The organism is Burkholderia dolosa, from assembly GCF_902499135.1.
GTDB classification, from domain to species: domain Bacteria; phylum Pseudomonadota; class Gammaproteobacteria; order Burkholderiales; family Burkholderiaceae; genus Burkholderia; species Burkholderia dolosa.
This window is the reverse complement of record NZ_CABVPR010000018.1, coordinates 1-57,671: the sequence shown is the minus strand read 5'-3', so window position 1 is coordinate 57,671 and position 57,671 is coordinate 1. Positions and strand designations below refer to the sequence as shown.

Sequence of the window (57,671 nt, the reverse complement as noted above, 5' to 3'; positions counted from 1 at the left end):
CTCGCGGGCCATCGCGCCGCGCAGCAGCGCGAGACGGGCCGGCACCGACGAGACTTCGGGAAGACGGGCATTCATGATTTCACCTGAGAGCGTTCAGCGACGAGCCGACAGCGCGACCGTCACGGCTACGGCGAGGAACGCGGCGCCGGTGCAGACCGGCCATTCGAGCGTCTCGCCGTCGTAAAACAGTCCCGAGAGATTGCCGGCCATGCGCGCGGCAACGGCGGCCGCAATGCCGACGAGCACGGCGATCCACCACGCGGGCCGAGCGGAGCGCCGCATCGGATGCAGCCACCGGCCGAGCAGCCCGACCGCCGCTCCCAGGACAACGATTCCAAACCAGTTCATTCGACGCCTTCTATAAATTCAGATTCGTCCCATAGGCGTGAACGTTAGCAGCGGCTAGCATCGATTCATTCATAGAACCTGAGATCAGCACGGTGCCGCGAACGTTCGAGTTTAGGGGCCGACTCGGCGTTATGGCAAGCGCGCACCGGCTGCCGTATTGAAGAAACAGTCATGCGAATCGCTCTGATCGATCCGGAGGCGCGTCACGCTGCGCTGCTGAACCGGCTGCTCTTTGCGGGAGGTCACGTGTGCCATCCGTTTACGTGCAGCGCCGCATTCTTCGAATGGCTCGCCGCCGACACCTGCGACATGCTGATCGCGAGCCACTGGGCCGGCGATCAGCCGGCCGAGGAAGTCATTCCGCGCGCGCAGTCGATCCTGCCCGGGTTGCCGGCGATCGCCGTGATGCAAGTGCCGCGCGAAAGCGAGATCGTGTCGTGCCTGCACGCGGGTGCCGACGACTGCATCGTGCGACCGGTCAGCGGGCCCGAACTGCTGGCGCGAGTGAATGCGCTGAGCCGGCGCGCAGGCGTTCGGCGGCCGCCGAACCGCTCGCGCGAAATGTATGGCGAATACGCGTTCGATGCGACGCACAGCCTCGTGCGCTTCGATAACACGATCGTCGCACTCACGCCGAAGGAGTTCCGGTTCGCGCAGTTGCTGTTCGCGAACCTGTCCCGGCCGGTGTCGCGCGCACATATCCTCGAAACAGTGTGGGCGCGTCGCCGCGACATGAAGTCGCGCACGCTCGACACGCACGCGTCCCGATTGCGCAGCAAGCTGCGCTTGCTTCCGGAACGCGGATACCGGCTTTTGCCGCTATATGGCTTCGGCTACCAGCTCGACCGCGTGCCGATCGAGCCCCCAAATTCGCGTCCGCGTCACGCGGACGCGCGCTACGCTGCGAGTGAGGAAATCGTCGAGCCGCTATAATACGGGGCTAAACGATAGCCCTCGATATGCAACTCCTCACGATCGGAATCAATCACCACACTGCGCCTGTCGCCTTGCGCGAACGCGTGGCGTTTCCGCTCGAGCAGATCAAGCCGGCTCTCGTCACGTTCAAGAACGTCTTCCTCGGCCGCCAAGCGCCGAACACGCCCGAAGCGGCGATCCTGTCCACCTGCAACCGCACCGAGCTGTACTGCGCGACCGACGATCGCGCGGCGCGCGAAGGTGCGCTGCGTTGGCTGTCCGAGTACCACCGGATTCCGGTCGACGAACTCGCGCCGCACGTCTATGCGCTGCCGCAGTCCGAAGCGGTTCGACACGCGTTTCGCGTCGCGTCGGGCCTCGATTCGATGGTTCTTGGTGAAACGCAGATTCTGGGCCAGATGAAGGATGCGGTGCGCACCGCGTCGGAAGCCGGCGCGCTCGGCACTTATCTGAACCAGCTGTTCCAGCGCACGTTCGCGGTCGCGAAGGAAGTGCGCGGCACGACCGAGATCGGCGCGCAGTCGGTATCGATGGCCGCCGCTGCGGTGCGCCTCGCGCAGCGAATCTTCGAAAAGGTGTCCGATCAGCGCGTGCTGTTCATCGGTGCCGGCGAGATGATCGAGCTCTGCGCGACGCATTTTGCCGCACAGGGCCCGCGCGAGCTGGTGGTCGCGAACCGTACCGCAGAACGCGGCCAGCGGCTCGCCGAACGCTTCAACGGCCGCGCGATGCCGCTGTCCGATCTGCCGACGCGCATGCACGAGTTCGACATCGTCGTGTCGTGCACGGCGTCGACGCTGCCGATCATCGGCCTCGGCGCAGTCGAACGCGCGGTGAAGGCGCGCCGCCATCGGCCGATCTTCATGGTCGATCTCGCAGTGCCGCGCGACATCGAGCCGGAAGTCGGCAAGCTGAAGGACGTGTTCCTCTACACCGTCGACGATCTCGGCGCGATCGTGCGCGAAGGCAGCGCGTCGCGCCAGGCCGCGGTCGCGCAGGCCGAGGCGATCATCGAGACGCGCGTGCAGAACTTCATGCAATGGCTCGACACGCGCAGCGTCGTGCCGGTGATTCGTCACATGCATACGCAGGCCGACGCGCTGCGCCGCGCCGAAGTCGAGAAGGCACAGAGGATGCTCGCGCGCGGCGACGATCCGGCTGCCGTGCTTGAAGCGCTGTCGCAGGCGCTGACCAACAAGCTGATCCACGGCCCGACGAGCGCGCTCAATCGCGTGAACGGCGCCGATCGCGATTCGCTGATCGAGCTGATGCGCGGCTTCTACCAGCACGCGCCGCGCTCGAACGACCAGTCCGGCCACTAGCGCCGCCCGGCTGCTCCGCCGCCGGCCGCAGGCCGGCCTATCCTTTCCGAATACTCCTTGCCCGGGAGCGCCGCTCCACACCATGAAGACGAGCATGCAACGCAAGCTCGACCAGCTGTCCACTCGGCTGGCCGAACTGAACGAACTGCTGAGCCGCGAAAACGTCACGGCCGACCTCGACCAGTATCGCAAGCTGACGCGCGAACACGCGGAACTCGGCCCGGTCGTCGAGCAATACGCGCTGTGGCGTCAGTCGCGCAGCGACGAGACCGCCGCGCAGGAACTGCTCGCCGATCCGTCGATGCGCGATTTCGCCGAAGACGAGATCCGCAGCGCGCGCGACCGGATGGCGCGTCTCGAGCTCGAACTGCAGAAGATGCTGCTGCCGAAGGATCCGAACGACGACCGCAACATCTTCCTCGAAATCCGCGCGGGCACCGGCGGCGACGAATCGGCGCTGTTCGCCGGCGATCTGCTGCGTATGTACCTGCGCTTCGCGGAACGCCAGCGCTGGCAGGTCGAGATGATGTCGGAGAGTCCGTCGGATCTGGGCGGCTACAAGGAAGTCATCGTGCGGATCGCGGGCCAGGGTGCGTATTCGCGTCTGAAGTTCGAATCGGGCGGCCATCGCGTGCAGCGCGTGCCGGCCACCGAGACGCAGGGGCGCATCCATACGTCGGCGTGCACGGTCGCGGTGATGCCGGAAGCGGACGAGATCGGCGAAGTCGAGATCAATCCGGCCGATCTGCGGATCGACACGTTCCGTGCGTCGGGCGCCGGCGGCCAGCACATCAACAAGACGGATTCGGCGGTGCGCGTCACGCACATCCCGACCGGGATCGTCGTCGAATGCCAGGACGATCGCTCGCAGCACAAGAACAAGGATCGTGCGCTGAAGGTGCTCGCCGCGCGCATCAAGGACAAGCAGTACCACGAGCAGCACGCGAAGGAAGCAGCGACGCGCAAGAGCCTGATCGGTTCGGGCGACCGCTCGGAGCGGATCCGCACGTACAACTTCCCGCAGGGCCGGATGACCGACCATCGGATCAACCTGACGCTGTACCGGCTCGAAGCGATCATGGACGGCGATCTCGACGAACTGATCGGCGCGCTCGTCAGCGAGCATCAGGCCGAACTGCTTGCGTCGCTCGGCGACGCCGACTGAGGCCGCGATGTCCGCGACCACCGCCGACGAACTGCTGCGCGCGTCGCCGCTCGACGCGGTCGATGCGCGCGTGCTGCTCGCGCATGCGCTCGGCTGGACCCGCACGCAGCTGATCACGCGCGGCGACGAGCCGCTCGACGCCGCCGCGATCGAACGCTACCGCGCGCTCGAAGCGCGCCGCGCGGCGGGCGAACCGGTCGCGCAACTGGTCGGCGTGCGCGAATTCTTCGGCCGGCCGTTCGACGTGACGCCCGACGTGCTGATTCCGCGCCCTGAAACCGAACTGCTCGTCGAAGCCGCGCTCGACGCAATCGACGGGCTGCCGTATCCGGCCGTGCTCGACCTCGGCACGGGTAGCGGCGCGATCGCCGTTTCGATTGCGGCCGAACGTCCGGACGCGCGCGTCTGGGCGCTCGATCGCTCGCCGGCGGCGCTCGCGGTCGCGCGCCGCAACGCGGACAAACTGCTCGACCCGCATCGTCCCGGCGGCCCGCTGCACTGGCTGCAGAGCGACTGGTACACGGCGCTCGACGCGGCGCCCGTATTCGACGCGATCGTCAGCAATCCGCCGTACATCGCGCAGCACGATCCGCATCTCGCGCAGGGCGACCTGCGCTTCGAGCCGCGCGGCGCGCTCACCGACGACGCCGACGGCCTGAGCGCGATCCGCACGATCGTCGCGGGCGCCGGCACGTACCTGAAGCCGGGCGGCACGCTGTGGATCGAGCACGGCTACGATCATGCCGAAGCCGTGCGCACGCTGCTGACGTCGCACGGCTTCGTCGCGGTCGAATCGCTCGCCGATCTGGCCGCGATCGAACGTACGACCGGCGGCCGGCTGCCGGGCTGACGCGCGGCCTGTCCGGTTGAAATCCGCTATCATTTCGTCCTAACGCCCCGCAAACGCAAGGTCAGTCATGGACACCCAACAACGCATCAAGCAAATCGTCGACGAAAATCCGGTCGTGCTCTTCATGAAGGGCAACGCGCAATTTCCGATGTGCGGCTTTTCCGGCCGCGCCGTGCAGGTGCTGAAAGCCTGCGGCGTCGACCAGTTCAAGACGGTCAACGTGCTCGAGGACGAAGAAATCCGCCAGGGGATCAAGGCGTTCTCGAACTGGCCGACCATCCCGCAGCTTTACGTGAAGGGCGAATTCATCGGCGGCTCGGACATCATGATGGAGATGTACCAGTCGGGCGAACTGCAGCAGCTGTTCGCCGCCGCGTAACACCGCCCCGCTGCCGCCCCGCGTTCCAATGGCTTCTTCCAGCGCGCCGCCGCGCCGGCTGATCGTCGCGATCACCGGCGCAACCGGCGCGATCTACGGCGTACGGCTGCTCGAGCTGCTGCGCGCCGCCGGCGGCGTCGAAACGCATCTGCTGATTTCGAACGCCGGCTGGCTCAACATCCAGCACGAACTGAAATTGTCGAAGGCTGACGTCGAAAGCCGTGCGGACGTCGTGCATTCGGTGCGCGACGTCGGCGCGACGATCGCGTCCGGCTCGTTCGCGACCGACGGAATGGTGATCGCGCCGTGCTCGATGAAGACGCTCGCGAGCGTCGCGCACGGGCTGTCCGACAATCTGATCACACGCGCGGCCGACGTCACGCTGAAGGAGCGCCGCCGGCTCGTGCTGATGGTGCGCGAAACGCCGTTCAACCTCGCGCATCTGCGCAACATGACGGCTGTTACCGAAATGGGCGGCATCGTCTTCCCGCCTTTGCCGGCGTTTTACGCGATGCCGAAGACGATCGACGAACTGGTCGATCAGACGGTCACGCGCGTGCTCGACCTGTTCGCGCTCGGCGCGCCGCTGACGACGCCGTGGACCGGCATTCGGCCCGCGCACTGATCGACGCGCTCAAGCGCGTTCTGCGAAGTTCTTCGCATATCTTCGTCGATTTCCACGCATTCACGGGCGATCCCGCGGCGCGAATGCACGCGTTCATCGGTCCGCGTTCACTCCGCGCCGATTATCAACAATCGAGATTCAATCAAATTCCACGCGCTTGATTTATCAATGTCCGGTGTGAGCCTATAGTGACGGGCAACCCCCTTCTCAGGCCTTCCCCATGAACCGCTTGCCGTCGCTTTACCTGTCCCACGGCGCGCCGACGCTGCCAATCGACCCTGCATTGCCGTCCAATGCGTTCACGCAGCTCGGCGCCGAACTGCCGCGCCCGCGCGCGGTGTTGATGCTGTCCGCGCACTGGGGCACGCAGCAGCCGGTCGCGAGCGTCGCCGCACAACCGCAGACGATCCACGACTTCTACGGCTTTCCTCGCGCGCTGTACGAAATTCGTTACCCGGCGCCCGGCGCGCCGGCCGTCGCCGAACGCGCGGCGGCGCTGCTGAACGCGGCGGGCATCGCGACTGCGACCGCCGAGCACGGCCTCGATCACGGCGCGTGGGTGCCGATGCTGCTGATGTTCCCGGACGCCGACGTGCCGGTCGCGCAGCTGTCGATCCAGCCGCGCGCGGATGCGGCGCACCATTTCGCGGTCGGCCGCGCGCTGCGGCCGCTGCGTGACGAAGGCGTGATGGTGATCGGCTCGGGCCAGATCACGCACAATCTGCGCGCCGCCGATTTCGGCGCGGCACCTGGCGATGCGGACCCGCGTGTCGCGGAATTCACCGACTGGTTCGAAGCGAAGCTCGCCGCGCACAACGTCGACGCGCTGCTCGACTACCGCCGCCAGGCGCCGCACGCGGCACTGATGCATCCGACCGACGAGCATCTGCTGCCGGTGTTTGCCGCACTCGGCGCGGCGGACGACGATTACCGGCTCGGCATCCAGCCGCTCGGCACGTACCAGCGCGTGCTCGCGATGACGAACTACGTGTTTGCGAGCGCGGCCCCCTGACGCGCACGCTTTCGGCATCGACGCCAAACAAAAAGCCCGCCGAGCGATGGCTCGGGCGGGCTTTTTGCGTTGCTGCCGCCGCCGATTCCGACGGCAGCATGCCAAGCGTCGTCAGACGCCGATCCCTTCGAGGATTTCGTCGTGCGACTCGCGCTCGTCGAGATACTTGGTGCGATAACCGGTGTTCACGCCCCAGAAATAGAACACCAGCGAGATCGCCGCGACGACGAGCATGTCCCAGCCGTACGGCAGGTAGCCGTGACCGCCGAACTCCTTGCTGCCGATCAGCGACAGCACGGCCATCGTCGGCAGATACGCAACGAGCCACCACGCGGCCTTCAGATCCGCGCCCCAACCGGTCCAGCCGGACTTCGCCTGGAAGTAGAAGTACAGCGGCAGCGCGACGATCATCAGGAGGATGATTTCGCCGGTCAGCGGCCACTTCGCCCAGTACAGGATCAGCGACGCGCACACGAACGCGAACGGCGCGATCAGCTTCATCAGCGGAATCGACAGCGGACGCTCGACGTCGGTCGCCGCGCGGCGCAGCGCCATCAGGCTGATCGGGCCGGTCAGGTACGAGATCACGGTCGCAACCGAGATCACCGCCGCGAGCGAGCTCCAGCCGCGGAAGAAGAACAGGAAGATGAACGACACGAGCAGGTTGAACCACATCGCCTGGCGCGGCACACCGTAGATCGGGTGCACGTTGCCGAACATCTTCGGCATCGTGTTGTTGCGCTCCATCGCATAGATCATGCGCGTGGTGGTCGCCATGTACGTCGTGCCGGTGCCGCTCGGGCTGATGAACGCGTCGACATACAGCAGGATCGCGAGCCAGTTCAGGTTCAGCGCGATCGCGAGTTCCGCGAACGGCGACGAGAAGTTGAAGTGCGCCCAGCCCTTTGCGACGTCGGCCGGGTCGACCGAACCGATATAGGCCATCTGCAGCAGCACGTAGATCACGAGCGCGAGCAGGATCGACGAAATCACCGCGAACGGCACGCTGCGTGCCGGATTGCGCGCTTCGCCGGCGAGGTTCACCGGGCTCTGGAAGCCGTTGAACGCGAACACGATGCCGCTCGTCGCGACGGCGGTCAGTACGGCCGACCAGCCGTACGGCGCAAAGCTCGCGTTCGACGACGTGCCGAGGTTCTCCGAGTGGAAGCTCGTCAGCATCAGGCCGAGGATCGTGAGGCCGGGAATCAGGAACTTGAAGATCGTGATCGCGGTGTTCGCGCGCGCGAACGCCTTCACGCCCCAGTAGTTCAGCATGAAGTAGATGACGACCAGCACCGCGGACAGCAGCAGGCCGGGTGTCGTCAGCTCGCCGTTCACGAACAGGCTGTGCGCCCATTCGTAAGGCCACGTGCTCATGTACTGGATCGATGCCTCGGCCTCGATCGGGATCACGGATACGATCGCGATCCAGTTCGCCCACGCGCTGATGAAGCCCACCAGCGAACCGTGCGAATAGCGTGCATAGCGCACCATACCGCCCGACTCGGGGAACATCGCGCCGAGCTCGGCGTACGTCAGCGCGATCGCGAGAATCACGACCGCACCGATGATCCACGCGCAGATCGCCGCCGGACCGGCGATCTTCGCGGCCTTCCAGGCGCCGAACAGCCAGCCCGAGCCGATAATCGAACCCAGCCCGGTCAGCATCAGTGCAAACGGGCCGATGTTCCGTTGAATAGAACTCTTCACATCCTCTCCTGTGTCTCAAAAAGCATGGTCGGCTGCCGGTCCGGGATCGGCTCGGACCGCACCGCGCACACATTCTTGGGGGGACGGGCCACCCGATCGGGGCAACCCGGTCCGCGCGGCGCGTAGTTTAACGGTTGCACCTGCGAGTTGGCGCCTAAATCGATCGGCCCCTACAAAAAATTCGCATCGTCTGCAATATTTGTAAGCTCTAAACTCCGCAATAACCCTGATGCCGTGGAAATCCGGTTGACCGCGCGAGCAATTGGCCGTATAAAGGACCACGCAGGATTTCAAGTGGCGAGTGAATTGGTTCTTTCGTAGTTCGCCCATCAACGGTACTCCGGTTGGTCCCATTACCCCCTTCCTTGATTTTCCGCACCCCATGGGCTTCGGCCCCGTTTTATCTTTTTAGGAACAAGTAACATGGCAACCGGTACCGTCAAGTGGTTCAATGACGCAAAGGGCTTCGGCTTCATCACCCCGGAAGGCGGCGGCGACGATCTGTTCGCGCACTTCTCGGAAATCCGCGTCGAAGGCTTCAAGACGCTGCAAGAAAACCAGAAGGTCGAATTCGAAGTGAAGACGGGCCCGAAGGGTCTGCAAGCTGCGAACATCCGCCCGGTTTAAGTCGGCGCGAGATTTCGTGTAAAAAACCCCGCTTCGGCGGGGTTTTTTGTTTTCTGCGCGATTTCGATATCGCGGCACGGTACGTCGCCGCGATTCGCTCAGCCGAATAGCCGTTGCGCGTGAATGCCGAGCCCGGTCGCGACGCTCGCGAGCCGATCGCCGAACACCGGCTGCGCGTCGGGGAACGCATCGGCGAGCGCGCCCGACAGAAACGCGAGCCCGGTCGAGCCGCCGGTGAAATACAGCGCGCCGACGTCGCGCGGCGCGATGCCCGCGAGCCGCACCGTCTCGCGCGCCGCGTCGACGATGCGCGCGGTGTCGTCGCGGCTCGCGTCGACGAGACGATCCGCGTCGAACGCAATCTGCAGATCCTCTTCGACGTCGTTCAGATCGATCATCGTTTCGCCGCCCGCGGCCACGCCGATCTTCGCCTCTTCCGCGCGCGCCATCAGCGCATGTCCGAGCCGCTGCTCGACCACGCGCAGCAGGCGCTCGTGCTGGCGCGCATCGAGGTACAGGTGCTTCATCAGCTTCAGGTCGCCGAGGCGCTTCGGCGTGTACACCGTATTGATCAGGTGCCAGGTCGCCAGATCGAAATAGATGCGGTTCGGCAGTTCGCGCCCTTCCGGATCCAGCGCGCGATAGCCGAAAGCGGGCAGGATCGCCGACAGCTCGACGCGCCGGTCATAGTCGGTGCCGGCGACATGCACGCCGTGGTGCGCGAGCACGTCGTCCTTGCGTTCGAGGCGCGCCATCCGGTCGGGGCCGACACGCACGAGCGAGAAGTCGGACGTCCCGCCGCCGATGTCCGCGACGAGCACGAGGCGCTCGGCCTGCTGACGCGATTCGTAGTCGAACGCCGCCGCGATCGGTTCGTACTGGAAATGCACGTCCGCGAAGCCGACCGACTGCGCGGCCGCTTCGAGCTGCGCCTGCGCGAGGCGGTCCGCGCGCGGATCGTCGTCGACGAAGAACACCGGCCGGCCAAGCACCGCGCGCCGGATCGGCGCGCCCGCGTGCGCCTCCGCCTTGCGCTTCAGATGCGTGAGGAAGCGCGCGATGACCTCGGTGTACGCGATCGCGGTGCCGTCGCCGAGATCGGTCGTGGTCTCCGCGAGCGGCGAGCCGAGGATGCTCTTCATCGAGCGCATCAGCCGGCCGTCGAAGCCGTCGATATACGACGCGAGCGCCGCGCGGCCGTATTCGACCGTCTGCTCGTCGTTGTTGAAGAAGATTGCGGTGGGCAGCGTCAGATGATCGCCCTCGACGGGCGCGAGCCGCATGCCGCCGCCATCGGGCAGCGCCACGGCGGAGTTGGACGTGCCGAAATCGATCGCGCAGTAAGTCATCGGAAGTTGCCGCTGCATGGCCGGCGCGAAAACGGAAAGGACGGGCTTTTTAACACGAAGCCCGCGCGATCACAACCGGCGGCGGGCCGCCGGCGCGATCCGCCGGCCGAGCGACGGCAACGATGTACCGGACCCAGCCGGCCGGCATGCGCACGGACGGGGTGCGCTGCGCGCGCCCGCCGCCCGCTCGACGCTCACGCCGCCGCGTCGAAGCGCTTCTTCCATGCGCCCGCGTACACGATCTCGCCGATCGCATGACGCGTGCGCGGTGCCTTCTCGCGATCGCGCAGCACCGGATCGAGCTTGTCGACGTTGCCGTAGTGGCCGAGCGAGATGATCGCCGGGATCGCGACGTCGGCCGGAATCTCGAATGCGTCGCGGAACGCGTTCGCATCGAAGCCGCTCATCTGATGCGCGGCCAGGCCCAGCGCATGGGCCTGCAGCACGAGCGACATCGCGGCCGCGCCGGCGTCGTACAGCGCGGTCGGCGCCGGTTCGCCCTTCGGCGTGAGCGTGTGCGCGGTCACCGCGATCAGCACCGGCGCCGGCGCATTCCAGCCCTGGTTGAACGGCACGAGCGTCGCGAACGCGCGCTTGAACGCCGCTTCGTCGCGCGTGCGGTCGAACACGATGAAGCGCCACGGCTGCGCGTTGTACGCCGACGGCGCCCACCGCGCGGCTTCGAGCACCGCATGCAGATCGTCGGCGCTGACGGGTTCGTCCGAGTAAGCGCGCGGGCTCCAGCGGCCCGCGATCAGTTCGTGAATCGAAACGGTGGTAGGAGCAGGTTTGACAGACATGCGGTTCCTCGCTGATCGGTGAAGGGGCGCGAACGCCCTGCGAACCGCAAGCATAACCGCTTGCGCGGACACGCGCGCGGCCGCGCCGCGCAATGCAAATCGTCGAGCGTGGATAGGCCGCCCGCGCCGCGCGTCACGCCGCTTGCGCGGCTGCGCGCGACGGCCCGCGATTGATCCGCAGCACGATCAGCGCGCCGACGATGCACAGCCCACCCGAGATCATCGATGCGATCGTGTACGTGCCGAGGCTCGCGCGCAGCATCCCCGCGCCGAGCGCCGCGAACGCCGCGCCGAGCTGGTGGCCGGCGACGATCCAGCCGAACACGACCGGCGCCGCGGCCTTGCCGAACACGTCGGTCGCGAGCCGCACGGTCGGCGGCACGGTCGCGATCCAGTCGAGCCCGTAGAACATCGCGAACAGCGGCAGCCCGAAGAAGTCGATGCCGAACGCGTGCGGCAGATAGATCAGCGACAGTCCGCGCAGCCCGTAATACCAGAACAGCAGCACGCGGTTGTCGTAGCGGTCCGACAGCCAGCCGGACAGCGTCGTGCCGAACAGGTCGAACACGCCCATCGCGGCGAGCAGCGACGCACCCTGCACTTCCGTCATCCCGTAGTCGCTGCACATTGCGATCAGATGCGTGCCGACGTAGCCGTTGGTGCTCGCGCCGCAGATGAAGAAGCTGAAGAACAGCAGCCAGAAGTCGCGCGAGCGGCTCGCGGTGAGCAGCGTGCGGAACGCGACCGCAAGCGGATTCTCCTTCGTCGTATCGGCGGCGGCCGGCGCATCGGCCGGCTCGCCGTACGGACGCAGCTTCACGTCGGCCGGCCGCTCCGGCAGCAGGAACGCGACCAGCGGAATGACGATCGCGGCGGCCAGCGCGACGACGAGCACGACCGGCCGCCAGCCGTGACGCTGCGCGATCGCCGCGAGCATCGGCAGGAACACGAGCTGGCCGGTCGCCGTACTCGCAGTCAGGATGCCCATCACGAGCCCGCGGCGCGCATGGAACCAGCGCGTGACGAACGTCGCGGACAGCGTCAGCGCGACCACGCCGGTCGAGCAGCCGACCATCAGCCCCCAGATCACGACCATCTGCCAGCTTTGCGTCATCGTCGACGACAGCGCGACGCCCGCCGCCATCGTCGCGAGCGCGGTGAGGATCGTCGGACGCAGCCCGAAGCGCTGCATCGCGGCCGCGGCGAACGGACCGGTCAGCCCGTACAGCGCGATGTTCACCGAAATCGCCAGCGAAATCGTCGCGCGGCTCCAGCCGAGCTCGCGCTCGAGCGGCACCATCAGCACGCTCGGCGTCGCGCGCGTGCCGGCCGCCGCCAGCAGAATCAGGAATACCACCGCCGCGGCGAGCCATCCGTAGTGGAAACGCCCGCCGATTCGTGTCACCGCCCAGTTCATGTTCGAATTCTCCGGTTGACGGCATCGGGCATGTGGACGCCCGTCCGTCTCGTTCTGCCGGGCCACCTCCGCCGCACATCGCATCGGCTGACCCGGCCGACGCTTGGCATTCGTCTGTCGATCCGACCGGCATTGTTACCAACCGGTCACAACTGTGTTGCGATCCTAGTGACCAGTCGGTAACATGTCAAGCCATTCATCTACGTGGTCGAGGGTCATCATGTCGGGCATCGAAGCTGCGAAGCCGCAAGCGCGACGCACGCGCCGGCCGATCGCCGGCGCCACCGCCCAGGAGCATCTGCTGCGCGCGGCAGAAGAACTGTTTTACAAGGAAGGGGTGCGCGCGGTCGGCGTCGAGGCGGTCGTGGAACTGGCCGGCGTCAACAAGATGAGCCTGTATCGCCAGTTCTCGTCGAAAGACGAACTGATTCTCGCGTATCTCGACCGGATGGACGCGTGTTTCTTCGAGCGGTTCGACGCGAGCGTCGCGAAGCATCCGGGCCAGCCGAAGGCGCAGTTGATCCAGTATTTCGTCGATCTCGCCGAGCGGGCGACGCAGAAGGACTACCGCGGCTGTCCGTTCGTGAACGTCGCCGCCGAATTTCCGGACGCGTCGCATCCGGCGCGCGAGCGCGTCGCGCAGAACAAGGAACAGCTGATGAAGCGCATCGTCGAGCTGTGCGAAGGCGCCGGCGCACGGCAGCCGAAGGCGCTCGCGGACGCGCTCGCGCTCGTGCTCGAAGGCATCTACGCGGCGAGCCAGACGTACCGGCACGGCGCAACGCCGATCGGCACCGCGCCCGCGCTCGTCACGCAGCTGATCGACGCCGCGTGCGCATGACGGGCCGCGCCCGCCCGCTACAATGCGCGCTTCGCCGCTCTTTCGCCGCCGCCGTTTCGCCATGACCGACACCCGCTCCGCCCAGCACGACGACATCCTCGCCGCGACGCGGCACTGGCTCGAACGCGCGGTGATCGGGCTCAATCTGTGCCCGTTCGCGAAGAGCGTCTACGTGAAGGACCAGGTGCGCTACGCGATCAGCGAAGCGACGACGCTCGAAGACGCGCTCGCCGATCTCGAAAGCGAGCTGCGCGCGCTGGAAGCGGCCGATCCGCAGCAGATCGACACGACGCTCGTGATCTATCCGCACGCGTTCGCGGATTTCGTCGACTTCAACGACGTGCTGTCGTTCGCGGACCGGCTCGTGCAGCAGCTGCGGCTCGACGGCGTGCTGCAGATCGCGAGCTTTCATCCGCAGTACCGCTTCGAAGGCAGCGAGCCGGACGACATCGAAAACTACACGAACCGCGCGCCGTATCCGATCCTGCATCTGCTACGCGAAGACAGCATCGCGCGCGCGGTCGACGCGTTTCCGGACGCGTCCGCGATCTACGAAAAAAACCAGGAAACGCTGCGCCGCCTCGGCCACGACGGCTGGCGGGAATGGATGCGCGGGCCGCGCGACGACGTCTGAAGCGCGAAGCAGCGGCGCCGGCAATCGCGGCCGATGCGCCGCACCTCGCGGCAGGCCGGCGCGTCAGTCGGCAGCCGGCTCGGCGGTTTCGCCGCGCACCGCCGCGAGCTCCGGCACGAAAAACCGCTCGTTGAGCTCGGCCAGCCCGAACATCGCGAGAATCTCGTTCAGCCGCTCGGCCGGCCGCCGGCGCGGCAGGTTCTTGTACTGCGCGACGATCAGCTCGTTCTTCATCGAATGCTCCCAGCCGACCAGCTCGGTCACGCTGACCTGATAGCCGTGCGCCTCGAGCTGCAGGCAGCGCAGCACGTTGGTGATCTGGCTGCCGAATTCACGCGTATGCAGCGGATGCCGCCACACCTCGGTCAGCGCATTCGCGAGCGACTTGCCCTTGTTCCTGCGCAGCACGCCGGCGACTTCCGCCTGGCAGCACGGCACGAGCACGATGTGCCGCGCACGTTTCGCGAGCGCGAAGCGGATCGCGTCGTCGGTCGCGGTGTCGCACGCGTGCAGCGCGGTAACGACGTCGACCGTCGCGGGCAGCTGCGGCGACGCGATCGAATCGGCGACCGACAGGTTCAGGAACGACATGCCGCCGAACCCGAGCCGCGCGGCGAGCTCGGCCGAACGCGCGACGAGCTCCTCGCGCGTCTCGATCCCGTACACGTGCGACGCGAACGCCGGCGTACCGTGCGCGGGCTGCAGCTTGAAGAACAGGTCGTACAGGATGAAGCCGAGATACGACTTGCCGGCGCCGTGATCGACGAGCGTCACCGCGCCGCGCTCGGCCTGCACGCCGGCGAGCAGCGGCTCGATGAACTGGAACAGGTGATAGACCTGCTTCAGCTTGCGGCGGCTGTCCTGGTTCATCTTGCCGTCGCGCGTCAGGATGTGCAGTTCCTTCAGCAGTTCGACGGACTGCTCCGGACGGATTTCGTAGGTCTTGTTGGACATCGTGAAGCGCTGCCGGGCCGCAGTCGGTCGACCACGGCCCGGCAGCGGACATTCGTGAGGAATGGCGACAGTTTACCGAAAACGCGCGGTCAGCCCCGCGCGCCGAGCCGCCAGAGCGACGTGAGCTCGGCGCGGCGCGCCGCATGCAGCGGATCGTTCGGGTCCGCGGCTTTCGGGTGCGCGGGGCGGATGTCGTCGCGGCCGAGCACGACGAGACCCGCTTCGTCGATCCATTGCAGCAGCGTGTCGCGCGGCCGCAGGCCGAGATGCTCGGCGAAATCGGACAGGATCAGCCAGCCTTCGCCGCCCGGTTCGAGATGGTCGGCGAGCCCGGCGAGGAAGCCGCGCAGCATGCGGCTGTCCGGGTCGTACACCGCATATTCGATCGGCGCGCTCGGACGCGCGGGCACCCACGGCGGATTGCAGACGACGAGCGGCGCACGGCCGGCCGGGAACAGGTCGGCCTCGACCACGTCTACGCGGTCCGCGTAGCCGAGCCGCGCGACGTTTTCGCGGGCGCACGCGAGCGCGCGGGCGTCCTGGTCGGTCGCGACGATGCGCTGCACGCCGCGCGACGCGAGCACCGCCGCGAGCACACCGGTGCCCGTGCCGACGTCGAACGCGAGCGACGTCGCGGGCAGCGGCGCACGCGCGACGAGCTCGACGTATTCGCCGCGCACCGGCGAAAACACGCCGTAGTGCGGATGAATCGGCGCGCCGCCGAGCGCCGGAATCGGCACGCCCTTCTTGCGCCACTCGTGCGCGCCGACGAGCCCGAGCAGCTCGCGCAGCGACACGACCGACGGCACGCCGCCGGGGCCGTAAGCCTCTTCGCATGCGGCACGCACGTCGGGTGCGCGGCGCAGCGCGATCGTATAGTCGGCTTCGAGCGGAATCAGCAGCATCCCGAGCGTGCGCGCGCGCTGCGACTGCGCCAGCCGGTGCAGGTTGAACGCATCGATGCCGGTCGCGGCCTTCGCCTTCCGCGGCTTGCGTTCGACGCGCCGCGCCATGGCGTGCACGAGCTGCCGCGCGTTCTGGAAGTCGCCTTGCCACACGAGCGCGGTGCCCTCGCACGCGAGGCGATACGCCGCATCGGCGTTCAGGCGATCGTCGGCGGGCACCGCACGCTTGGGCGGCGGCACGCCGGCCTCGGAGCGCCAGCGCACGGCATGATCGACGCCGGCGGCGTCGGTCCAGTGGAAAACGGGGAAATCGGTCACGCGAACTCGGTTACGGTTGGCTTCAACAGGCAGCGGCATCGCGCCGCGGACGACACCATACCGCGCTTTGCGCGCGCGGCAAAGCGCACGCGACGGCGAGTGCGCCGGACACGTTGCGCACGCCGGATTACTTGCGACCGAGCGGTGAGACGAGCGGACGCTGCGTCACCGCCGCGATGCCGCTCTCGCGCCACGCTCGGGCGCCGTACCGCTCGCTCGTGCCCGATCGCCGATACCGATGACCGGACTCGACGTGTGCGCAACCGACATGCGCACCCCGCGCGAACCGCGCGGCAATCGCGCCGGCACGTCGCTCACCCGCCCCATCCCGGCATCGCCGGCATGCGCAGCGTGCCCGCATCGTCGAAGTGCACGGTGCCGATCAGGCCGCCGGCGAGCCGCCCGCGCAGCGCATACGGCAGCTCGCCGTTCGCGGCCGCGCCGGGCAGGTTCCACGCCTGCCGCGCGGCGGCGAATGCCGATACGGATACGGGCACGTCGAGCACGGCCTCGCCGAACCGCGGCACGACGCCCGAACGATCGCTGACGCCGCTCGCGAACGGCATGCCGTTCAGGTCGAGCGAGACCGAGATGCCGTCGTATTCGATCGGTGCGTCGTTCGGGTTCTGCACGCGCAGCTTCAGGCTGAAACGCATCTCGAGCCCCTGGCCGACGAGCGGATCGAGCCCGACGACCGATACGCGCACCGGCTCGCGCGTGAGGCTCGCACAACCGCTCAGCACGAGCAACGCGGCAAGCAGCAGCATCGCGCGCAGCGGCGCGACAGCGGACAGCGCTCGGAACATGGGACAGGCCTCCTTGCAGAAATCGATCGGTCGACGTCGATGCATTGTACCGGTCGCGCCGCCGACGCCCCGTTTCGTAGTCTTCACTCATGCGCACGATCGTTAATAGATTAAAACTACGGAAAATCCGAGCGACTGAAAACGCCGATTAATGAATTGCGGCATTCAATTCGACGGAAGAATTGCAATAGTCACGCTTTCTAATTTTTTCGTTTCCTTTACCCAAAACCATCAAGTATATTGACGCATCCTTCGAGCAGGCCGACAAACCTTCAAGCCGCATGACGGCGATTTTACGGAACGGCGACACGCCGTCCTTCCGTCGTGCGGCCCGGTCCGGCAAGCCCCGTGGGTCGTCGGTTCAAGCGGAGGCACGCCCGTACGGCGCGTGCCGCCTCGTGCCGGGCGCGCGAAATCCATCACTCAGTACAACACGCACCCGTCCATTTGAACCGGCCAGTCAACCGATATCCGGAAATACAGAGGGGGCAGCAAACGATGATTACCTTCACGTAGTCGGCCGATCGCCTTTTCGAATAATCCGTCATTGGAATTTCTCGTCGCTGTTGATTAACGGCGGGGGATTGCCTTTGCCGGCGTTTTCGCAGCACTGAACGACTCTTTCAACAATCGAGGTTTCAGTCATGTCGATCAACATTCGCAAGATGCGTTATCTGCCGCTCGTCGCCGCACTCGCGCTCGCCGGTTGCGGCGGCGACGACGGCGGCGTGGGCTCGGCTTCCGCGCTCAGCTCCGCCGGCGCACCGCATGCGGGCTCGTCGCCCGCCGTCACCGCGCCGCCGAGCGCATCCAACGTCGACAAGAGCGTGCCGCCGGTCGAGCTGCCGGACACCGTGGTGCCGGTCAACTACCGGCTGTGGTTCCGCCCGAACGAGGCGCTGAACGCGTTCGACGGACGCGCCGACGTCGAGATCAAGGTGCTGAAGCCGGTCAACAACATCGTGGTGGCCGGCCACCGGATCAAGTTCACGAACGGGCGCATCACGCTGCAGCCGGGCAACATCCAGCTCATCGCGACGCCGCAGGACAAGGGCGACTTCTACCAGCTGCGTCCGTCGAGCGGCACGATCGCGCCGGGCAACTATTCGCTGCACATGGAGTGGTCGGGCATCATCAACTTCAAGTCGTACGACGATCCGGTGAACCACACCGGCGGCAGCTGCGGCGACGATCCGTATCCGGGCTGCTCGGCCGCCGAAGGCGTCTTCCGCGTCGACCTGAAGAGCACCGACGGCACGACGAGCGGCGCGATCCTCACGCAGGGCGAAACCAACCTCGCGCGTCAATGGTTCCCCGGCTGGGACGAGCCGGCGTTCCGCCCGACCTACGAAGTGACGGCCGAAGTCCCGCAGAACTGGCGCGTCGTGTCGAACGCGGCCGAGAAGCCGTCGACCAACATCGGCGGCGGCTACAAGCTCGTGCAGTTCGAGAAGACGCCGCCGATGCCGTCGTACCTGCTGTTCTTCGGCGGCGGCCTGTTCGACACGTACGAGGACGACTTCACGAGCCCGCTGCCGGGCGGCAAGGGCGGTCTGCACCTGCGCGTGTTCACGCCGCCGGGCATGCGCGACTGGGCGAAGCCGGCGATGGACCGCACGAAGCAGGCGCTGGACTTCTACTACCGCTACACGGGCATCGCGCTGCCGCTCACGAAGTTCGACACGGTCGCCGCGAACGACGCGTTCAAGGAGCAGAAGGACCTGAACTTCGGCGGGATGGAGAACTGGGGGTCGATCCTCGAGTTCGCCGACGACATCCTGCCGCAGCCCGGCCAGCCGATGTCGCGCTACGGCAACGAGGTGCTGACGCACGAAGTCGCGCACCAGTGGTTCGGCGATCTCGTGACGACCGACTGGTGGGACAACGTGTGGCTCAACGAGTCGTTCGCGACGTTCTTCGAGACGAAGACGACGATCCAGTTCTTCCCGGACGAATTCAGCTGGCTCGATCAGGTGAAGAACAAGTATCGCGTGATCAATCGCGACATCGGCCCGAACGCGTTCCCGGTCGCGCCGAACTTCAACGACTGGGCGTCGAACGACTTCGTGCTGAGCGCGAGCGCATTCACGTACGACAAGGGCGGCCACGTGCTGAAGACGCTCGAGAACTATCTCGGCGAGCAGACGATGCGCCGCGGGCTGCAGCAGTACCTGACCGACTACTCGTTCGGCAACGGCACGCCGAAGCGCCTGTGGGATGCGCTGTCGAAGGCGAGCGGCCAGGCGGTCGGCCCGATCGGCGACAGCTACGTGCGCCAGACCGGCGTGCCGCTGATCTCGCTCGACACGCAGTGCGACATGACGAAGAACCAGACGATCGTCACGCTGAAACAGCAGCCGTTCCCGAACCAGAACGCGTATCCGGGCCTGCAGTGGACGGTGCCGATCACGCTCGCGTACGGCCAGGGTCTCGCGAACCGCATGACGCTCGCGCTGAAGGACACGCAGACGCAGACGCGGCTCGAAGGCTGCACGGGCGTGGTCGCGGATCCGAGCGGGCTCGACTACTACGTCGTGAACTACAGCGACGCGGCGTGGAGCGGCCTGCTCACGCAGATCAACGGCTCGACCGATCCGGTGCTGCTCGCGAACCTGAAGAGCGAAGCCGCGCTGCTCGTCGCGAACAACCTCGCGCCGGCTTCGCGTTCGACGTCGATCGGGTCCGTCGCTTCGCCGGCCGCGATGAAGCTGCGTCAGACGCCGAGCTTCGGCGGCGCTGCGCCGGTCGAGAAGGAACGTCCGACGCTGCGCTATCAGGGTGTGTTCCGGCCGCGCAAGACGGCGGCGCAGTAACGTAGCCGGTTCGGCCGGCGCCGCGCACTCCGCGGCGTCGGCCGGTGTTTCGACGGAGGCGGCCCCGGCGATGATCGGGCCGCCGCCCGTTTCGACGGATCTGCGTTTCTCGACGGCCGCTAGCGGTCGTCGCGCCGACGAAACGCCCACCACGCGGCGAGCGCGGTGAAGCCCGCGACCAGCAGCACCATCAGCCAGAACCCGTGCTTGTTCTCCGCGAACGGCACGCCGCCGACGTTCATCCCGAAGAAGCCCGCGACGATGTTGATCGGCAGCGCGATCACCGTCACGAGCGTCAGCGTGAACAGCGTCCGGTTGTTCTGCTCGTCCAGACGCGAGCCGATCTCTTCCTGCAGCAGCTTGATCCGCTCGTTGAGCCCCGCGAGATCGGCGAGCACCAGCGAGAACTCTTCGGTCGATTCGCGCAGTTCCTGCACGTCTTCCGCATGCAGCCATGCGGGCGGCTTCGCGAGCAGCCGGAAGATCGAGCCCGGCTCCGGCGCAAGCATGCGCTGCAGGCGCGTGAGCGTGCGGCGCATCGCGCCGAGCTCGATGCGGTTCGACGTGAGCCGCTGCGACAGGAAGCTGTCCTCGATCCGGTCGACGTCGACGCTCGTGCGCCGCATGATCTGGATCAGCAGATCGGCCTGATCGCGCAGCAGATGCACGAGCAGCTCGGCCGGCGACCGGAACCGCTCGCCGTCGCGCACGCAGGCGCGCAGCGTGTCGACCGAGCGCAGCGGCTTGAGCCGTGCGGTGATCATGATGCGCCGCTCGACGTGCGCGAACAGCGTCGCGATTTCGGACGGCGTCAACTCGAGATTGAACATCACGTCGTTGACGACGGCGCGCAGCGCGCCGTCCTCCTGCTCGATGCGCGTCGAGCGCGACCCTTCGTGCAGAAATTCGAAGAAGCTGTCGGGCAGCCCGAGATGCGTGCGCATCCAGCGCTCGCTCGCGCCGTGCGCGAGATTGAAATGCAGCCAGACGAAATCGTCCGATGCGGCCGCGTCGCGCCCGCGGCACGCGCGCAGCCATTCGGCGGCCGCGTCCGCGTCGAGCATCGCGCCCGATCCGCCCGGCACGAAGCGGAATCCGCACACCATGCCGGACGTGTCGGCGCCGTAAGTCTGTACGATCAGGTCCATCGTGTCGAAAGTCGTGCGGCGCGCGGCGCGGATCGCGCGCACCGCGCCGGAAAGGGAAAGGAGACGTATGCCGGATGCGCGTGACATTCTCGTGACAATGTCACGCGATCGTGCCGGCCGCTTCCGGCCGCCCAAAAGCAGCGCGCCGCCCGATGGGCGGCGCGATAGAAAAACATGCGGCGGGCGCTGGCAGCGTTATTGGCGATTCTCGGGCTGCGACGCAGTCGGGCATGCCGGATCCTTGCCCCAGTGGCCGTCGCACACGCGCCAGCGGCACAGCTGATCCTCGAAGAACCCGCGCTCCGAGCATTCCTTCACGCGCGACGCGAGCGAGCCGCCCGTCGCCGCGGTCTTGGCCGACACGGGCTGCGCCTTCGGCGCGGCGGCCGCCTGCTTGTCCGCCGGCTTCGTACGCGCGACGAGCGCCGCGAGCAGATCGGCATCCGGATCGTCCTTCACCGACGACTTCGCGCTCGCCGTGCGCGTCGTCGCATCGCGACGCTTCTTCGCCTGCGCGAGTTCGGCCTGCTGTTCCTTGTGATGCTTGCGGGCCTCCGCCTTCGCGTCGGTCTTGCCGCGCGCGGCGACCTTCGCGTTCTTCGCGGTATCGGCCTTCGCGGTTTTCGCCGTCGCCGAGGCGGCGGCCGTCGCGATCGCTGCGGCGCCTGCCGTTGCCGCAGCCGACGTGGCGACGCCCGACGCGTCGTCGGCGCCGTTCGCGAGTGCGCGCGACAGACGGCTGTCGTCGGCGGCCGGCGTGGAAGATGCGGACGCAACGGCCTGCGATGCGGAATCGTCGTTGACGATCGTGGCCGGCTGCGCAGCGGACGCCGTGTTTTGCGCGCTCTGTGCGGCGACACCGCTGGCCGGCTCGGCCTTCTGCGGCTGTTGTGCCGGAGCGGCAGACGCGACGGCGGCCTGCTCGCCCGACTGCTGCTGCCAGCGCCACGCACCCCAGCCGCCGACGGCGACCACCAGCGCGACGACGGCCGCGATCGGCGCCTTCAGCGAACGGCGCGGCGGCTCGGCCGGCGGCGTGACGCGCCCCTCCAGATTCGCGAGAATGCGCGACTGCTGAGGTCCTCCTTCGCCTGCCGGTTTCGTATCGGACAGCAGGCTGGGCGGAGTTTTCGAATTTGAATTTTCCGGCGCACTCATTCAGCGTCTCATTGAATCCTGGTTTAATTCACCGCGATAATATAGCCCGGCCTCTCGAAGCAGCCTGATTCTAAGAGCAAGCATTGCAAAACACAATCAATTCCAATTTCCGGGGATTTCGTTGATTGCCGTCGCCCTAGTCGCCTATTTCGCCGTTGCCGTCGCGGTTGCGGCACTGTTGCTTTTACCGGGTATCCGCGCGACGGTTTTCGATTCCGTCGCGCAGTTTCACGACCGTCTTGCGCGTCGTGCGAACGATCGCGCGGCGCGCGCGCGCAGTCAGATTGTTAAATCGGCAACCGCGACGCGCGGCGCATTAAGCGACGTGCAAAATTTACTGGTTCGGCGGCGCTTGATGATTATGGTGTCGGCAGGTATTCTTGCGACGCCGCCTTTGGTCGCCATTGCGTTACGCGGCCGGCAATTGTTTCAGTACGACGACACGGCGCGCGTGCCGGACGAGAAAATCGCCGCGCTGCTGCAGGGCGAGCAGCTGGTGCCGCCTCCGCCGTTGCCGCCGGAAGTCTTTGCCACGAAGGAAGTGGAACAGGTGCGGCCGGCGCTGAAGGATGCGAGCCGCGACTGGAATCTGCTGGATCCGGATTTCCGTACGCGTTTGCTGCTGGTCTACAAGATCATGCACGAGCAGCACGGTTACGAAATGGCGCTGCTGGAAGGTTATCGAAGCCCGGAACGGCAGAACCGGCTCGCGCAAATGGGCAGCAACGTGACCAATGCGGCGGCCTTCCAGAGTTATCACCAATTCGGACTGGCGGCCGACAATGCGTTCCTGCGCGACGGCAAGCTGGTCATTTCCGAGAAAGATCCTTGGGCAATGCGCGGCTACCAGTTGTACGGGCAAGTCGCCGAACAAGTCGGCCTGACCTGGGGCGGCCGATGGAAAATGATGGATCTCGGGCACGTGGAATACCATAAACCCGGTTTTAAACTGGGACGCGGCAGCTAGCCAGGGCTGCCGGACAGGAAATAATGAGGGCGGCATGGGGCTTTTTAATCACCCGGCGGGAAATGACTTGGGCAGCGCAATCGGTCGTGCGTTTCGTGGCGCGATTTTGTCCGGCTGCCGTTTCCGTTTTAAATCTCACAGCGTCCTTTCATTAATGCGCGCGCCTTCTCCGATGCCGCGGACGCATTGATGCCCGCCCGCCTCACCCCGTTTGACAGCATGGCGACACATCGCGACGCCACCCTTGCCGCGTGGCGCACCTGCGTCGCCTCACCGAATCGCACCGGAACCTGAACGTCCTATGCAACGCATCCTCAACGTGCTGACTCATCCGCGTACGCTCTCGATCGTCGGGATCGTCGCGCTCGCGGCAGTCCTCTTCATCGTCGCCGATCTGCTGCAGTTGCCGCTCCTGTGGGCGGCGCTCGCGGTCGCGGCGATCCTCGCGCTGTGGCTCGTCGTCGCGTTGTGGCGCCGCTGGCGCGTAAAGCGCGCGAACCGGCAGCTCGGCCAGGTGCTCGAGGAACAAGCCGAAACCGGCAAGATCGCCGCGCCGGCCGCGGCCGCGGTCGCGTCCGACGCGAAGGCCGCCGACCTCGACGTGCTGCGTACGCGGCTGTCCGACGCGGTGAAAACGATCAAGACGTCGAAGATCGGCCAGGTATCGGGCGGCTCCGCGCTGTACGAGCTGCCGTGGTACATCGTGATCGGCAACCCCGCGGCGGGCAAGAGCAGCGCGGTGCTGAACTCCGGCCTGCAGTTCCCGTTCGCGGACAAGAACAGCGCGGTGATCCACGGGATCGGCGGCACGCGCAACTGCGACTGGTTCTTCACGACCGAAGGGATCCTGCTCGACACGGCCGGCCGCTATTCGGTGCACGAGGAAGACCGCAGCGAATGGCTCGGCTTTCTCGGCCTGCTGAAGCGCTATCGCCCGAAGGCGCCGATCAACGGCATCATCGTGACCGCGAGCATCGCCGAGCTCACCGGCAACCGCCCCGAATTCGCGATCAACCTCGCGAAAAACCTCCGTCAGCGCGTTCAGGAGCTGACCGAGAAGCTCGAGGTGTTCGCGCCCGTCTACGTGATGTTCACGAAGGCCGACCTGATCACCGGCTTCACCGAATTCTTCAGCAGCAGCGACAAGCAGGAATACGACCGCGTGTGGGGTGCGACGCTGCCCTACGAGCCGGACGAGAAGCGCGACGTGGTCGCGCTGTTCGACGAGCGGTTCGAGGAACTGTACGAAGGGCTCAAGGAGATCAGCGTCGCGCAGCTGTCGCTGTCGCGCGGCAACCAGCTGTCGCCGGGGCAACTGAGCTTCCCGCTCGAGTTCTCGACGATCAAGCCGGCGCTGCGCGCGTTCCTCGCGACGCTGTTCGAGAACAACCCGTTCCAGTACAAGCCGATCTTCCGCGGCTTCTACTTCACGAGCGCGCTGCAGGAAGGCGAAACCAACAGCGCGGCCGCGCAGCGCATCGCGCACCGCTTCGGCCTCGACGCGAGCGCGCTGCCGAAGCCGCACAGCGCGTTCTCGAAGAACGGCTTCTTCCTGCGCGACCTGTTCTCGAAGGTGATCTTCGCGGATCGCCAGACGGTGCGCCAGTTCGCGAGCCCGACGAAGACGCGGCTGCGCTACGCGACGTTCTTCGGCTTCGTCGCGGCGCTCGCGATCGCGCTCGGCGGCTGGACGTGGTCGACGATCGGCAACCAGCAGCTCGTCGCGAACGTGCAGGCCGACCTCGACAACGTCACGCGGCTGCAGCAGGGACGCAACGACCTGCAGTCGCGGCTGCAGGCGATGGACATCCTCGAAGACCGGATCGAGCAGCTCGAGCAGTTCCGCCGCGACAAGCCGCTGTCGGTGTCGCTCGGGCTGTATCAGGGCGATCGCCTCGAACAGCATCTGCTGACCGAGTACTACAACGGCGTGCGGCAGATCCTGCTCGCGCCGGTATCGCAGAATCTCGCGTCGTTCCTGAAGGACGTGAACGCGCACCCCGAGCAGCTCGTCCCGATGACGCGCCCGCCCGAGTCGGGCGCCGTGCAGGCGAGCGCGCTGCCGGTGTCGACGAGTGCGGCCGGCGCGGTGGCAGCGCAGGCGGGCGGCGCCCAGCCGGCGTCGATGGGCACGACCGCTGCGCAGCAGCCGGCCGCGCCGCAGGGCGGCCTCTATAGCGACGCGTCGCCGACCAACGTGCAGGACGCGTACAACGCACTGAAGACGTACCTGATGCTGTCCGACAAGCGTCACGTCGAGCAGGCGCACCTGACCGACCAGCTCGCGCGCTTCTGGCGCGGCTGGCTCGAGACGAATCGCGGCAACATGCCGCGCGACGAGATGATCCGCAGCGCCGAGCGCATGATCTCGTTCTATCTCGCGCGCGTGAACGACAACGACTGGCCGATGATCGACGCGAACCTCGCGCTCGTCGACCAGACGCGCGAGAACCTGCGCCGCGTGGTGCGCGGAATGCCGGCCCGCCAGCGCGTCTACGAGGAAATCAAGGCGCGCGCGTCGACCCGCTTCGCGCCGATGACGATCGCGCGCATCGTGGGCGACGGCAACCAGTCGCTCGTGGCCGGCAGCTACGCGATTCCGGGCACGTTCACGCGCGAAGCGTGGTTCGACTACGTGCAGCCGGCGATCCGCGACGCGGCGACCAAGGAACTGCAGGCGAAGGACTGGGTGCTCAACACGTCGACGCAGGACGACCTGACGCTCGAAGGCAGCCCCGAACAGATCCAGAAGACGCTCGTCGGCATGTACAAGACCGAGTACGCGCAGCACTGGCAGAAGTTCATGCAGGGCATCGCGGTGCAGGGCTTCAGCAGCTTCGGTCAGGCGGTCGACGGAATGAACCGCCTCGGCGATCCGCAGGATTCGCCGATCCGCAAGATCCTCGAGACCGCCTACGACCAGACGTCGTGGGACAACCCGTCGCTCGCGAACGTCGCGATCAAGAAGGCGCAGACGGGCGTCGTGAACTGGTTCAAGCAGCTGTTCTCGCGCTCGCAGGCCGGCCAGGCGGCCGCCGCGAACATCGACATCAACGGCAATCCGGCCGAGGTGCCGATGGGCCCGATCGGGCAGGAGTTCATCGGGCTCGCGCGGATCGTCGCGACGCACGACGGCACGTCGATGCTCAAGGGCTACATGGACACGCTGTCGAAGGTTCGCACGCGCTTCAACGTGATCAAGAACCAGGGCGATCCCGGTCCGGGCGCGCGGCAGCTGATGCAGCAGACGCTCGACGGCAACGGCTCGGAACTCGCCGATTCGCTGAAGTTCGTCGACGAGCAGATGCTGACCGGCCTCACCGACTCGCAACGCAAGTCGCTGCGTCCGCTGCTCGTGCGGCCGCTGATGCAGGCGTTCGCGGTCGTGATCCAGCCGGCCAGCGTCGAAGTCAACAAGGTGTGGAACGCGCAGGTCTACCAGCCGTTCCAGAACTCGCTCGCGACGAAGTATCCGTTCGCCGCGAACGCGAAGGTCGAGGCAGGCGCCGGCGAGATCGCGCAGGTGTTCGGTCCGGACGGCTCGATCGCGAAGTTCGTCAGCACCACGCTGGGCCCGCTCGCGGTGCGCCGCGGCGACACGCTCGCCGCGCGCACGTGGGGCGACATGGGCATCGGGCTCACGCCGGACTTCACGAACGGCTTCGCGCGCTGGGTTGCGCCGCTTGCCGGCGGCGCCGCCAGCGGGGCGGCGGCGGCATCCGAGCCGCAGACCGTGTTCCAGATCCTGCCGCAGCCGAGCACCGGCACGACCGAATACACGATCGCGATCGACGGCCAGCAGCTGCGCTACCGCAACACGCCGCCGCAGTGGACCAACTTCGTGTGGCCGAATCCGCAGGGATCGCCGGGCGCGACGCTGTCCGCGACGACGTTCGACGGCCGCACGGTGCAGCTCGTCAACGAGCCGGGCCGCTACGGTCTCGAGAAGCTGATCAATTCGGCGCAGCGCAAGCGCCGCCCGGACGGCACGTTCGATCTCACGTGGACGCAAGGCAGCGTCAGCGTGTCGGTGACGATGCGCATCATCAGCACGTCGCAGCCGACCGGCGGCGGCGGCGACCAGCCGCAGCAGCAGAGCCTGCGCGGCCTGCAGCTGCCGTCGTCGGTCGCCGACGTGAGCACGGGCGCCGCACAGAATGCGACGCAGGCCGGCACCGGCGCGCCGGGCGCGGCGCCGGCGATCGCGGCCGCTACCGGAACGAATGCACAGGGGGCGCAATGACGCAAACCGTTCAGGCGCAAATCGCCTACTTCGGCAAGATTCCGTCGCGCGGCGACTTCGTGAAGAGCGCGCACAACCCGCAGTTGCTGCAGACGCTCGACCGCTGGATCGCACAGGCGCTCGAACTGCTCGCGGAAGATCCGCGCTGGAAGATCGTCTACGAGGATGCGAAGCCGATGCACTTCGCGTTCCTCGGCTCGCGCAGCAAGCTCGCGATCGCCGGGCACATGGTCGCGAGCCACGACGTATCGAAGCGCCGCTTCCCGTTCCTCGCCGCGACCGCGCTCGAAGTCGACCGTCCGCTCGCGTTCCTCGCGCGCAGTCCGCTCGCGTTCGCGCGCCTGTGGTCGCGCATCGCCGCGCAGATTCCGCCGCTGCTCGGTGCCGAAGAACCGCCGGGCGCGCTGCAGGCGCTCGGCGACACGCAAGTGCCGATCGACATCGGCGGGCCCGGCACGTCGCACGACGGCACGTTCAACGACTTCGTCGAGCACCAGTCGCTGTACGGGCTGCAGCAGATGCTGCTCGAAAGCGGCCATCCGGTGCGGCTGCGCGGCGCGATGCTCGCGCTCGGCTCGCTGCTGCGGCCCGTGATGCAGAGCGGCTCGTCGCACATCGAGCGCGGCCTCACGCTGCCGCTGCCGGTCGATCCGTTCTATCGCAGCCTCGTCGCCGCGTTCTGGCTCGAGCTGATCGCGCCGTTCGTCGCGCAGGCGGATTTCGAGCTCGCGATCTTCATCGGCACGATCGCCGAGCGCGAACGGCTCATCATCGGCTTCAACGGTGCGTCGGCGAAGACGCTGCTCAGCGTCGTCGATCCGCAAACGTACGCCGCCCACAACATCGACATCGACGATCCCGAGTGGATCGACGCCCATGCGCAAAACGATCCGCAGATCAGCAAGCTCGTCAGCTACCTCGATCAACCGCAGCTGTCGCTGCGCGTCGCCATCGACGCGTTCCGCGAAGCGTTCATCGGAGGCTGACGGGATGCGACGCACGATTCATGTCCGGCGGATGCGCTTGTCGCGCTTGTCGTCCTTCGTTGCCGTCCTTCTCGCTGCCGGCCTCGTCGGCAACAGTGCGGCCTACGCACAAAACACGGGCGGTGCGACCGTCACGCCGGTCGGCAACGGCACGGTCGCGACCGCCGCGCTGCCCGCGCCGAACGCCGGCGCACCGGGCACTGCATCGGGCACGGTGGTGCGCGGTACGGCCGGCACGATCACGCCGCCGCCCGCGAACGCGGTGCCCGGCCAGGTGGTGGTCGGCGGCAAGGTGCCCGACGAGGCGACCAAGGCCGCCGTGCTGCAGAAGCTGCGCGATACGTACGGCGCGGCGAACGTCGTCGATCAGATCGAGGTCGGCGACGTCGCGACGCCGCCGAACTGGAGCGCGAACGTGCAGAAGCTGCTCGGCGCGCAGCTCAAGCAGATCAGCAAGGGGCAGTTGAAGATCAACGGCACGCAGATCGAGATGAAGGGCGAGGTGCACAACGAGGCGCAGCGCCAGCAGATCGCGAGCGACATGGCGAACACGCTGAATCCGACGTACACGATCAAGAACGCGCTGCGCGTGTCGGCATCCGAACAGGGGCTGCTCGACCAGACGCTTGCGAACCGGACGATCGAGTTCGAGACCGGCAGCGCGACGCTGACGCCGCAAGGCAGGCAGATTCTCGATCAGATGGCGGCCGCGTTGTCGAAGCTGCAGAATCGCACGGTCGACATCATCGGGCATACCGACAATTCGGGGAACCGGACGTCGAACATCGCGCTGAGCCAGGCGCGGGCGGATGCGGTGAAGGGCTACCTGATCACGAAGGGAATCCCGCCGCAGCAGATGACGACGACAGGGGTCGGGCCGGATCAGCCGATCGCGCCGAATGATATGGCGGAGGGGCGGGCCAGGAATCGGCGGATCGAGTTCAGGGTTGGGCAGTGAGCGGGAGCGGCCGGGTCGGTGAGAACCGGCCGCGCGCGTGGTCGCTATATCGATAGGTGATCGTGAACCGACCGAAGTTGTACGGAAAGTAATTCGATACGTCCGGTCGAAACGCCCGCGCAGGTCGGACCGGCTCCGTCGCAACCTACGTTCGAGAACAACGGCAAACTTCCGCAGCGACACTCAATGTGGCCGGCCGCCGCCCGGACGAACGCGAGGCCGCGTGCGTCGAACGATGCGGAAGCGTTTCGGTGCAGCGTATTGCATGGACTCCGGCATCGGACGTTCGTCGCGTGTCGCGCTTCATCGTCGGCGCAACGATGACGCACTGTCGGCGCCGACGACGCGTCGCCCCTCACGACTGCTCGTCCGGCCTCACCCCCAGCAGCTCGCGGATATGCGATAGCGACCCGTCGTCCTTCACGACGCTCTCGAGCCACTTGTGCAGCGGCATGTCGGCCCATTCGGCGGCCTTGTCGGCGAGATACGCGACCGGGCTATGCGGCTCCGTCTGGCGGAAGTACCGCGCGACCGCACGCAGCTGGTCGACGGCCTGCGCACGGTTCTGGATGCCGGCGATCATCGGCGTCACGGGCGGACGCGGAGCGGTCTGCGGCTGCACATGGGTCTCCTGTTGATGAAACGCGTCGCGATGAAACGCGTCGCCGAAGCTCGGCTCGACACGCTCGGGCTGCGCTGCGGGCGCCGACGGCGCATGCGGCGCGCTGCCCGTATAACCCTGCTCGCGCGCGAAACGCTCGGCGAGCCGGTACACGGTCTCGAACGCGTCGCGCGTCTGCCGGAAGCTCGGCGCCGAATTGCCGGCGCGCTCAACGAGCCGTTCCTCGAATGCGTCCAGCGCAAACTCGAACGCCTTCAGGTTCGCGAGCAGCGTCGTGTAGAACGCAATCGACGTCACGCGTCGCGACGCATCGATCTGCTCGACCGAAGGTTTGCCGCGCGCAATGTCGTCCGCATGCTCGGGGTCGCGCTTCACGGCCTGCGCGACGTGCTGCGCGACTTCCCAGTCGAGCGTCGTGAACGCGCCGGCCGCGCCGTCGGTCATCGGTATTCCGCGCAGCAGCTCGGCCGTGCGGCCGGCGAGCCACGCGACGTTGCCGAGCCGATACTCGACGTCGTCGCCTTCGGGCAGCGGATGCACGGTGTCCCAGTACTCGCGGCACAGCCCCTCGAGCAGCGCATAACCTTCGGTCAGCCCGGTGATGCCGTCCTCGAGCGCGAGCGCTTCGGTCAGCCACACGCCGAGCCGCAGATCCTTGGTGCGCGTACGCAACAGCGCGCTCGCGTGATCGACGACGAAGCCCCAGTCGGCCTCCTTGATCTCGGTCACCCATTCGCCCTGGTCGAGCGTCGGATCATCGTAGCGCCGCGCCTCCTGGATCGCGTCGAATTCGGTCGAGAACAGCAGGTCGTCGCCGCTCGGCGACGCATCGCTGATCGGCGTCAGCAGCTCGGGAAGATTGATCGGCATGGTTCAGTGAATCCGTTGTTGCATCAGGTGTCGGCCGGCGCTCATTCGACCGTGTAGACGAACTCGCCGGCGTCGTCCGCGCGCACCGCGATGCGCGCGATGGCCGAGCCTTCGGCGATCCGGCCGAGCACGTGGCCGGCGATCTCCGGCAGCAGCGTGCCGTTCAGGATGTGGTCGACGTTGCGCGCGCCCGAATCGACTTCGGTGCAGCGTGCGAGCACGGCGTCGACGAGCGATTCGTCCCACTCGAACGCGGCCTTGTGGTTCGCATCGATCCGGCGGCGGATCCGGTCGAGCTTCAGTTCGATGATCTCGGCGAGCACGTCGTCGGAAATCGGGTAGTACGGCACGACCTTCATCCGGCCGAGGAACGCGGGCTTGAATGCCTTGTACAACTGCGGGCGCAGCGCTTCGGCCAGCGCGTCCGGATCGGGCAGCTCGTCGGCCGTCTTGTTCAGGCACGCCTGCATCACCGCGGCCGATCCGACGTTCGACGTCAGGATGATCAGCGTGTTGCGGAAGTCGATCTCGCGCCCTTCGGCATCGTCCATCGTGCCCTTGTCGAACACCTGGAAGAACATCTCGAGCACGTCGGGATGCGCCTTTTCGACCTCGTCGAGCAGCACGACCGAATACGGATTGCGGCGCACGGCCTCGGTCAGCACGCCGCCTTCGCCATAGCCGACGTAGCCGGGCGGCGAACCCTTCAGACCGGACACGCTGTGCGCTTCCTGGTACTCGCTCATGTTGATCGTGACCATCTTGCGCTCGCCGCCGTACAGGATGTCGGCCAGCGCGAGCGCAGTCTCGGTCTTGCCGACGCCGGACGGCCCGACGAACATGAACACGCCGCGCGGCTTGTTCGGATCCTCGAGGTTCGCGGACGCGGTGCGCACGCGCTGCGCGATCGCTTCGAGCGCATGGTCCTGGCCGATCACGCGCGCGGCGAGCAGCGGCTTCAGGTTCAGCACGGTGTCGATCTCGTCTTTCACCATTCGGCCGAGCGGGATACCGGTCCACGCGGCGACGATCTCGGCCACCACGTGACCGTCGACCTGCAGCGGCACCATCGGTTCGCCGCGCTGCAGCGCGTGCAGCGCGGCAACGCGTTCGGCGAGCTTGTCGCGCGTCGCCTGCACGTCGACCGGCTCGCCGTTCGAGGTCGGGCCGCGCGCATCGTCCAGCGCCGCGCGCAGCTCGGTGATCTCGGCGACGATCGCGCGTTCGTCCGCGTAGCGCGCTTCGTCCTTCGCCAGCTGCTCGAGCGCCGTTGCGCGCGCGCCGCGCAGCTCGGCGAGCCGCTCGTCGTGCGCCGCGCCGCTCGCCGCGTCGCGCTCGAGCGACGCGATCTCCGCGTCGATCCGCTCGATGCGCTTCTTCGTGTCGTCGATCGTGGCCGGCGTCGCACTGTGTGCGAGCGCAACTTTCGCGCACGCGGTGTCGAGCACGCTGATCGCCTTGTCCGGCAACTGGCGGCCGCTGATGTAGCGATGCGACAGGCGCACGGCTTCCGTGATCGCATCGTCGAGGATCCGCACGTTGAAGTGCTTCTCCATCAGCCCGGCCATGCCGCGCAGCATCGCGGCCGCGAGCGGTTCGCTCGGCTCCTCGATCTTCACGACCTGGAAGCGCCGCGCGAGCGCCGCATCCTTTTCGAAATACTTCTTGTATTCGCTCCACGTCGTCGCGGCGATCGTGCGCAGCTCGCCGCGCGCGAGCGCCGGCTTCAGCAGGTTCGCCGCATCGTTCTGGCCGGCCTGGCCGCCCGCGCCGATGATCGTGTGCGCTTCGTCGATGAACAGGATGATCGGATGCGGGCTCTTCTTGACCTCGTCGATCACGCTCTTCAGACGGTTCTCGAACTCGCCCTTCACGCTCGCGCCGGCCTGCAGCAGCCCCATGTCGAGCACGTGCAGCGCGACGCCGCGCAACGGCGGCGGCACGTCGTCGGCGGCGATCCGCAGCGCGAGCCCTTCGACGACCGCGGTTTTGCCGACGCCCGCCTCGCCGGTCATGATCGGGTTGTTCTGCCGGCGGCGCATCAGGATGTCGATCGCCTGCCGGATTTCGGCTTCGCGGCCGATCACCGGATCGATCTTGCCGTCGCGCGCGCGCTGCGTGAGGTTCGTCGTGTACGTGTCGAGCGCGGGCGTCTTCGACGGCCCGGACGCCGCCGCGCCGCTCGCGGCCGCGGCAACGCGTTCGTCGTCCGTATCGGCGTCGCGCGGCTCGACCTCGCTCGATCCGGCGGTGACCTCGTCGAACTTGTGCTTCAGGTCCGTCACGTTTACTTCCGCGAACTGCGCGGACATCCGCTGCGCGAACTGCGCGAGATCGGGCGCCGTCAGCAGCGCGAGCAGCAGGTGCCCCGAACGGATGCGGCCGAGATGCGAGTCGAGCGACGCGATCAGCCACGCCTGCTCGAACAGCGCGATCAGATGCACGGAGAACACGGGCGTGCGCGTGTTGCCGGTCTTCAGCCGCGTCAGCTCGCGCTCGAGATCGGCGCGCAGCGCGTGCACGTCGATGCGGCTCGCGCGCAATGCGAGCGGCAGGTCGCCCGCCGGCTCTTCGAGCAACGCGAGGAACAGGTGCTCCAGATCGACCTCGTAATGGCCGCGCGCAAGGCACGCGCTCGCCGCGCGCTCGGCCGCGTGCCGGCACAGCGGGTTCAGTTTCGTGATCAGGGTCTTCAGAGGCGTGCTCATGGCGTCGGTCTCAGGTTCGTTTGCGTGTTTGTTGTCGTTCGGAATCAGTGAATCACGTGCAGTTCGTAGCGCGCGTCGGAGCGGTCTTCGGTCGCGTCGCGCGTGCAGAGGAACGCATCCCAGCCGAGCCGCGAGCCCGCGCCGAGCACGCTCGCGCCGACCTCGGTGCGCTTGAGCACGAGCTTCACCTCGTATTCGAGCGTGACGCCGGCCAGCAGCGTGAGCATCCGCTCGAGCGCGATCGCGTGCGCGCCGCCGGGCAGGAACGCTTCGTAGTCGCGCTTGGACAACGGGCCGACGACGATCCGCGCGCGCATGTCGCGCTGCCATACGCGTTCGCCGACCAGCGCGGTCGCGCCGAGCACCGCGTTGACCTCGCCGAGCACGCTCAGCTGATCGGGCGGCACGTCGTACCACTTGCCGACGAACTGGTCGATCTTCACCGGCACGCGGAAATAGTCGGACAGCGTGCGTTGCAGATACGCGGCCGACATCGGCCGATGCCGCGCCGCGAGCGCATACCCGGCGACGGCTTCGTCGAGCACGCCGCCCGGGCCGGCCGCGAGGCTGTCGCGCACTTCGTCGCTCGGCACGCCGGCGATCGCGAGCAGCAGCGGCAGATAGCGCTCGTCCCGATCGAGCTCGTAGTGAAACGGCAGACGGTATTTCTTCCACGCCGCATAGAACAGCGCGGTCGCGCGGTTCGAGAACACGTCGAAGAACGCGCGCGCCGCGTGGTCGCGCTTCAGATGCTCGCGCGCGACGATCTGCTCGGTGTAGTGCAGCGGCAACGCGCCCTGCGCGCCGAGCAGACCGAAGAAAGCGGGCGTGAGTTCGACGCGGCCGAGCTGGCCGGTCGCGACCGCGGCTTCGCGCTGCTCGCCGGATTCGAGCGGCGCGCCGTCGTCGCCGAACGAGCGCGCGCGTTCGATCTCGCTCGGCGGAAACCCGAGCGACAACGTATTGCGGAACTCGATGCGCTGCGCGACGACGTCGCCCTGCCGCCACGCGCCCGGCGCATCGGCCGCCTGCCGCGCGAACAGCCCCTCGAGCACGCGCACCGCCTGGAAGAACTCGAAGCGGTGCGGTTCGTCGAGCAGCGTGTCGACTACGCCAGGATCGATTCGCCGGTGCGGGGCTTGCATCGAATGATCTCCTCGCCGGTGCGCTTCGACACGACGACCAATTGAACGAAACTGTTGAGATGCACGTACAGCCCGAAGAAGCTGTCGAGCACGCGCACGAACGATGCGAGGCTCGCGCCGACGAAGTGTTCCTCGTCGATCGTCACGCGCACCTCGATGCCGCGCACGAACGTCGCGAACGGCTTGCCGGGTAGCCACTGCACGGCGCCGCGCTGCTCGATGCCGACGAGCCCGTCGATCTGGCGCGTCGACACGGCCGTGCGTCGCAGATCGTACAGCGTCAGCATTTCCTTCAGCGGCGCAAGCCCGTGCGCGACCAGCGACACGTGATTGAGCGCGAGGTGCGACACGAGCCGCCAGTGCGCGGAACGCCCGCGCTCGAAGCGCACGCTCTGCGTCGGACGGCGCAGCAGCGCGATGCCGCTCGTCTGCGCGCCGCCTTCCTGAAACAGATCGCCGCCTTCGAGACCGAATGCGAGCAGCGCCGGCAGGTCGCGGTTCGTGCAGGTCAGATCGATGCTCAGCGTGTCGGTCTGCGGCGACGTCGGCTCGAAGTCGATGTCGACGATCGAGATCTCCGTTTCGTAGCCGGGACTCTTCTGCGCGACCCAGTCGTTGCGCCGCGCGAACCAGTAATGGCCGATCCGCGCCGATTCGCCGTGATGCAGCGAATAGAACGGCCGAAACTCGATCACCGATTCCTCGTGCGCCTGCTGCCGGACGAGCTTCACCGAATCGATCGAGTACACCTCGTACGCGAACGCACGCCGCGCTTCGGCGATCACCGGGTAGGACACCGCGCGATGCGTGATGCGGATCGGCTCGCCGTGCTGCTGGAACAGGTTGACGACCGGCGTGCAGAACAGCCGGAAATGGCTCGCGCTCAGCAGCTCGAGCAGCCGCGCGACGTGCGAATCGCTGCGCACGTCGTGCAGCACGAGATGCAGCGTCGCGCGCTGGCAGCGGCCCGACGCGCGCGCGATCGCTGCGAGATCGAAATCGACGAAATCGAACTTGTCGGGAAACGCGAAGTATTCGGTCAGCAGCCGGTACGCGGGGTGCGACTTCGCCGGATAGTCGATCAGCGCGTCGTGTTCGTCGAAACCGGCGTGCGCGATCGGCAGCTGACGCAGCGCGGTCCAGCGGCCGTTGCGCTCCGGCTCGACGTACGCGCCGAGCACGTTGATGAACAGGCAGTCGGTCAGCGCGGCGACGAACGACTGCTCGCCGTGCAGATGCGCGCGCAACGTCGACAGCTTCAGCGCGCCGAGATCGAGCTGCGCGGCGAGCGATTCGAACGTGATCGAGATCACGCCGGTCGCGTTCGACGGCAGCACCGTCGCACTCGGCGCGAGCGCGACCGGCGTGTAGCGCGCCTCCGAGATGCGGATCGGCGCGAGCGTCACGTCGTACGCGGTGCGGAAGCGGCACTGCACGCCGCGGATCGGCCGGCTCTTCAGCTCGGTGCCGCGCTCGATCACGACGGGCTCCGTCTGCTGGCCCGGCGACGCGGGCGTGAACTGCGCGATCGAGCACGACGGAAACGGCCGCAGGTAGTGCGGATACAGCACTTCGAGCAGCGCTTCGGTGAATTCCGGGTAGTCGTCGTCGAGCTTCTTGTTGATGCGTGCGCCGAGCAGCGCGAACGATTCGATCATCCGCTCGACGTGCGGATCCTCGCAATGCTCGCCGGACAGCGCGAGCCGCGCCGCGATCTTCGGATAGCGTTCGGCGAAATCCCGCGAATAGCGCCGCAAAAACGATAATTCGCGCTCGTAATACGGCAGCAATTCTTCCATCGACGACCCCGAACCTCAATGTTTCCTGCCGGACCCTGATCCTCCACCGCGCGGTCCGGCCCGCTCGGCGGCTCGATTTACGGCATTCGCGCCGCGCGTGCGCGCGTGACCGAATACTGCAGCGTCGACGGCTGCAGCATCGCGTCGAAACTGACCGGCTCCTCGGCCGGATGCACGACGAGCAGCGCCTGAATCGCGAAGTAGAGCGCGTTGGTCGACTGCTCGTTCAGCTCGAACGTCACCTGCACCTGCTGCAGCCGCGGCTCGTGGCGCGCGATGGCCTGCTGGATCGACTTGCAGATGAATGCGCGGTCGTAGTGACTCGCGAGGCTGAGCCCCGCGAAATCGTTCAGCCCGTACGTCAGCACCGATTTCTGGCATTCGGGCAGTTCGGCCAGATCTTCCTCGGTGTGCGCGACACGGGTATTGAGGATCGCCTCGACGTCGCGGGCGACCGTGTTCTTCAGCTCGTCCAGCGACAATTGCCGCATCGCTGCCGAGGCCGGCAGATGCGGTTCGTCGTCGAACAGCTTGTCGAGAAAACTCGGTTCGAAACGTTTCATCGGCCGGTACGCGAAGCGAAAACGGCAACGGGACGCAGCGCGTCCCGTTGCCGCAGCCGACCTTAGACCGCGTAGGTCTTGTCGTTCTTCGTCAGGCTCCACGCGCCCTGCGTGTTGCCGCCCTGGTTGCCGCCGATCTTCTGCTGCGTCTGCTTCCACTGCACGGCCGCATACTTCAGCGAGAAGGTTTCGACCGGCAGGCCTTCCTTGCGCACGCTCGGCGCGATGCTCGAAATGATCACGTACTTGAGCTTGACCTCGAGATACTTGACGCGCTGGCCTTCGCCGTCCGAACGCATGAAGTCGATCGTGACTTCATCGAACGTCGTGCCGCCCGACGTGTGCTGATACAGCAGCGGGCTCGACGAATCGATTTCCTTCGTGAACACCATGTCGCCGTGCTCGCAACGCTCGGCGGTCAGGCCGCCCGACGTCGACGCGGTCGCTGAACGCGGCTGAACGATCGAGTGATCCCAGGACTTCACTTCGATCCAGCCCGAGTGGTCCTTGTCCGCGGATTCGCCCTTGATGGCGGGATTTCCGAATTTCAGATACAGGTCTAGCATGGCCCTTCGACTCCCCAAAGAGGTGGTTTTAACGTCCTACCCAGGCGGCCCGCCCGGGCGATCTACTCGCTTATGAATTTGCCGGTTTGGGCAGATCAGCGACAAGTCGCAGAGAAATCGAGAGTTCGTCGAGCTGGAAGTGCGGACGCAGGAACGCGACCGAACGGTACGAGCCCGGCTTGCCCGGAATCTCCGACACTTGTATGGATGCCTCGCGCAGCGGGAATTGCGCCTTTTGCTCCTGCGTCGCGTTGTCGTCGAGCAGGACGTACTGCGAAATCCACCGGTTGAGGAAGGTCTCCACGTTCTGCGCCGATGCGAAGCTGCCGATCTTGTCGCGCATCATCGCCTTCAGGTAATGCGCGACGCGCGATACCGAGAAGATGTACTGCAGCTGAGCGGACAGAACGGCATTCGCGTTCGCGCTGTCGGTGCTGTATTTCTTCGGTTTCTGCACCGATTGCGCAGCGAAGAACGCGGCGTAATCTGAGTTCTTGCAATGGACGAGCGGGATGAAGCCGAGGTCGCTCAGCTCCTTCTCGCGGCGATCGGTGATCGCGATCTCGGTCGGGCACTTCAGCGCGATCTCGCCGTCGTCGGTCTTGAACGTGTGGGTCGGCAGATCTTCGACCAAGCCGCCGCCTTCGACGCCGCGGATCGCCGCGCACCAGCCGAAGTCGTCGAACGCGGCCGTCAGCCGTGCCGCGAACGCCCATGCGGCGTTGCACCACAGGTACTTGTCGTGGTCGGTGCCGTCGACGTCCTCGACGAAGTTGAAGCGCTCGGCGGTCTGGCCGTCCTTCGGATTGAACGGCAGGCGGCCAAGGAAGCGCGGCAGCGTGAGGCCGACGTAGCGCGAATCCTCGGAATCGCGGAACGACTTCCACTTCGCGTATTCGACCGTGTCGAACACCTTGCCGAGATCGCGCGGCTTGCCGAGATCGGCGAACGATTCGAGGCCGAGCAGCTCCGGCGACGCCGACGCGATGAACGGCGCATGCGCGGCCGCCGCGACGCGCGACATCTGCTCGATGAAATACATGTCTTCCGGCTGGCGCGAGATCTCGTAGTCGCCGATCAGCGCGCCGAACGGCGAGCCGCCGAACGTGCCGAATTCCTCTTCGTAGACTTTCTTGAACAGCGCGCTCTGATCGAACTCGCTCGCCCCCTTGAAGTCGCGCACGAGGTCGCGCTTCGGTGCGTGCAGCGCCTTGATCTTGATCGTCTGGCCCGTGTTGCTTTCCTTGACCAGATAGTCCAGGCCGCGCCACGTGCTTTCGAGACGCTGGAATTCCGGCGCGTGCATCACCGCGGAGAGCTGCGACGAAATCAGGCGGTCGAGCTCCGCGACGCGCGCGTCGATCGTCGCCGACAGATTGTCCGACACGATCACCGTGCCGTCGAGCACCTGATGCACGAGTTCGCCGATCAGGTCCTTCGCGCGCGCATGCTCGGAATCGGATTTCGCGACCTTGCTCTTCTCGACGATCTCGTCGAGCAGCGAAGTCCCGGCGGCGTATTCCGCGCCGCTCGCTTGGGCCGCAGCCGTTTGCTGGTTCATCTCAACACTCCGTCGTCATTCGCCGTCTTTGTCGCTGCCCGTGCCCTTCGCGAGCGCCTGCAGCTGCTGCGTGTTCTTCAGCACCTCCGACAGCAGATCCTCGAGCTTGTCGTTGCCCGCGAGCTTGTTGCGCAGGTCGGCGAGCTTCGAGCGCGCCTCGAGCAGGCGGCGCAGCGGCTCGACCTGCTCGACGACCTGGTCCGGCGTGAAATCCGACAGCGAGCGGAACTTCAGATCGACCGCGAACTTGCCGCCTTCCGGGCTCAGGCGGTTCTCCACCTGGAACGCGGCGCGCGGCTCGATCGCCTTCATCACGTCGTCGAAGTTGTCGCGGTCGATGTTGACGAACTTGCGATCGCGCAGCTTCGGCTGCTCGACCTCCGACTGGCCCGCCAGATCGCCGATGACCCCGACGACGAACGGCAGCTCCTTCACCTCGATCGCATCGCCCTTCTCGACCTCGTAGGTCAGCTGGACGCGCGGCGGCCGTATTTTCTGCAAGCTTTTCTGAATGCTTTCTTTCTTGGCCATCGACGGCTCCCAGGTTGGTTGTAGTTGGTCGGCCCGCTCAGCGAAGCGCGCTGAAAGGATCGGCGCCGCCCTTCTGCGGCGCGGCAGCCGGCGTCGGCGTAGTGGCTGCCGCCGTCGGCGCGTCGGCGGCCGGTGCAGCACCGCCCTTCGGACGATGCACGGCGCGGCGCGGCGGCCGCGGCTTCGCGACGCGCTGCTCGGGCGGGAACAGCGCCGACTCGCCGAGCGTTTCGCGCAGCTGCTTCGCGAGCGCCTGCGCGTCGGACTTCGCATCGCCCGCGAGCGATGCGTCCTGGCGCAGTTCGCCGAGCGACTGCGTCGCGATACGCAGGCCCGCGACCGCGAGCACGCTCTTCGCCTGGCGGTCGGTGGCGTCGCGCTGCAGTGCTTCCTGCGCGGCGACGATCGCCTGGCCATAGTGGTTCTGGGCAAACTGGATCTGCGCGATGCGCGACCACGGCTCTTCGCGCGTCGGATCGGACTTCGCGAGCTGCTGGTACAGGCCGAGTGCCTTGTCCTGATCGCCCGACTTTGCAACCGCGTCGGCATCGGCCAGCGACTTGTTGAATGCTTCGGCGCTCGGCGGCGCGGACGGCTGGCTCGCACAGCCGGCAATCACGCCGCAAGCCAGCACTACCCCAGACAGTTTTGCGAAGAGACGGTCTTTCATCGTTATATCCACCGGCGCGTGAGTATTAAAATCGTTCGGAAAGTGGTTCTTTTGCTTTGCAAGAAGCGCGCGGGTATAGTACCGATCAATTTTTCATTATTCAATCGCCGCGTGCAGAGTAATTCCTTTTAAATCCGGGCGCTACCCCCTCGAATCGGCTCTCGCCGCAGCTTCGCGGTTGCATTTCGCTCGTCCGGAACGCGCAAGTTTTACTTGCGCGGCACGCCGCGCGCGGGGCAACGGAAAAATTTTCCGGGCGTTCGACGGAGGGCGTCCGCGGTTAATGGTCGACCAATGGAAAGCCGGGCATATGCGAAAAACGCAGAAATACCCGACAGTTTTGACAGCGGAGTAAAGGCGGCACGCCGGAAACATGATGAGATCGCCCATGATTCGCTATGCGCTGCCGCTGATTGCCTGCGCGCTCCTGGCCGGATGCGCGGCCGCCCCGCTGCTCGGCTCGGCCGCGAGCGCGGTGATGCAGGCCGCCGGCGTCGGCAAGCCCGACGTGCCGGACGCGCAGAAGCCGCCGCGCAACATCGGCCTGACGCTCGCCGCGGCGCCGAACCTGAATGCGGCCAACGACAACAAGCCGCTCGCGCTCGTCGTGAGGCTTTATGCACTGAAAGATCCGACGTCGTTCCAGCAGGCGCCGTTCGACGCATTTACCGATCCGACCAAGGAAAAGGCCACGCTCGGCGCCGACTTGCTGAACGTGCGCGAAATCACGCTGATTCCGGGCCAGCGCTATAACGCGACCGAAAAAGTATCGCGCGAGGCGCAGGCATTCGGCGTCGTCGCACTGTTCCGCGATCCGGCGATCCAGCGATGGAAATTGACGTTCGATCCGGCGAAGTCGGAGAAATCCGGCATAATCATCGGCCTGCATAATTGCGCGATGACGGTCACGAACGGCACCGTGATCGCACCGCAGCAAGGTGCGCCTTCGCAACCGCTGAATTTGCTTTCGTCGGTCACGTGCGGTTAAACATGACGCACGAATGTCAATTAACAAGAGTTAACAAATTGACGCTTAATTCGGGCAGGAACGAATCGATTACGTCGCAACGCCACATTAACCGGATTTGACATGAGTTATTCGGCCAAGGTGCTGTGGGGGGAAGGGCTGTTCCTCCGGCCTCAACACTTTCAGCGGCAGGACGCCTACCACGAGGCCCGCCTGTTCGAATCGATCCAGGCGATCCAGCCGTACAACTGGGGCGTGCGCTCGGTGCGGATCGACCGCGACGCGCTCGGCAGCAACGTGCTGCGCGTCGCCGAACTCGCGCTCGTGTTTCCGGACGGCGCGCTTTACGCCGCGCCGCAGGCCGACGATCCGCCGCCGCCGGTCGCACTCGACACGCTGCCCGAGGGCATCAATGAATTCGTGTTCTATCTGGCGCTGCATCCGTTGCGCGAGAACGGCACCAACTACAGCGACGACCCGTCCGCCGGGTTCACGACGCGTTTCGTCAGCGAGCAGACGAGCGTCGCCGACCACTTCACCGACGCGGCCGAAGCCGACATCACGTTCCTGAAGACGCAGGTCAAGCTGATCGCGCACAGCGAGCCGCGCGATCAGTTGCTGTCGATACCGCTCGTGCGCGTGCGCCGCACCGCGACGTCCGGCTTCGAGCTCGACGACAGCTTCGTGCCGCCGTGTCTCGCGATCGACGCGTCGCCGATCCTGCATCAGCGGCTGCGCCAGCTGATCGACGCGCTGCAGGCGAAGGTCAATGCGCTGTACGGTTTCCACCGCGAGCCGTCGAAGAACATCATCGAGTTCCGTTCCGGCGACATCGCGTCGTTCTGGCTGCTGCACACCGCGAATGCCGCGTTCGCGACGCTCGCGCATCTGCATCAGCACGCGGCGCTGCATCCGGAGCGGCTGTTCCAGGAGCTGCTGCGCCTCGCCGGCCAGCTGATGACGTTCTCGAAAGGCTATACGCTCGCCGATCTGCCCGTGTATCGCCACGACGATCCGGGCCCCGGCTTCGCGCGTCTCGACGTGATGCTGCGCGAGCTGCTCGACACCGTGATCTCGACGCGCTACTTCGCGATCACGCTCGACGAGGTGCGTCCGTCGTTCCATCTCGGCCGCCTCGATTCGGGCAAGATCGACGACAAGACGGAGTTCTATCTCGCCGTGTCCGCCGACATGCCGAGCGTCGAACTCGTCGATGCAGTGCCGGCCCGCTTCAAGGTCGGCGCGCCCGACGACGTCGACAAGCTCGTGCTGTCCGCGATGCCGGGCGTGCGGCTGTCGTATACGCCGCAGGTGCCGCCGGCGATTCCGGTACGACCGGGCGCGTGCTACTTCGCGCTCGATTCGCGCGGTGCGCTGTATGAGCGCATGCTGCAGGCCCAGTCCGCGATGATCTATGCGCCGACTGGCATCAACGACCTGAAATTCGAACTGATCGCGGTCACATCATGAGCTACGCGCCTTCCCTGTTCGGCGACAACGCGCCGGCCTCGCTGCATACCCCCGCGTCGACCGACGCCGCGTTTCAGGCGCGGTCGCTGCTCGACCTGCTGTACGACGGCTTCTTCATGCTGTTCCTGCTGAAGAACGGCCGCGAGCCGGCCAGCGCGAGCGAGTTCAGCACGCGGATCCAGGAATTTCTGTCGGATTTCGAGCGCGGCGCGAAGAAGCTGAACATCGCGGCCGAGGACGTATATGCCGCGAAGTTCGCATACTGCGCGGCCGTCGACGAGATGGTGCTGTCGTCGCAGTTCAAGATCCGCGCGGACTGGGAGCGCCGGCCGCTGCAGCTCGTGCTGTTCGGCGAGCAACTCGCGGGCGAGAAGTTCTTCCAGTATCTCGAGGAGTGCCGCGCGCAGGGCGCAGCCCGGCTGCAGTCGCTCGAGGTGTTCCATATGTGCCTGCTCCTCGGATTCCGCGGCAAGTATCTGCTCGAAGGGCCGGAGAAGCTTGCTTATCTGACTGCGCGGCTCGGCGACGAAATCGCGCACATGAAAGGCAAGCGCGCGCCGTTCGCGCCGCATTGGCCGCTGCCCGATCAGATCGCGCATCGGTTGAAGCGCGAGGTGCCGGTGTGGGCGATCGGCGCGGTGTTCGCGCTCGTCGCGCTGCTCGGGTATCTGGGGCTGAATACGTATCTGAAAGACAAGACGCTGCAGGCGCTGGCGCCGTATTCGCAGGTGATCAAGGTCGGGCCGGAGTCGGCGAATTTGACGATTTCGTTGCCCTGAGGCTGCGCTTCTTCCAGCGCTGTTGAGGACCGCTCGGCGGTCCTTTTTTACTGTGCCGCCCGGCGCGCTTCGTCAGAGCAGAATGAAGTCGTCGTTGTCGACGTAGAACACGAACGCATCGAACAATTGCACCACGCTCGGTTCGTCGACTTGGTCGTGTGCGTTGATCACGATCTGCTCGATCGTCGTGCTGTTCAATGTGATGCGCCAGCGGGGTTGCGGTGCCGCGACGTCGGCTTCGGCCTGCTTCCTGTCCTCGATAAATTCGCCCTCGGTGTCGGGCGTCCATGGCATCGGCGGCAGGCAAAGCCATCCGGAGAAATCGCCAGGGTGTTCAAGAACGTGTTTCAGCGACACGGCGGTCGAGACGGCGGTCAACATGGGGCGCGCGGTTGAAATCTGGACAAGTACGGGTTACGTGGCGCCGACATGTTAGCGGCAAACGGCACTTTTGTTTGCCGTCATTGCCTGTGAGGGCTGCGGGACGGACCGCCAGGCGCGTCTTCCGCGCGCCTCGCTGCCCGCTTTTGCAGTAATGGTGGCCGTTATAGACCGTTGCCCGTTATACGGACCGTCTCGGATGACGGACAGTCCTTCCACGAGATTGCCAGCCGGCGATTTGACTTCATCCTCGGCGAGCGCCGGTTGAAGCCGTCCCACTCGTATTCCTGCCGCCCGCCGGTGTCCTCGGTGCGACGGTAACGAACAGCACTATCCATCGACCATGCTCATGAATACATCAGTTTGTGCGCTCGATAGCCATTGACTCACTCGTTGCCGCAATTCGACTAGGAAATCGGACCGAATGGCGAACGTATCGTCGTAAACGTTCTTCGAGTATTTCGTGATAAAAAGGTCGCACCAAATTTGCAAGACAACGGCAAACGTCGCTATGTCGGCTGAGACAGGGTTGGCCTGCCATGAGCCCGCGCCATGGCGGGCAAAAAGAATAGTGCAGGTGCTTTTGTCGAACTCCCCGATAATCGGGTCTCCACTTATCTGTCCAAGCACGAGCCATTCATCCTTCCAGTCGGGCAAGACCTTTCCAGAGGCATCGACGCGATATCCGATCTGCCCGCTCTCCAACGTCATCTGGCTTCCGTACAAGTGAAGCTCCTCCGCGGACCAAGGAATTCTCAGATCGGCTCCCTGCAAGGCCGACGTCCAAGTGGCAATTTCCTTGCTCTCAAATAATGTCGATGCGGTCGGTGCGGTCACCTGATGAGCTACATCTCCGTGCGCACCGATAATCTCACGCACCCGAAGAAAAGCTCCATTTTCGCCCTTCATTTCAAATAAGCTCATGATGTGGACCAGTCATTTGGCGGCAATTCATTGCTCCGGCAGTCTCGCAATCATGTACTCCAGCCTGCATGACGTGCCGCGGGATAAAAGTTCCCGGCACGTTGCCTCGGCCCCGAGGCGCTCCAGATATCGATTAAGGGCTGTCGATGTGACCGTAGGTCACGCTCTCAATATGAATCCAATCGCATGAAAATTCCAGAACAGCTTGGCTCCCACAAGCGAATCGGACTGACACCCGCTCGTCAACATCTTTTAACTCCACTTCGTCGATGACATTTTGCTGTCCCTATCGAGAAAACACGAGCTCTGCCGTGCCAATAAACGCAACCGCAATATAAATCCCATCATAATTCTTCGGTCATCTCGCAGGAGGCGTTATTGCCCCGCTTCGTTACCAGCTTAACCAAAATTCTCGGCTCATCTCGCGCAACTCGAACCTCAGTTGACTCCGCACCAACAAACGAAGGAAGTTCTCCATAAATTGAAGCAATCGCCTGGGGATTTATTATTCTCGTCGTCATATTCACTTCCTATTCCGACAGTTGAAGTAGTAGAGGTCGTCCATGCCGCCCACCTTAACCGTCCGACTGTTTTCTTCGCGCCGAACGTTGTGGTGGGGCGGTTGATCTCCAACGCCACTCTGATTGCAACAATGACCTGCCGAGTGACTCAGAATAATCACGAAATGATGCGTCGTTGAGCCTAATGTGACGAGGCATCTCGACATCGAACGATGGTCTGCCCAGCGTCAAACCCAGCGAGCACGTCCACCGCTCCTTCAACTTCGTCGGTCGCAAGATTTCTGTCTCGTCGAGATATCGCCAAGGGCCACTGCAAGTAGCCCTTGACGTCTAATTATTAGCCTTGATGCGAAATGCGTCCTTCAGCGTTACTTCATCGCCCAAATCGCCATCTTCGAAGCATCTAACGACCCCACTACCCAATGCTCGTTGCATTAAATTGTACAAAGTCACTGATCTAAAATTAACTTCCAACCACACCGATCGATCGCCATCTTGAGTCAGCCTAACATCATACTCAGCCTGACTCTGTAGCTCTCGATCCTTCAAGCAGACGCCCTGTGCTTGTGCCTTTATGCAGGCATCACTCGACTTCAATGAATCTATAACATGCTGCACTAAATCAGCATCTTCAAACACCAATCTATATTCGTAACTCATGATCCGTGAGGCCTCCCTCGAACGGTTGGGAAATCAGCAGGATTGCGGATACCAATGTGCGTCTCATTCGGATCCAGCGACACAAACCCACGATCATTAAGTTGATTTCCTGCAGGATCTTCCTTGTGGACGTGCGCGTTATTTCCCGATCTATAAGGACAAGGACACTTGTTGCCGTATTTGTGAACTCGGACCTCCGATCCATCCACATGCTTCCAAGTCTCGTTTACGCCATTGTCTTTCGTTTTGGTGAAACCCGCATCATTCAGTACTGACCCGACGCGCGGTACACTTCGCCCTTTCATCCGTGGCAAATCGGATGCAGCAGACAGCCCGAACGGGTCGATCCAGCTTATCGGACTCGGCGCGTACTGGTAGACGTTGATCCCACCAGCCAGTCCGATCGGATCCTTAGAGATGAATCGCCCACTGCTCGGATCATAGTATCGATACCGGTTGTAATGCAGCCCCGTCTCGCCGTCCTCTTGCTGCCCCTGAAACCGCAATGGATTCCTCGGTACGATCTCCGCCGCTTTCGACGCGCGCGCAATCACTTCCCGCGCTTCGCCCCACGCCTCGTACGACGCCTCCCAAACGACGTCTCCGTCGTCGTCCGTCAGCAGTTGCGGCGTGCCGATCTGATCGCAGTGGTAGTAGAACAGCTTCGCGTCCGACCGTCGCTCGGGCACTTTCTGCAGCGGATCCTCCTCCGGCACATATCGATCCGTGCTCGTCCACTCCGGCGTCTCGATTCCATCGACCGCCTCCGCCACATACTGCACCAGCGGCACGAACGTACCCGGCTCGTACAGATAGTGCGTCCCGCGCGCGCCATCGCTCTCGTACGCCAGCGTATCGCCATCCCACCCGAACACCGTTCGCTCGCCGTTCACCTCCTTCGCGATCCGGCGACCGAACGGATCGTAGAAATACCGCGCCAAACTGTGCCGCGACGTCTCCGCAACCCGCGCCGACAACAGCCGGTTAAACCCGTCCCACTCGTACTCCTGCTCGCCCGCAGGTGTCCGCTTGCGCACCAGATTGCCGCGCGCGTCGTATTCGAAGTGCATCCCTGCATAGGACTTCAGCAGATTGCCCAGCACCTTCGGCACCTGCGCCGGCAACGTGCTTTCGGGCCGCACCGGGTTCGGCCTCGACACCGGCGCCTCGCTCGATCGCACCGGATCGACGATGTTGCTCGCCGGATCGAACGCGAACCGTTCCGTCGCGACCGGGCTGATCGCCTCGATCAGCCGGCCGACCGGATCGTACCGGTAGTCGGTGCCGCCCTTGCGGCTGTCCTCGATCCGCGACAATTGCCCCGCCGCGTCATAGCGATACCGCCGCTCGGCAAGCGGCGCGGGCGACGCGGATCGTCGAATCGTCTGTTGCAGCACGCGTCCCGCCGCGTCGTAATGCGTACGTTGCGCGACCTTGCTCGACAGCATCCGCGCCGTCTCGCGATGCAGGTCGTCACGCTCGAACTGGACGCGCTCCTCGCCGTCCAGGAGCATCCCGTGTACGTGCCCGGAACCGTACATCAGCCAGTCGACGACGTGGCCGTCCGGCCGGACCGTCCGACGCCGGTTGCCGAGTTCATCGTATTCGTGATGCCACACATAGCTGCGCCGTTCGCCGAACAGGTCGTACGCGTGATGTTCGCGGACGAGATTGCCGACCGGATCGAAGAAAAACTGCAGGCGGCTGTACCGGTTCACCGCTTCGATCAGTCGCCCGCTCCGGTCGTACGCAAACCTCTCGTCGCTGTCGCCGGATACGCGCTTCAGCAGCCGGCCGTTCGCGTCGAGATCCATCGACGTCACGCAGCCGGCTTCGTCGACGGACACGAGGCTGCCGCTTTCGTTGTCGTACTGATAACGCGTCGACTTGCCGTCGAAGCTGATTTCTTCGACCAGACGTCCCGCAGGATCGTAGTGGAACCGGTACGTCGCAAAGTTCGCATCGGTCAGCGCGGTCAGCCGCCCGAGACGATCGTAGCGATACGCAATCGTCTGTCCCAGCGCATCCGCGCGGCTGGCGACGCGCCCGGCGGCGTCATAGCTGTATCGCGTCGACCGGTTCAGCTGATCGGTGTGCCGCAGCAGCCTTCCCTCGGCGTCGTACTGCACCTGCTCGACACCGGCCGGCGAACGAATTTCCGCCAGTTGACCGTTCGCGCCGTAACCGTAGGCGATCGCGCCACCGGACGCATCCTTGGTCTCGATCACGCGGCCGATGTCGTCGTACCGCCACTCCATCTTCTTTCCGGAGCAGTCCGTGTAGCCCGTGAGCTGACCGGCGTCGTTGTATTCGAGCATCTTCGAGCCGCCCTTCGCGTCGACGATCTGCGTCGGCAATCCCTTGTCGTTGTACGCATATTTCGTCGTGCGCCCGAGCGGATCGAGCTCCTCGACGAGATTGCCGGCGTCGTCGTACTTGCGTTGCCACACGTGCCCGTTCGGATCGACGAGCCGGATCATCTGATCCTTGTCGTCGTATGCCATCTCGACGATGCTGCCGTCCGCGCGTTCGTGCCACGTACGGTTGCCACGCGCGTCGTAACGCATCTGCTCGATACTGCCGTCCTGCAAGATGTGGAGCGTCAGATCGTTGTGCTCGTCGCGCCGGAACCATTCCTCGGTTCCGTCCGGATACGCGATCCGGTAAACGTACCCGCGGACGTTGTAGTAGTAGCGCGTCACCTGACCAAGCGCGTCGGTCACGTAGGTCAGCCGGATGTTCGGATGCCACGAAAGGCGGATGTCGAGGCTGCCGTCGTCCGCGTACTCGTGTACGCACTTGGCGTGCGCGTTGTCGTCCGCGTCGGCACCGTCCCATTCGAGCGTCATTCCGCGCCCCGTACGGTCGGTATAGCGCGTGACGAGGTGTCGACGGTACTCGTAGCGCCAGCTGTTGCCGTGCCGGTCGGTCGCCCGCACCAGGTCGCCCGCTTCGTCGTACGCATAAGATGCCAGTGCGCGACGCTTGCCGTCCTCCAGGACTTGCTCGATCGATACGATCCGCCCGTGCTTGTCGTGCTCGAACGACAGCACGTTGCCGCCGGCATCGATCAGTCGCGCCACGCGATCGAGCGCATCGTAGTCGAGCGTGATCGTATTTCCCGCACGGTCCTTCTGCATTGCGAGGCGGAACGCGGTGCCGCGCCGCTCATACACGAGCAGTACGTCGTGACCGTATGCGATCGTCGCCCACGTCTCGTCGAGGCGCGACAGCGTCAGGTTTTCCGCGAGATCGTCGTGCACGCCGCCGACTGCAAGGGCCGGATATTCAATGCTGCGTCCGCTGGCGTCGCGGTAGAACCAGGTGTCGCCTTCGACATCGATGCGGGTTGTGTACGGCGTGAGCCACCGCGCGCCGAGTTCGCCGTCGTCGTATGCGGACAGGCGCGAGCGATACGTTCGCGCCCATACGAGCGGAAGCGCGCCGGGCAATTCGAAGTCGGTATGCGTAAACGTCTCGTCGCCGAACGCGAAATCGATCGAGCCGGGCGAAGCGATCGGACAGCCTTTGCACGGGCTCGCACCTGCACCGGCCGCCTTCGTCTCTTGTCCGATTGCACCGAGCGGCTGCTGCGGACGCTCGTGCTGTGCTTGCCCCTTGCCGCCGGGCGGCACGTCCGCCGCCCTTTCATGCAGCTTCGCTCGCGCGCGCACGCGAGCCACGGCCTCGAGCAGCTGCGCGATGAGCCACAGCATCTTGCCTTCTTCGCTGCCGTTCAAATCGCGGATCGCCTTCGCGACTTTCGGCGCTTCGGTCTTCAGGAACGCGACGATGTCGCGGAACGGTTGCAGCCACGAGTCCGGCGCGAGTTTCGCGGCCGTCCCGGCCACCGCGTTTCCGGCTTCCTTCCCCAGCGCGACCGAGCCTTCGTAGCCGTACTCGATCGCGTCGACCACGAGCATCGGGTTGTACCAGGACCGTTCGTCCATTTTTCGGGCGATCTGCTCGGTGCGCCGCACGTTCCCGCTGCTGTCGAAAAGCTGCCCCTGCAGCGCGAGTTCGAGTCCGTTCGCGATGCCGACCATCAGTTCCTGCGCTTTCGCCGCGCAGTCGTTGAGCAGCTCGACGAGGACTTGCTGCAAGGTCTTCAGAAAGCTCTCGATCTCGCTCGCCGCCGCGGCATTGACGTGCGTGACCAGCACGGAAATGAGCGCCGCCCCGAGGTTGCCGCGCGACACGAGCAACTGGTTGCGCACGAGCGCCAGCAACGGACGCGCCGACATCCGGAACGACGCCAGCGGCGGCGGAACCGGAATGACGCCGATCAAGTTGATTGCAAGTCCAAGGTAATCGAGCAAGTCGGCGCTGCGCTTCTCGATGATCGTCACGATGTCGCACACCGCGTCGTAAAACGCCATCAGGTTACCGATGATCGGCACTGCGCTCGCGACGGTTTTGAGATCCTCGAACGAAATGTGATTGCCGCTGATGCTGAGCAGCCACTGATTGATGCGATCGCCCCCCGCCGCGACATCCTTCGTCGAAATGTCGCTGAGCCAGGAAACGGCCTGTTCCCTCTCGGCACCCGGTGGAAGTTCTTGTCCCATGTCGTTGTTCGTTCGATTCGCGATTCGTTGTGCTCGACGGCTAACACGCCGCCCTCTCAGGATTGCAGCGGTCCGCCGAAGCCGCTCGTCGGCAGTTTGATGCCGCTGACCGCAGTGGACGCGACCGCCGTGGCGCCCTTGCCCGCGACGCCACCGACGTCGGGCAACGCGTGCTGCAGCGCGCCGGACGCCGCGTTCGCAGCCGGCATCGCCAGCGCAGCGAGTCCGCCTTGTCTTGCGGCCTGCACCATCCCGGCCACCTGCCTCGCGGCGCCGCTCAGGCTCGACGCCGCCTGTATCGCCGAGGCGGCGCCCGCGCCGCCGACCGCAGTCGCCGCGGCCGGCAACGCGGAGCTCGCCAGCCCACCCAGCGCAGCGCCCGCACCGCCGCCGCTCGCCAAGCCCATCGCTGCGGTCGCGGCGGCAGGCGCCAACCCTTGCAACTGGCTCGCAAGCTGCCCCGTCGCCGCAACCTGTGCGGCTTCGGGCGAAGGCGCAACAGGCTCGACCGGCCACTGCGGGTGCTTGAAGTAGTTCGCCGGTTGATCGGACTCGCGCGGCTCCTTCCCGAACTCGACACGCACGGCGCCGGGCGGCAGCCCGCTCACGACCGTATAGCCGCTGTTGTCGAGCGCGCCCTTCTTCAGCACGGCGCCATTCACGTCTCTCACCGTGAACAGTCCGCCCTTGACCGCCTCGCCGTTCGCGTACTTGTGAAACAGCTCCAGTTGCCCCGGCTGGTCCGGCCGCGGGCTCGGAAGCGGATAGCCCATGCTCGCCGGCCCGGCGAACGTATGCGATGCGCCCTTCACGTCGATCTTCCCGGGCGCATGCACCTCGATGTTTCCATCCTTGATACGGATGTACGCGCCGCCGCTCGTCAGCAGAATCCCCTGATCGGCCGCGATCTCGATCCGATCGGTGGCGGATACCACCTTCACCGCCTTCTGTGCGGTCACTTCCACGTTGTCCGACTGCGCCTGGATCTCCACCTTGCCCTTGCCCGCGAACAGCTTCATCCCCGCGTTCTGCACGAACAGACTCAGCTTCTGACCGATGCTCGCAATCAGCGATTTACCCGCCGCGACGTGCACGCTCTGCCCGGTCGCGACGTTCACGTGATCGTTCGCGACCAGGTGCACCGACTGCTGCGTCGACATTCCGATCCCCGACGGGCTGCCGAACAGCATCACCGGCTCCTTGAACGCATTCGCGCTGCCCGTTCCGCCGCCCGCCGTGCGCCCGCCCGACGCATTGCCCGACACGCTGCTTTGCGTCGCATCGGCGAACGCGCGCATCGCGTCGTGCGCTTCCTTCAGGCTTTCCGCCTGATGCTGTTCGCTCACGCTCGACATCGCCTCGAGCAGGCCCTCGCCCGTCACCAGTTGCTGCTGTGCTTCCTTCACGTCCAGCGGCTGGCTGTTCGGCGCTTTCGGGTGCGTAGTCACGTACAGCCCTTGACTGGCCCGCACCGCGCCGTACGCGTCCGAGCGCAGATCGAACCCGCTGCCCAGGTACGACCCGCGCGCATTGCCGTTCTGGTCGATGATGTAGCCCAGGTGCAGCAGGCTGTTCGCGGTGCTGCTCATCAACTGCACACGGTTCTGCCCGGTTGCGTCGTCCATTACGAGCTGGTTGTAGCCGCTGCCCGCGTATTCCTTCGATCGATACCCGGACAGGATCCCGTCGCTATGCCACTGCGGCCGCTTCGCGCCGTTGTATACACGGCCCACGACCAGCGGCCGATCGCAGTCGCCGCCGACGTAGTCGATCAGCACTTCCTCGCCGATACGCGGCACGTGCACGCCGCCGTAGCCGCCGCCGGTATCCGACTGCACGACGCGCATCCAGCACGACGCGTTCTCGTTGCCCGGATTGACGCGGTCCCATACGAACTGCACGCGAATCCGGTTCAGCTCGTCCGTATAGACTTCCTCGCCCGGCGGCCCGACGACGATCGCCGTCTCGAGATGCATTTTCGGCTTCTCGTGTTCGAACGCGCTGCGATACGGCACGCTCGCGCGCTGCGCTTCCACTTCGACGAGATAGAAGCCCGCCGAGCCGTCCGCATGCGGCACACGAAACGCCGGGTCGGCGCCATGGCGTTCGCTCGCGTGCGCGAGCACATCGCGCAGGCTGTGCGGAAAGTCGGCGCCGCCGGTCGCGACCGGCAGATTGTTCTCGATCCACCATGCGACTTCGATTGTTGCGAACTCGCGCTGATCGGCCGGATCGCGATCGTGTTCGGGATGATCGGCCAGCGTGAAGCGGCGGCCCGCATCGATCGCACGCACGCCACCCGCGCCATGAAAGCGCTTCGCCTGCGACTCCCATTGCTCCATGCGAATCTTCGTCAGATGATCGCCGCGCGATTGATCGAGGTATGTGTACGCACCGGTGTACTCGTACACCTGCAATTGATCGGGCAGTTCGCCCTGGCCGCCCATCGTCGGCAAAGACGTACCCTTCGGGTTCGATGGCTGCGATGGATTTTTGTAGTCGAACGTGCGCGTCGTGCGCGTCACGCTTTGCAGCGTGCGCGTGCCCGACCACTGCGTGAACGCGTCGATCTCGCTCGCTGCTCCGCCGCGATAGAAGCGAACCGTTTGCGGCGACAGCGGCGCGAACGCCTGCAGGTTGTCCGTGATCACCAGCGTGTGCGACTTGCCATCGTCCGCCTGCTGCCATGCGCAGTACAGGCCCTCGTCCTCCATCAAGCGATGCATGAAGTTCCAGTCCGTTTCGCTCTGTCGCGTGTACGAGCGGACCGGCAGCGGCTTCGACAGCGCGAACCGGAAATGCCCTTGCGCCTGCGGATGGCGATTCAGCACGTCGGAGATGATCTGGTCGACCGCCGTGTCGCTCCAGATGCGCTGATCGCGGCGAAACTTCAGGAAATGGGTGAAATCCGCGAAGGTAAGCTGGTACGTCGTCAGCCCGCCGTCGGCGCCGAGCCGCCGCGCGGTATGTACGTAGCCGTTGATCGGCCGATAGCTGCGATCGCCTTGCTGGAGCCACAACGTGACGGGATGCGCGATCAGTTTTTTAAGTTCCAGACCGCCATCCGCCGCCAGCAGGTCGAGCGTGAACTCGTACGCGCGTCCGATGCGCGAGCGGCCCGCCGCGCGCTGCACCGTCAGTACGTCGGCTCCCAACGGCGTATCGAGCTTCAACAGCCGGTCCTGCTGAAGCAACCCGCCGCGCAATGCGGCTATCGTGTTCTGCATGTTCATGGCTACGGCCTTTTCTTCTTTTGGCGCGCCCTCGGACGGCGCGAGCGTTCGACTTCGCTCGCGCGATTTTACATATAAATTTCGGCGTTTCTCGTAAAACTGACGCGATTTAAAAGTGCGTCATCCGGGGTTTCGAAAGCGTTTCCGGTACACCGGTTACCTCGACCCGGCAGCCCTCTCCCGCCGCTGAAATCGATTGCAATCAGGGCCAATTCGACTTTCGGCGCGGCGCGGTTGCGAGTAGGGTCCTACGTGCACGTATTGCGGCCGGCCCTTGGCCGGTGCCCGGCCCTTTCCCACACCACACGGAAACTGGAGATCTGCAATGAAACGTTCGAAGTTCCTGCTGTCGGGCCTGCTGCTCGCGTCGGCCCTCGGTTTTACCGCCGTCGCCGCGCATGCCGAAGACCTGCTCGATTCGGTGAAGAAAGCCGGCGTCCTGCGCGTCGGCCTCGAAGGCACGTATCCGCCGTTCAACTCGCGCGGCACGTCGGGGCAGCTCGAAGGTTTCGACGTCGACGTCGCGAATGCGGTCGCCGGCAAGCTGGGCGTGAAGACGCAGTTCATTCCGACCGAATGGAGCGGCATCATCGCGGGCCTGCAGGCCGGCAAGTTCGACGTGATCGTGAACCAGGTGACGATCACGCCGCAGCGCAAGGAAGCGCTCGACTTCAGCGAGCCGTACACGTATTCCGCCGCGCAGCTGATTCAGCGCAAGGACGACAAGCGCGACTTCAAGTCGCTCGAAGACTTCAAGGGCAAGAAGCTCGGCGTGACGCTCGGCACCAACTACGACCAGATGGCGCGCAGCGTGCCGGGTATCGAGGTGCAGACGTATCCGGGCGCGCCGGAGAAGCTGCGCGATCTCGCGGCGGGCCGCATCGAGGCGACGCTCGACGATCGGCTGATGCTGCCGTACATGATCAAGACGTCGAATCTGCCGCTGCGCGCAGGTGCGGTGCTGAACGGCGGCAAGCAGGAAATGGCGATCCCGTTCCGCAAGGGCAATCCGAAGTTCGAGAAGGCGATCAACGATGCGCTGGAGTCGCTGCGCAAGGACGGCACGCTGAAGAAAATCTCGATGCACTGGTTCGGCAGCGATGTGACGGTGCCGGTCGCGCAGTAAGCGTTTCGAGTCGCCGGGGTGACGGGTCGAGGCGGTGTTTCGCGGCGTCACGCGCTTCGTTGTGCCGCTTCGACGACGAGCGCGCGACGCGTGAGGCTGCCGCGCTCCGTCACGCCGCTTCGTCGAAACGTGCGAGCAGCATCTGTCCGATCGGCGTGAGCGCCGGGCGCGCGGCGACCGCGCTCACGCGCATCTGCGTGTGGTCCACCAGCTGCTTTTCGACGAGCACGGCAAACGCCGGATTCGTCGGGTCGACGCTGTCCGGCGCACGGGCGACGCGCAGCAGCATCGAAAATTCATGCGGGCTCAACATGGTTGCCGTCTCCTGATCGACTGCGATCCGGCGCGGATCGGTGTCGATCGTGTTGTAGGGTGAAATGGGCAATGCCGGTCGCATGGGCATGCAGGCCAGGAACGCGGTTTCGAGCGACCGGTGACCGTTCTGACGCTCGTCGGCGGAGGACGCCTATAACCGTGGCCCGGACTGAGGGCGGCGACGAGAAGGTCCCACAGTATGGGCAGATCGTGACGGCGACGTGACAGGAAAACGGGGCGCAACGGCGGTGCGATAGTGCCGTTTCAGGCGAAGTGTGGCTGTTGCGGAAATTCCGTAACCCGTTCTTCGGTTGGGTGCCGCTGGAGGCCATGTCCGAGCGACCCGAGTGAGTACAAATCGTTTGAAGCTCTCGGCGGTTCCGAGCCGTGGCCGATTTCCCAATGGCGGTTTCCGCATTCTTCTCGGCGTTATACGGCAGCGCTTCACGTTCAATTGGAAACGCAGTCCGAGGTAGCCGATACGGACACCAACGCCCAAACGAAAGAAGCGCATTCATAAGATAATGTCGCGCGATTGAAAGGCGAGCCGGGGCCGGCGCGACCACCAACAAGAAGAAGCGGACCACAAGTTTTGAACAGACGGAATTTTTTGACAGCGGCGGCGCTGATGCCGCTGCTCGGGGCATGCGGTCGCGATCAAGTGGCCGCGAAATTTGAGCCGCGGCAGATTCTCTCGGCGCCTTTGCCGAACGACGGGCGCCACCACGAGCTGACCTTCGGCGACGATGGCGTAACGTTCCTGCTCGACGGCGCACCGTTCCAGATTCGTAGCGGGGAAATGCACCCAGCGCGAATCCCGCGCGAGTACTGGCGACATCGGATTCAGATGGCGAAGGCGATGGGCATGAATACCATCGCCGTGTACATCATGTGGAATTTTCACGAGACGGCCGAAGGCAAGTTCGACTTCGATACGGACCGGCGCGACGTTGACGCGTTTATCCGGCTCTGCCAGGACGAAGGCATGTGGGTGCTGCTGCGTCCGGGCCCGTACATCTGCGGCGAGTGGGACCTCGGTGGCATTCCGGCGCGCCTGCTCGCGCATGACGACATTCAGCTTCGTGTTGGATCGCACTGCGACCCTCGCTTCATGGCAGCGGCACGTGCGTACATCGCGGAGCTCGCGCCGCGCGTTCGGCCGCTCATGTCGGCGAGCGGCGGACCGATCCTCATGCTGCAGATCGAGAACGAGTATGCGAGCTACGGCAACGATGTCGCTTACCTCGAAGAGATCCGCCAGGCGTGGATCGACAGCGGCATCGCCGGCCCGTTCTTCACCGACGACGGTGTCAAGCAGCTGCAGGAAAACCGCACGGCGCTAGACGGATGCGCGATCGGCCTGAGTGGACCGAAGGCGCACGACATCGCGAAGATTCGCGACCTGTTCCCCGGCTCGACCGTCATGGGCGGAGAGCTGTATCCCGGCTTCTTCACGCATTGGGGCGATCAGAAGTTTCAGGGAACCGACGCGGACATTTCGCGCGAACTGGCCGATTTTATGAAGTACGGCCTGTCGTTCAGCATTTACGTGATTCATGGCGGAACGAGCTTCGGCTTCACGGCCGGCGCGAATCTCGATCAGGAGACCGCCGAGTATCAACCCGACATCACCAGCTACGACTACTACGCACCGATCGACGAGCAAGGCCGCGCGACGGAGAACTTCATCCGGTATCGCGAACTGATCCAGGCGCACCTGCGCGACCCACTACCGCCCGTGCCGGCCGCGCCACGGACGCTCGAGCTCGCCGGCGACTACGCATTGAATCCGTATCTGTACGCGTCGGTGTGGGACAACCTGCCGCCTGCCGTGGTAACCGCAGACGCGCCCCGGCCTATGGAGGCACACGGTCAGCACTGCGGCTTCGTCCTCTACCGCCATGACGAGCTGCGTGGAGTCGGCGGACCGCTCGCCGCGCGCGGCGTGCACGATTATGCGACCGTGTTCGTGGACGGCTCATATGTAGGGGCAATTGCGCGACCGAAGATGCCGCGCTATCTCGCCGACGGACTACGTGCGGTGCGAGACGGGGACGACGTCGAGCTTCCGGACAACGGAAACACGCCGGACGTGCTCGTCGAAGGCATGGGCCGAGTGAACTACGGCTACGACCTGATCGACCGAAAAGGCATCACGGCAACGGTTCGGTTGGGCGAACGCCCGCTGCAAGGCTGGAAGACGTATGCGCTGCCGATGGACGACGCGTATATCGCGGGACTGCAGCCGCGCTGCACCGATCCCGATCGGCCGGGCCTCTTTTTCAAGGCAACGCTGATGCTCGATTCGGTCGGCGATACGTTCCTGGACATGCGCGACTGGATCTGACCTTCCCCCTCCAAAGTATCCCACTGTAAAGTTAGTGGCGAGGCCGCAGGAGAAACCTTGTCATGAAGAAATCG

The 57,671-nt window shown here is 65.4% G+C and carries 47 protein-coding genes and 1 pseudogene (1 of these 48 running past the window's edge); 20 read left to right on the top strand and 28 right to left on the bottom strand.

Annotation, left to right across the window (positions count from 1 at the left end; all coding sequences use genetic code 11):
• Nucleotides 1-75: pseudogene (locus BUB20358_RS10775) on the bottom strand (aminopeptidase P family protein); it reaches 1,738 nt to the left of the window's first position.
• A gap of 18 nt (nt 76-93) precedes the next feature.
• Nucleotides 94-348 (bottom strand): hypothetical protein, encoded by a 255-nt coding sequence (locus tag BUB20358_RS10770; RefSeq protein WP_006765299.1) that lies wholly within the window; start codon nt 346-348, stop codon nt 94-96.
• A gap of 171 nt (nt 349-519) precedes the next feature.
• Here BUB20358_RS10770 and BUB20358_RS10765 point away from each other — a divergent pair, with 171 nt between their 5' ends.
• The 7 genes from BUB20358_RS10765 (at nt 520) to BUB20358_RS10735 (ending at nt 6,637) form a co-directional block, all read left to right on the top strand.
• Nucleotides 520-1,281, top strand: a complete 762-nt coding sequence (locus BUB20358_RS10765; RefSeq protein WP_006765300.1) for a response regulator transcription factor — start codon at nt 520-522, stop codon at nt 1,279-1,281.
• A 26-nt stretch (nt 1,282-1,307) separates the two neighbouring features.
• The gene (gene hemA / locus BUB20358_RS10760; protein WP_006765301.1) at nt 1,308-2,606 is read left to right on the top strand and encodes a glutamyl-tRNA reductase; all 1,299 of its coding nucleotides are present in this window, start codon (nt 1,308-1,310) and stop codon (nt 2,604-2,606) included.
• An 82-nt stretch (nt 2,607-2,688) separates the two neighbouring features.
• Complete coding sequence (gene prfA, locus BUB20358_RS10755; protein WP_006765302.1) at nt 2,689-3,771, top strand: peptide chain release factor 1; 1,083 nt, start codon at nt 2,689-2,691, stop codon at nt 3,769-3,771.
• 7 nt (nt 3,772-3,778) lie between these two features.
• Nucleotides 3,779-4,621 (top strand): peptide chain release factor N(5)-glutamine methyltransferase, encoded by an 843-nt coding sequence (gene prmC / locus BUB20358_RS10750; protein WP_006765303.1) that lies wholly within the window; start codon nt 3,779-3,781, stop codon nt 4,619-4,621.
• A 67-nt stretch (nt 4,622-4,688) separates the two neighbouring features.
• A complete protein-coding gene (gene grxD / locus BUB20358_RS10745; protein ID WP_006765304.1) occupies nt 4,689-5,000 on the top strand; it encodes a Grx4 family monothiol glutaredoxin in 312 nt (103 codons plus the stop codon).
• Nucleotides 5,001-5,028: 28 nt separating this feature from the next.
• The gene (locus BUB20358_RS10740) at nt 5,029-5,625 is read left to right on the top strand and encodes a UbiX family flavin prenyltransferase (protein WP_006765305.1); all 597 of its coding nucleotides are present in this window, start codon (nt 5,029-5,031) and stop codon (nt 5,623-5,625) included.
• A 220-nt stretch (nt 5,626-5,845) separates the two neighbouring features.
• Nucleotides 5,846-6,637, top strand: coding sequence for a DODA-type extradiol aromatic ring-opening family dioxygenase (locus BUB20358_RS10735; protein WP_006765306.1), 792 nt, complete (start codon nt 5,846-5,848; stop codon nt 6,635-6,637).
• 111 nt (nt 6,638-6,748) lie between these two features.
• Here BUB20358_RS10735 and BUB20358_RS10730 read toward each other — a convergent pair whose 3' ends face one another.
• The gene (locus BUB20358_RS10730; protein WP_006765307.1) at nt 6,749-8,347 is read right to left on the bottom strand and encodes an APC family permease; all 1,599 of its coding nucleotides are present in this window, start codon (nt 8,345-8,347) and stop codon (nt 6,749-6,751) included.
• A 423-nt stretch (nt 8,348-8,770) separates the two neighbouring features.
• On the opposite strand from BUB20358_RS10730, the gene BUB20358_RS10725 reads away from it, so the two are divergent.
• Entirely contained in the window at nt 8,771-8,974 is a 204-nt protein-coding gene (locus BUB20358_RS10725; protein WP_006477070.1) for a cold-shock protein, read from the top strand.
• A 98-nt stretch (nt 8,975-9,072) separates the two neighbouring features.
• Here the strand turns inward: BUB20358_RS10725 and BUB20358_RS10720 are convergent, their stop codons facing one another.
• The 3 genes from BUB20358_RS10720 to BUB20358_RS10710 all read right to left on the bottom strand — a co-directional run bounded on the left by BUB20358_RS10720 (nt 9,073) and on the right by BUB20358_RS10710 (nt 12,540).
• A complete protein-coding gene (locus BUB20358_RS10720) occupies nt 9,073-10,323 on the bottom strand; it encodes an Hsp70 family protein (protein WP_045552539.1) in 1,251 nt (416 codons plus the stop codon).
• Between the two features lie 194 nt (nt 10,324-10,517).
• The gene (locus tag BUB20358_RS10715) at nt 10,518-11,123 is read right to left on the bottom strand and encodes a nitroreductase family protein (RefSeq protein ID WP_035973132.1); all 606 of its coding nucleotides are present in this window, start codon (nt 11,121-11,123) and stop codon (nt 10,518-10,520) included.
• A 133-nt stretch (nt 11,124-11,256) separates the two neighbouring features.
• Nucleotides 11,257-12,540, bottom strand: coding sequence for an MFS transporter (locus tag BUB20358_RS10710; protein ID WP_035973134.1), 1,284 nt, complete (start codon nt 12,538-12,540; stop codon nt 11,257-11,259).
• Between the two features lie 220 nt (nt 12,541-12,760).
• Here BUB20358_RS10710 and BUB20358_RS10705 point away from each other — a divergent pair, with 220 nt between their 5' ends.
• Both BUB20358_RS10705 and BUB20358_RS10700 read left to right on the top strand, forming a co-directional pair.
• Nucleotides 12,761-13,381 carry a TetR/AcrR family transcriptional regulator gene (locus BUB20358_RS10705; protein ID WP_006765310.1) on the top strand — a complete coding sequence of 207 codons (621 nt, stop codon included), beginning with the start codon at nt 12,761-12,763 and terminating at the stop codon, nt 13,379-13,381.
• A gap of 61 nt (nt 13,382-13,442) precedes the next feature.
• Nucleotides 13,443-14,015 (top strand): DUF1415 domain-containing protein, encoded by a 573-nt coding sequence (locus tag BUB20358_RS10700; protein ID WP_035973136.1) that lies wholly within the window; start codon nt 13,443-13,445, stop codon nt 14,013-14,015.
• 63 nt (nt 14,016-14,078) lie between these two features.
• On the opposite strand, the gene BUB20358_RS10695 is transcribed toward BUB20358_RS10700, so the two are convergent.
• The 3 genes from BUB20358_RS10695 to BUB20358_RS10685 all read right to left on the bottom strand — a co-directional run bounded on the left by BUB20358_RS10695 (nt 14,079) and on the right by BUB20358_RS10685 (nt 16,998).
• Nucleotides 14,079-14,969: a class I SAM-dependent methyltransferase gene (locus BUB20358_RS10695; protein ID WP_006765312.1), complete on the bottom strand. Its 891-nt coding sequence runs from the start codon at nt 14,967-14,969 to the stop codon at nt 14,079-14,081.
• A gap of 89 nt (nt 14,970-15,058) precedes the next feature.
• Nucleotides 15,059-16,192, bottom strand: coding sequence for a methyltransferase (locus tag BUB20358_RS10690; RefSeq protein WP_035973137.1), 1,134 nt, complete (start codon nt 16,190-16,192; stop codon nt 15,059-15,061).
• Nucleotides 16,193-16,506: 314 nt separating this feature from the next.
• Nucleotides 16,507-16,998 (bottom strand): LEA/WHy family protein, encoded by a 492-nt coding sequence (locus BUB20358_RS10685; protein WP_035973138.1) that lies wholly within the window; start codon nt 16,996-16,998, stop codon nt 16,507-16,509.
• A gap of 644 nt (nt 16,999-17,642) precedes the next feature.
• On the opposite strand from BUB20358_RS10685, the gene BUB20358_RS10680 reads away from it, so the two are divergent.
• Nucleotides 17,643-19,811 (top strand): M1 family metallopeptidase, encoded by a 2,169-nt coding sequence (locus BUB20358_RS10680; RefSeq protein ID WP_006765315.1) that lies wholly within the window; start codon nt 17,643-17,645, stop codon nt 19,809-19,811.
• Between the two features lie 119 nt (nt 19,812-19,930).
• Here the strand turns inward: BUB20358_RS10680 and BUB20358_RS10675 are convergent, their stop codons facing one another.
• Both BUB20358_RS10675 and BUB20358_RS10670 read right to left on the bottom strand, forming a co-directional pair.
• A complete protein-coding gene (locus BUB20358_RS10675; protein WP_035973435.1) occupies nt 19,931-20,959 on the bottom strand; it encodes a transporter in 1,029 nt (342 codons plus the stop codon).
• Between the two features lie 195 nt (nt 20,960-21,154).
• Nucleotides 21,155-22,117 carry a hypothetical protein gene (locus tag BUB20358_RS10670; RefSeq protein WP_006765317.1) on the bottom strand — a complete coding sequence of 321 codons (963 nt, stop codon included), beginning with the start codon at nt 22,115-22,117 and terminating at the stop codon, nt 21,155-21,157.
• Nucleotides 22,118-22,238: 121 nt separating this feature from the next.
• Between BUB20358_RS10670 and BUB20358_RS10665 the strand changes: the two genes are divergently transcribed.
• The 4 genes from BUB20358_RS10665 (at nt 22,239) to BUB20358_RS10650 (ending at nt 29,271) form a co-directional block, all read left to right on the top strand.
• Nucleotides 22,239-23,084: a M15 family metallopeptidase gene (locus BUB20358_RS10665; RefSeq protein WP_006765318.1), complete on the top strand. Its 846-nt coding sequence runs from the start codon at nt 22,239-22,241 to the stop codon at nt 23,082-23,084.
• Between the two features lie 301 nt (nt 23,085-23,385).
• Complete coding sequence (gene tssM, locus BUB20358_RS10660; RefSeq protein WP_006765319.1) at nt 23,386-27,327, top strand: type VI secretion system membrane subunit TssM; 3,942 nt, start codon at nt 23,386-23,388, stop codon at nt 27,325-27,327.
• Complete coding sequence (gene tagF, locus BUB20358_RS10655; protein WP_006765320.1) at nt 27,324-28,313, top strand: type VI secretion system-associated protein TagF; 990 nt, start codon at nt 27,324-27,326, stop codon at nt 28,311-28,313. The genes tssM and tagF overlap by 4 nt, the downstream gene beginning before the upstream one ends.
• A 4-nt stretch (nt 28,314-28,317) precedes the next feature.
• The gene (locus tag BUB20358_RS10650; RefSeq protein ID WP_006765321.1) at nt 28,318-29,271 is read left to right on the top strand and encodes an OmpA family protein; all 954 of its coding nucleotides are present in this window, start codon (nt 28,318-28,320) and stop codon (nt 29,269-29,271) included.
• Nucleotides 29,272-29,626: 355 nt separating this feature from the next.
• Here BUB20358_RS10650 and tssA read toward each other — a convergent pair whose 3' ends face one another.
• From tssA to BUB20358_RS10605, 9 genes are all read right to left on the bottom strand, one after another.
• Nucleotides 29,627-30,763 carry a type VI secretion system protein TssA gene (gene tssA / locus BUB20358_RS10645; RefSeq protein WP_006765322.1) on the bottom strand — a complete coding sequence of 379 codons (1,137 nt, stop codon included), beginning with the start codon at nt 30,761-30,763 and terminating at the stop codon, nt 29,627-29,629.
• Nucleotides 30,764-30,804: 41 nt separating this feature from the next.
• On the bottom strand, nt 30,805-33,471 hold the full coding sequence (tssH, locus tag BUB20358_RS10640) for a type VI secretion system ATPase TssH (protein WP_006765323.1): 2,667 nt from the start codon (nt 33,469-33,471) through the stop codon (nt 30,805-30,807).
• 44 nt (nt 33,472-33,515) lie between these two features.
• On the bottom strand, nt 33,516-34,616 hold the full coding sequence (tssG, locus tag BUB20358_RS10635) for a type VI secretion system baseplate subunit TssG (protein WP_006765324.1): 1,101 nt from the start codon (nt 34,614-34,616) through the stop codon (nt 33,516-33,518).
• A complete protein-coding gene (gene tssF, locus BUB20358_RS10630; protein WP_006765325.1) occupies nt 34,580-36,415 on the bottom strand; it encodes a type VI secretion system baseplate subunit TssF in 1,836 nt (611 codons plus the stop codon). The genes tssG and tssF overlap by 37 nt, the downstream gene beginning before the upstream one ends.
• A gap of 77 nt (nt 36,416-36,492) precedes the next feature.
• Nucleotides 36,493-36,978, bottom strand: coding sequence for a type VI secretion system baseplate subunit TssE (gene tssE, locus BUB20358_RS10625; protein ID WP_006765326.1), 486 nt, complete (start codon nt 36,976-36,978; stop codon nt 36,493-36,495).
• A gap of 62 nt (nt 36,979-37,040) precedes the next feature.
• A complete protein-coding gene (locus tag BUB20358_RS10620) occupies nt 37,041-37,544 on the bottom strand; it encodes an Hcp family type VI secretion system effector (RefSeq protein WP_006765327.1) in 504 nt (167 codons plus the stop codon).
• 70 nt (nt 37,545-37,614) lie between these two features.
• The gene (gene tssC, locus BUB20358_RS10615) at nt 37,615-39,105 is read right to left on the bottom strand and encodes a type VI secretion system contractile sheath large subunit (RefSeq protein ID WP_006765328.1); all 1,491 of its coding nucleotides are present in this window, start codon (nt 39,103-39,105) and stop codon (nt 37,615-37,617) included.
• A gap of 15 nt (nt 39,106-39,120) precedes the next feature.
• Complete coding sequence (tssB, locus tag BUB20358_RS10610; protein ID WP_006765329.1) at nt 39,121-39,636, bottom strand: type VI secretion system contractile sheath small subunit; 516 nt, start codon at nt 39,634-39,636, stop codon at nt 39,121-39,123.
• A 37-nt stretch (nt 39,637-39,673) separates the two neighbouring features.
• Nucleotides 39,674-40,306, bottom strand: a complete 633-nt coding sequence (locus BUB20358_RS10605; RefSeq protein WP_035973140.1) for a tetratricopeptide repeat protein — start codon at nt 40,304-40,306, stop codon at nt 39,674-39,676.
• 376 nt (nt 40,307-40,682) lie between these two features.
• On the opposite strand from BUB20358_RS10605, the gene tssJ reads away from it, so the two are divergent.
• From tssJ to icmH, 3 genes are all read left to right on the top strand, one after another.
• Nucleotides 40,683-41,294, top strand: a complete 612-nt coding sequence (gene tssJ / locus BUB20358_RS10600; protein ID WP_006765331.1) for a type VI secretion system lipoprotein TssJ — start codon at nt 40,683-40,685, stop codon at nt 41,292-41,294.
• A gap of 102 nt (nt 41,295-41,396) precedes the next feature.
• Nucleotides 41,397-42,743, top strand: coding sequence for a type VI secretion system baseplate subunit TssK (gene tssK, locus BUB20358_RS10595; RefSeq protein ID WP_006765332.1), 1,347 nt, complete (start codon nt 41,397-41,399; stop codon nt 42,741-42,743).
• Nucleotides 42,740-43,522: a type IVB secretion system protein IcmH/DotU gene (gene icmH / locus BUB20358_RS10590; protein ID WP_006765333.1), complete on the top strand. Its 783-nt coding sequence runs from the start codon at nt 42,740-42,742 to the stop codon at nt 43,520-43,522. Before tssK ends, icmH begins: the two co-directional genes overlap by 4 nt.
• A gap of 72 nt (nt 43,523-43,594) precedes the next feature.
• On the opposite strand, the gene BUB20358_RS10585 is transcribed toward icmH, so the two are convergent.
• From BUB20358_RS10585 to BUB20358_RS10555, 7 genes are all read right to left on the bottom strand, one after another.
• Nucleotides 43,595-43,903, bottom strand: a complete 309-nt coding sequence (locus BUB20358_RS10585; RefSeq protein WP_006765334.1) for a DUF7716 domain-containing protein — start codon at nt 43,901-43,903, stop codon at nt 43,595-43,597.
• Between the two features lie 330 nt (nt 43,904-44,233).
• Entirely contained in the window at nt 44,234-44,827 is a 594-nt protein-coding gene (locus BUB20358_RS10580) for a hypothetical protein (protein ID WP_123806799.1), read from the bottom strand.
• 133 nt (nt 44,828-44,960) lie between these two features.
• Nucleotides 44,961-45,062, bottom strand: coding sequence for a hypothetical protein (locus BUB20358_RS28675; protein WP_367646441.1), 102 nt, complete (start codon nt 45,060-45,062; stop codon nt 44,961-44,963).
• Nucleotides 45,063-45,350: 288 nt separating this feature from the next.
• Nucleotides 45,351-45,554: an HNH/endonuclease VII fold putative polymorphic toxin gene (locus BUB20358_RS28670; RefSeq protein WP_081293616.1), complete on the bottom strand. Its 204-nt coding sequence runs from the start codon at nt 45,552-45,554 to the stop codon at nt 45,351-45,353.
• Between the two features lie 124 nt (nt 45,555-45,678).
• Nucleotides 45,679-46,008, bottom strand: coding sequence for a hypothetical protein (locus BUB20358_RS10565; RefSeq protein ID WP_081293617.1), 330 nt, complete (start codon nt 46,006-46,008; stop codon nt 45,679-45,681).
• On the bottom strand, nt 46,005-50,576 hold the full coding sequence (locus BUB20358_RS10560) for an RHS repeat-associated core domain-containing protein (RefSeq protein WP_006765335.1): 4,572 nt from the start codon (nt 50,574-50,576) through the stop codon (nt 46,005-46,007). Before BUB20358_RS10560 ends, BUB20358_RS10565 begins: the two co-directional genes overlap by 4 nt.
• Before the next feature lie 56 nt (nt 50,577-50,632).
• Nucleotides 50,633-53,809: a type VI secretion system Vgr family protein gene (locus BUB20358_RS10555; protein ID WP_006765336.1), complete on the bottom strand. Its 3,177-nt coding sequence runs from the start codon at nt 53,807-53,809 to the stop codon at nt 50,633-50,635.
• 325 nt (nt 53,810-54,134) lie between these two features.
• On the opposite strand from BUB20358_RS10555, the gene BUB20358_RS10550 reads away from it, so the two are divergent.
• The gene (locus BUB20358_RS10550) at nt 54,135-54,935 is read left to right on the top strand and encodes a transporter substrate-binding domain-containing protein (RefSeq protein WP_006765337.1); all 801 of its coding nucleotides are present in this window, start codon (nt 54,135-54,137) and stop codon (nt 54,933-54,935) included.
• A 109-nt stretch (nt 54,936-55,044) separates the two neighbouring features.
• On the opposite strand, the gene BUB20358_RS10545 is transcribed toward BUB20358_RS10550, so the two are convergent.
• Nucleotides 55,045-55,248: a hypothetical protein gene (locus BUB20358_RS10545; RefSeq protein WP_006765338.1), complete on the bottom strand. Its 204-nt coding sequence runs from the start codon at nt 55,246-55,248 to the stop codon at nt 55,045-55,047.
• Between the two features lie 630 nt (nt 55,249-55,878).
• On the opposite strand from BUB20358_RS10545, the gene BUB20358_RS10540 reads away from it, so the two are divergent.
• The gene (locus BUB20358_RS10540) at nt 55,879-57,597 is read left to right on the top strand and encodes a beta-galactosidase (RefSeq protein ID WP_223296914.1); all 1,719 of its coding nucleotides are present in this window, start codon (nt 55,879-55,881) and stop codon (nt 57,595-57,597) included.
• Nucleotides 57,598-57,671 lie beyond the last annotated feature (74 nt).

Excerpts from the sequence above, each read along its gene's own strand:
- BUB20358_RS28670 (WP_081293616.1), bottom strand. The coding sequence starts at position 45,554 with ATGTCGAGATGCCTCGTCACATTAGGCTCAACGACGCATCATTTCGTG.
- BUB20358_RS10710 (WP_035973134.1), bottom strand. The coding sequence starts at position 12,540 with ATGAACTGGGCGGTGACACGAATCGGCGGGCGTTTCCACTACGGATGG.
- BUB20358_RS10770 (WP_006765299.1), bottom strand. The coding sequence starts at position 348 with ATGAACTGGTTTGGAATCGTTGTCCTGGGAGCGGCGGTCGGGCTGCTC.
- BUB20358_RS10585 (WP_006765334.1), bottom strand. The coding sequence starts at position 43,903 with ATGTTGACCGCCGTCTCGACCGCCGTGTCGCTGAAACACGTTCTTGAA.
- BUB20358_RS10735 (WP_006765306.1), top strand. The coding sequence starts at position 5,846 with ATGAACCGCTTGCCGTCGCTTTACCTGTCCCACGGCGCGCCGACGCTG.
- BUB20358_RS10680 (WP_006765315.1), top strand. The coding sequence starts at position 17,643 with ATGTCGATCAACATTCGCAAGATGCGTTATCTGCCGCTCGTCGCCGCA.
- tssK (WP_006765332.1), top strand. The coding sequence starts at position 41,397 with ATGAGTTATTCGGCCAAGGTGCTGTGGGGGGAAGGGCTGTTCCTCCGG.
- grxD (WP_006765304.1), top strand. The coding sequence starts at position 4,689 with ATGGACACCCAACAACGCATCAAGCAAATCGTCGACGAAAATCCGGTC.
- BUB20358_RS10705 (WP_006765310.1), top strand. The coding sequence starts at position 12,761 with ATGTCGGGCATCGAAGCTGCGAAGCCGCAAGCGCGACGCACGCGCCGG.
- BUB20358_RS10715 (WP_035973132.1), bottom strand. The coding sequence starts at position 11,123 with ATGTCTGTCAAACCTGCTCCTACCACCGTTTCGATTCACGAACTGATC.
- tssG (WP_006765324.1), bottom strand. The coding sequence starts at position 34,616 with ATGCAAGCCCCGCACCGGCGAATCGATCCTGGCGTAGTCGACACGCTG.
- tssC (WP_006765328.1), bottom strand. The coding sequence starts at position 39,105 with ATGAACCAGCAAACGGCTGCGGCCCAAGCGAGCGGCGCGGAATACGCC.
- tssJ (WP_006765331.1), top strand. The coding sequence starts at position 40,683 with ATGAGATCGCCCATGATTCGCTATGCGCTGCCGCTGATTGCCTGCGCG.
- tssA (WP_006765322.1), bottom strand. The coding sequence starts at position 30,763 with ATGCCGATCAATCTTCCCGAGCTGCTGACGCCGATCAGCGATGCGTCG.
- tssM (WP_006765319.1), top strand. The coding sequence starts at position 23,386 with ATGCAACGCATCCTCAACGTGCTGACTCATCCGCGTACGCTCTCGATC.
- tssE (WP_006765326.1), bottom strand. The coding sequence starts at position 36,978 with ATGAAACGTTTCGAACCGAGTTTTCTCGACAAGCTGTTCGACGACGAA.
- BUB20358_RS10685 (WP_035973138.1), bottom strand. The coding sequence starts at position 16,998 with ATGTTCCGAGCGCTGTCCGCTGTCGCGCCGCTGCGCGCGATGCTGCTG.
- BUB20358_RS10725 (WP_006477070.1), top strand. The coding sequence starts at position 8,771 with ATGGCAACCGGTACCGTCAAGTGGTTCAATGACGCAAAGGGCTTCGGC.
- BUB20358_RS10565 (WP_081293617.1), bottom strand. The coding sequence starts at position 46,008 with ATGAGTTACGAATATAGATTGGTGTTTGAAGATGCTGATTTAGTGCAG.
- BUB20358_RS10765 (WP_006765300.1), top strand. The coding sequence starts at position 520 with ATGCGAATCGCTCTGATCGATCCGGAGGCGCGTCACGCTGCGCTGCTG.
- BUB20358_RS10580 (WP_123806799.1), bottom strand. The coding sequence starts at position 44,827 with ATGAGCTTATTTGAAATGAAGGGCGAAAATGGAGCTTTTCTTCGGGTG.
- tssF (WP_006765325.1), bottom strand. The coding sequence starts at position 36,415 with ATGGAAGAATTGCTGCCGTATTACGAGCGCGAATTATCGTTTTTGCGG.
- tssB (WP_006765329.1), bottom strand. The coding sequence starts at position 39,636 with ATGGCCAAGAAAGAAAGCATTCAGAAAAGCTTGCAGAAAATACGGCCG.
- BUB20358_RS10720 (WP_045552539.1), bottom strand. The coding sequence starts at position 10,323 with ATGACTTACTGCGCGATCGATTTCGGCACGTCCAACTCCGCCGTGGCG.
- BUB20358_RS10550 (WP_006765337.1), top strand. The coding sequence starts at position 54,135 with ATGAAACGTTCGAAGTTCCTGCTGTCGGGCCTGCTGCTCGCGTCGGCC.
- BUB20358_RS10620 (WP_006765327.1), bottom strand. The coding sequence starts at position 37,544 with ATGCTAGACCTGTATCTGAAATTCGGAAATCCCGCCATCAAGGGCGAA.
- BUB20358_RS10670 (WP_006765317.1), bottom strand. The coding sequence starts at position 22,117 with ATGAGTGCGCCGGAAAATTCAAATTCGAAAACTCCGCCCAGCCTGCTG.
- BUB20358_RS10605 (WP_035973140.1), bottom strand. The coding sequence starts at position 40,306 with ATGAAAGACCGTCTCTTCGCAAAACTGTCTGGGGTAGTGCTGGCTTGC.
- hemA (WP_006765301.1), top strand. The coding sequence starts at position 1,308 with ATGCAACTCCTCACGATCGGAATCAATCACCACACTGCGCCTGTCGCC.
- BUB20358_RS10545 (WP_006765338.1), bottom strand. The coding sequence starts at position 55,248 with ATGTTGAGCCCGCATGAATTTTCGATGCTGCTGCGCGTCGCCCGTGCG.
- BUB20358_RS10675 (WP_035973435.1), bottom strand. The coding sequence starts at position 20,959 with ATGGACCTGATCGTACAGACTTACGGCGCCGACACGTCCGGCATGGTG.
- BUB20358_RS10740 (WP_006765305.1), top strand. The coding sequence starts at position 5,029 with ATGGCTTCTTCCAGCGCGCCGCCGCGCCGGCTGATCGTCGCGATCACC.
- BUB20358_RS10650 (WP_006765321.1), top strand. The coding sequence starts at position 28,318 with ATGCGACGCACGATTCATGTCCGGCGGATGCGCTTGTCGCGCTTGTCG.
- icmH (WP_006765333.1), top strand. The coding sequence starts at position 42,740 with ATGAGCTACGCGCCTTCCCTGTTCGGCGACAACGCGCCGGCCTCGCTG.
- BUB20358_RS10560 (WP_006765335.1), bottom strand. The coding sequence starts at position 50,576 with ATGGGACAAGAACTTCCACCGGGTGCCGAGAGGGAACAGGCCGTTTCC.
- prmC (WP_006765303.1), top strand. The coding sequence starts at position 3,779 with ATGTCCGCGACCACCGCCGACGAACTGCTGCGCGCGTCGCCGCTCGAC.
- prfA (WP_006765302.1), top strand. The coding sequence starts at position 2,689 with ATGAAGACGAGCATGCAACGCAAGCTCGACCAGCTGTCCACTCGGCTG.
- tagF (WP_006765320.1), top strand. The coding sequence starts at position 27,324 with ATGACGCAAACCGTTCAGGCGCAAATCGCCTACTTCGGCAAGATTCCG.
- tssH (WP_006765323.1), bottom strand. The coding sequence starts at position 33,471 with ATGAGCACGCCTCTGAAGACCCTGATCACGAAACTGAACCCGCTGTGC.
- BUB20358_RS10540 (WP_223296914.1), top strand. The coding sequence starts at position 55,879 with ATGCCGCTGCTCGGGGCATGCGGTCGCGATCAAGTGGCCGCGAAATTT.
- BUB20358_RS10695 (WP_006765312.1), bottom strand. The coding sequence starts at position 14,969 with ATGTCCAACAAGACCTACGAAATCCGTCCGGAGCAGTCCGTCGAACTG.
- BUB20358_RS10555 (WP_006765336.1), bottom strand. The coding sequence starts at position 53,809 with ATGAACATGCAGAACACGATAGCCGCATTGCGCGGCGGGTTGCTTCAG.
- BUB20358_RS10700 (WP_035973136.1), top strand. The coding sequence starts at position 13,443 with ATGACCGACACCCGCTCCGCCCAGCACGACGACATCCTCGCCGCGACG.